Source organism: Arthrobacter subterraneus (genome assembly GCF_900099735.1).
Lineage (GTDB): Bacteria > Actinomycetota > Actinomycetes > Actinomycetales > Micrococcaceae > Arthrobacter_D > Arthrobacter_D subterraneus.
Genome location: NZ_FNDT01000001.1, coordinates 171481 through 228326, shown reverse-complemented (window position 1 = coordinate 228326; position 56846 = coordinate 171481). Strand labels below are relative to the sequence as shown.

Genomic DNA, 56846 nt, shown 5'->3' with positions numbered 1-56846 from the left:
CTTCTTCAGGCGGTCCGCATGCAGGGCAATGGAGACCTCTCGCAGATTGCCGCCATAGTGCTGGAGACCAACGGGAAACTCAGCATTATTCCGGCTGGCAAGTACGGCGACGGCTCCGCGCTTGGGGACGTGGTGGGGCCGGAGCATAATTGACGGGTGCCGATCCTGAACAAAGACATGGCCCTGTGCATCTCCCTCGCCGCAAGGCCCAGCAACCTGGGCACCCGCTTCCACAACTGGCTGTATGACGAGCTGGGCCTGAACTACGTCTACAAGGCCTTCACCACCACGGACCTCCCGGCCGCCATCGGCGGTGTGCGCGCCCTGGGGATCCGCGGATGCGCCATCTCCATGCCGTTCAAGGAGGATGTCATATCCCTGGTGGACCGGATGGATCCCTCTGCGCTCGCCATCGACTCGGTGAACACGATAGTGAACGACGACGGCGTCCTCACCGCCTACAACACCGACTACCTCGCCGTCGCGGAACTGATCAAAGAGCGTTCGGAGGTGGCGCCGTCGTCGTCGTCGGTTCTGTTGCGCGGATCCGGCGGGATGGCCAAGGCGGTTGCGGCGGCCGTACGGGACGCGGGCTTCAGCAACGTCACCATAGTCGCCCGGAACGAGGAGGCCGGACGGCATCTCGCGGGCCTGTACGGGTTCCGGTGGCAGGCGGAGCCGGGCACCTCGACCGCTGACCTGCTGATCAACGTGACCCCGCTGGGCATGGCCGGGCCGGACGAGGACGTGCAGTCCTTCAGCGACGAGGCGATCGCTGCGGCGTCGCTGGTGTTTGACGTCGTCGCGCTGCCGTCGGAGACGCCGCTCATCCGGGCTGCCCGCCGGGCGGGCCGGCCGGTCATCACCGGTGCCCAAGTTGCTGCGCTGCAGGCTGCCGAGCAGTTTGTGCTCTACACCGGGGTCCGGCCCACGGCTGAGCAGATCCGGGCGGCCGGAGAGTTCTCGCGGCAGCCGGCGTAGTTTCTTCTCAGGTTCCCCCGACGCCCCATGCCCGGCAACCCTGCCGGGCGGGCTTTCACCCCAGGACCGGATCGACGACGACGGCGACCCGCTCCTCGCCGATCCGCGTCAGTACCAGCGTGGCCTTGTTGGTGGCTTTCTTAGTGCCGGCCAGGAGCTGCTTGCGCAGTTCCTCCGGGGTCACCGAGGTTCCGCGTTTCTTGATGTCCAGGACGCCGATGCTGTTCGCCTTGACCCAGGCCTTCAGCGTTTTGACGTTGTAGGGCAGGACATCGAGGACGCGATAGGCCCGTGCGAACGGTGTGTCCACCAGATCCGGAGCGCAGATGTAGGCGATGTGCGGGTCGACCAGATGCCCGCCGATGGAGCGGGCGACGTCCGCCACCAGCCCCGCCCGGATCACAGCACCGTCCGGCTCGTAAAGGTACCCTTCCACCGGTCCGACAGCGGCGTCGTCGTCCTCGCCGAAGTCCGAATTGCTGGTGAGCTCCGTGGCACCGTCAGCGCCGATGAGCAGGGCGCTGCGGCGGACGTTGTCGCGGCGCAGCGCGTTGAACCAGAGGACCACTTCGGCGACGTCACCGTCCACCGACACCCACTGGGCTTCGCAGCTGGAGGGGACGGCGTCGTGGGGGATGCCCGGTCCGAGCTTCACGCCGACCGGCATGCCGGTGTCCGCGAGGCTCTCGACAAAGGAAAGGGGCGGCGAGAACGCTTCCGGATCGAACAGCCGCCTGGTGCCGGAGCTGGAGGTGGTCCGCCGTGCGGGATCCAGCCAGACGCCGTCGTAATCGGTCAGGTCAACGGCTGAGGCGTCAGCGTTGACCACCGTCGCGTTGGACCACGGCAGCAGGTTCATGGTGGCCGCGGCTGCGGTGGTCTCATCCAGTTCGACGGCGGTGACGTCGCGTTCGAGGGTGGCAAGGGCCATCGAATCGGCACCGACACCGCAGCCCAGGTCGGCGACCTTCCGCAGGCCGGCGGTCACGTAGCGCTGGGCGTGGCGCGCGGCGACGGTGAGCCGGGTTGCCTGTTCGAGACCGGCGGGGGTGAACAGCATCCGGGCGGCGAACGGACCGAACTTGGCCTGCGCCTTGGCACGCAGCCGTGACTGGGTCAGGGCGGCGTTGACCACCTCGGGGGAGTGGCCGGCGGCGCGCAGCTGCTCGTTGAGCCGGAGACTGTCCGATTCCGAGTAGGGTCCGAGCGAGTTGAGCAGCTCCCAGCCCTCGGGAGTCAGGACGGGCTCGAGGAGGTTCTGGGTCACGGTATCGCTTTCGGCGTTTCGGGAGGGGCTTTCGGCAAGGCGGGCTGGGCCGGGCACTTCAGTCTATTGGACCGTGGTTGGAGGTCCAGCGGGTGCGTGCTGAACCGTCGTTGACGCTCCCGGGGGCAGTCGCAGGGACGCTCGTAGCGAGCATGGCGCTTGCGCAGAGCAGCATTTCCCTCACCCTGGTCCGGACTGCTCGAGTCCGTGTCCGGGTTGCTCACGTAAGCCCGCCGGGGAATCATTCCGCCCGAACACCCGACCTGCGATTTCTCAAACTTCTCCGGGAGCCGATGTGCAGTAGTGGTCGGTGTTTCAGCGGATGGTGTAACCGCCGTCGATCGTGAGGGTGTGGCCGGTGACGAGTGCGGACGTTTCACCGAGGAGATAGAGGACCGCACCGACAACGTCCTCCGGCTGGCCGAAACGACCGACGGGAATGCGGCCCAGTAGTTCCGCCGCCCGCTGCGGGTCGTTCAGCGTGGACTCGGTGAGTTCCGTACGGATGAAGGTGGGGGCTACGGCATTGATCCGAATGCCCTTCGAGGCCCATTCCAGAGCAAGGACCTTGGTGAGGTGAATGAGAGCTGCTTTGCTTGCGCCGTAGGCAGCACGGTCTTCGATGGCGACGATCCCGGCCTGCGAGGCAACGTTGACCACCGAACCGGTGGTTCCCGCCTCGAGCCAGGCCTTCGCAAGAGCCGTCGTCATGAAGAACGGTCCGGTGAGGTTGGTGCCCAGCACGGCGTTCCAGTCCTGTTCCGTCACCTCGACTGCAGGCTTGGGAATGTTCAGCCCCGCGTTGTTGACGAGCAGGTCGATGCCGCCAGTGAGTTCGAGGAGATCTGCGACAAATGCACGGATGCTGTCTGCATCGGAAAGGTCCACCGAGAGCGGAGCTGTCCCGTAGCGCTCCGCTATCTCCCGGCTCGTGGCCTGGTCGCGGCTGGTTCCGTAGACCACTGCGCCTTGCTCGGCAAGGCCATCAGCGATGGCCCTGCCGAGACCGCGACCGGCGCCGACCACGAGTACTTTCTTACCGTCCAGTCGGAAGTTCACGGCGGCGCTCCGCTACTGTCCGAAGGTGTGGCCGGACCAGGAGAGCCCGGTACGCCGGTACTTCGCGGCCCGGACATCTCCGGAGCGTGCATGTCCTTCGAATCGTTCCACCCGCGCAGCCCTCCCACATAGTTCACCGAAGAATGCACTCGACTCCGTGTTGACCACTTCCTGGTAGGTAACCGTCCGGAGGTATTTGCCTACCCACAAGCCGCCGGTGTAACGGGCGGCACCGCGCGTGGGAAGAACGTGGTTCGTACCGATCACTTTGTCGCCATAGGACACGCAGGTTCCCTCCCCGAGGAATAGCGCCCCGTAGTTGTGCATCTTCTCCAATGCGGTGCGCGGTTCCTCTGTGAGGATCTGCACGTGTTCGTAGGCGTACTGGTCCGCGAGGGCGTAGGCATCGTCCAGGGACTGCACTACGTGCACGGCTCCCCAGTCGCGCCATGCGGGCTCGGCGAAATCCCGGGTAGGCATGTCGGGAAGGATGGCTTCGATATGGTCGATGACCTGCCGTCCAAGGTCCTCGCTTGTGGTGATCAGTACCGCCGGAGAATCCGGACCGTGCTCGGTCTGGGAAAGCAGGTCTACAGCAACAATGAACGGGTCCGCATGCTCGTCCGCGACAATCAGCACTTCCGTGGGACCGGCGAACAGATCGATACCGACTTCTCCAAAGAGCTGCCTCTTGGCTTCAGCGACAAAGGCGTTTCCGGGACCGGCAAGCATGTTGACCGGGCGAATCGTTTCGGTACCGATGGCCATGGCGGCCACGGCCTGGATTCCGCCGAGCAGGTAGATCTCGTCAGCGCCGGCCAGGTGCATAGCCGCGACGGTGGCGTCGGGAACCTCACCCTGGATCAGGGGAGTGCACGCAGCGACGCGTTCGACGCCGGCGACCTTGGCCGTGATGATGGTCATGTGTGCGCTTGCCAAGAGGGGGTACTTCCCGCCCGGAATGTAGGCGCCGGCCGCTTCAACCGGGACGTTCTTCTGACCAAGCAGCACCCCGGGCAGCGTTTCGATTTCAAAGTCGCTCAGGGACTCGAGCTGCTTCTGAGCCATGACCCGCACCTGCTCCTGCACAAAGGTGATGTCGTCGATGACCTGCTGCGGAACGCGCGCCATGATCTCCTGTAACTTTTCATCGCTGAGAAGGAACGTGTCAGGCGAGTACTTGTCGAAACGCTCGGAGTATTCACGCACGGCTTCATCACCACGCGTCCGGATGTCCGCGATCACTTCCTCAACGACCTTGCGAACCTCGGGTGAGCTTCCACGGCCTTCATCCGTGCGGGCGGGGCTTTTGAGCAGGCGGGAGGGCACAGCAGGAGCCGTTGTCCTGTCGGTGTCGATCGTCATGGTGAGAACCTTCCATCTTCGTTGATGGGCGTCACTAAAAAAGCGCCCGTAGCAGCCGTTGATGACCGCCGCCACCGAGTGTATACGTATACATGAAAAGACTCAAGCCCTTCTTTCGTCCTTTTGTATACGTATACTGCCTATGGATGCCGCGCCACGCTGCACGAAAAGAAAAGCGGGAAATGGGTCGTCCCGGCTCCAGCGGACCGGAGGAGAAGCAATGGTTACCAGTCGCGATGTTGCCCAGCTGGCCGGCGTCTCTCAGGCCACTGTCTCCCGGGCCCTCTCGTCCTCCTCCAAGCTCTCGCCCGAAACCGCCGCCAGGGTACGTGCGGCCATGGAGACGTTGGGATACGTTCCGCACGCCGGCGCCCAGGCCATGAAGACGCGGCGCACCCGCACCATTGGCGTCGTGGTGGATGACCTGACCAATCCGTTTTATCCCGAGATACTGGACGAGGTGACACGGGAGCTCGACGGGGCCGGATACCGGGTTGTGATCTGGAATGCCGGTGGCGACAGCCATAGTGACGCGCTGGCCGCAATCCGGGAGCGTGCGGTGGATGGTGTGGTCTTCACCACGGCTACTGAAGAATCCCCGGAGCTCCAGGTGGCAGTCGAGCAGGACAGCCCCATTGTGTTGATTAACCGCATTGTTGATGGGCTCGACTGCGACCAGGTCGCCAGCGAAAATTTTGCCGGAGGGGCCGCCGTGGCCGACTACCTGTCAGCACATGGACGTACAGGCGTGGCGCTCATAGGCGGCACCGAACGTGCCAGCACCTCCAGGGACCGCTGCACCGGGTTTTTGAACCGGATGGCCGAACACGGGCATCCGGTGCCTGCACATCTGCAGTTCGGCGGCGAGTTCTCCCATGACCGCGCAGTGCGGATTGTGGAGGAGTTCTTGCAGCGGGACCCTCGTCCTATGGCTGTTTTCTGTGTCAATGACTATATGGCTTTCGGCGCTCTGGATGCCCTGCGCAAAAACGGGCTGTCAGCGCCGGCTGACTGCTGGGTGATTGGTTACGACGACGTCGAAATGGCCTCATGGGAATCATTCGGCCTGACCACCGTGCGCCAGCCCAGCCGCGAGATGGCGCGGGTCGGCGCGAGGATGCTTCTCGACCGGCTGCAGAACCCCGATCTCCCAGCGCATCAGGTGCGGTTCCCGGGAACCCTGATTAAGCGCAGGAGCGCCTGACTGGAGGCCGCCGGGCGTCCATAAGTTGCCAGCCTCTGGCACTCGCCTTGACCGAGTGCTAACCGTTGCATAAAGTCAGACTTGGCACTCTCGCTATGAGGGTGCTAATCCTTCGAGGATGCGCCAACCGGCACCGCGACGACGGTCAGCGCCTGCTCGATACCCAGATTCATTCAAACCAAGTGAAGGAGAGGTCCGAGTGTCGGTCTCTATCAAGCCTCTTGAAGATCGTATTGTTGTTCGCCCGCTGGAAGGCGAGCAGACCACCGCATCCGGTCTGGTCATCCCGGACACCGCGAAGGAGAAGCCCCAGGAGGGCGAAGTTGTCGCAGTAGGCCCCGGCCGCGTTGACGACAACGGCAACCGCGTTCCGGTTGATGTGGCTGAAGGCGACGTCGTCATCTACTCCAAGTACGGTGGCACCGAAGTCAAGCACGGTGGCCAGGAGTACCTGGTTCTTTCCGCCCGCGACGTACTGGCGATCGTAGTCAAGTAGTTGTGCAGAAGAACCCCGGTCATCATCGGCCGGGGTTCTTTCCTGTAAGTACACATCCCTGCACAAGCCTGAAAGGAAAGAAGCAACATGGCAAAGCAGTTGGAGTTTAACGACGCCGCCCGCCGCAAGCTGGAAGCCGGCGTTGACAAGCTGGCCGACACCGTGAAGGTGACGCTCGGCCCGCGCGGACGCAACGTGGTCCTCGACAAGAAGTGGGGCGCCCCCACCATCACCAACGACGGCGTGACCATCGCCCGTGAGGTGGAGCTGGACGACCCGTATGAAAACCTGGGCGCGCAGCTGGCCAAGGAAGTTGCCACCAAGACCAACGACGTCGCCGGTGACGGCACGACGACGGCTACCGTCCTCGCGCAGGCACTGGTCAAGGAAGGCCTGCGCAACGTTGCGGCAGGTGCCGCTCCCGGCGCACTGAAGCACGGCATCGAGGTTTCCATCGAGGCTGTTGCCGCACGTCTGCTGGAGAACGCCCGCGAGGTTGTCGGCAAGCAGACCGCCAACGTTGCAGCCATCTCGGCGCAGAGCCAGGAAGTCGGCGACCTGCTGGCCGAGGCCTTCGAGAAGGTCGGCAAGGACGGCGTCATCACCATCGAGGAATCCTCGACCACGCAGACCGAACTGGTCCTCACCGAGGGCATGCAGTTCGACAAGGGCTTCCTCAGCCCGTACTTCGTGACCGATCCTGAGCGTCAGGAAGCCATCCTCGAGGATGCCCTGATCCTGATCAACTCCGGCAAGATCTCCTCTCTCCAGGAGTTCCTGCCGCTGCTCGAGAAGGCGCTCCAGGCCGGCAAGCCGCTGTTCATCATCGCCGAGGACATCGAGGGTGAAGCACTGTCCACCCTCGTGGTCAACAAGATCCGCGGCACCCTGAACGTCGTTGCCGTCAAGGCCCCGGGCTTTGGCGACCGCCGCAAGGCCATGCTCCAGGACATTGCCACCCTCACCGGTGCGCAGGTGGTTTCCCCGGATCTCGGCCTGAAGCTGGACCAGGTAGGCCTCGAGGTCATGGGTACCGCCCGCCGCATCACCGTCACCAAGGACAACACCACCATTGTTGACGGCGCAGGCAGCGAGCAGGATGTTGCCGACCGCGTTTCGCAGATCCGCGCCGAGGTTGAGCGCACCGATTCCGACTGGGACCGCGAAAAGCTCCAGGAGCGCCTGGCCAAGCTCGCCGGCGGTGTCGGCGTGATCAAGGTCGGCGCAGCCACAGAGGTTGAGCTGAAGGAAAAGAAGCACCGCATCGAGGACGCCGTGTCCTCGACCCGCGCGGCCCTCGAAGAGGGCATCGTGGCAGGCGGCGGTTCTGCCCTGATCCACGCCTCGAAGGTGCTGGACGAAGATCCCACCGTCCTCAAGCTCGAGGGCGACGCGGCCACCGCCGTCGGCCTGGTCCGCCGTGCTCTGATCCAGCCGCTCCGCTGGATCGCCGAGAACGCGGGCTTCGAAGGCTACGTCGTCGTCGACAAGGTCGGCCAGCTTGAGGTCGGACACGGCTTCAACGCCGTCACCGGTGACTACGAGAACCTCGTCGACGCCGGCATCATCGACCCGGTGAAGGTCACGCGCTCCGCGCTGCGCAACGCAGCGTCGATCGCCGCACTGGTTCTCACCACCGAAACCCTCGTGGTGGAGAAGCCGGTCGAAGAAGAAGAGCAGCACGGCCACAGCCACTAAAAAGGCACACAGCCGCTAGCGGTCATGACCGCTGGAGCAGCGCACAGGCAACGTTCCGGTCCTCCCAGGAGGGCCGGAACGTTGCCCTTTTCACACCCGGAAACCGGTCATCGGAATAGGGGCTGCACGGCATTCGTTCTACGATAGAAGCCGGAAAGCGCTGGTCCACCGCACCGGCGATCACTCCAAGCATCCCCCCGAAAGAGGCGCCGCGTTGAGCGAACTGTCGAACGTATCACCGTCCCACGATCCCTTCGGCTTTGTCGGGCTGACCTACGACGACGTCCTGCTCCTTCCCGGACACACCGACGTCATCCCCTCGGAGGCGGACACCAGCTCGCGGGTCTCGAAGCGGATCACCGTCCAGACCCCCCTGCTGTCTTCCGCCATGGACACCGTCACCGAAGCACGCATGGCCGTCGCCATGGCACGCCAGGGCGGCCTCGGCGTGATCCACCGCAACCTCTCCATCGCTGATCAGGCCGAGCAGGTGGACCGCGTCAAGCGCAGCGAGTCCGGCATGATCACCAACCCGGTCACCATCGGCCCCGACGCCACGCTCCGCGAACTCGATGACCTCTGCGGCCACTACCGCGTCTCGGGCCTTCCCGTGGTCGACGGCGAGGGCAGGCTCCTCGGCATCGTCACCAACCGCGACACCCGCTTCGTCTCGGAGTCCGAGTTCGGGCATCGGCTGGTCCGCGAAGTGATGACCCCCATGCCGCTGGTCACCGGCCACGTGGGTATCAGCGGAGAGGACGCCATCGGCCTCCTCGGCAAGAACAAGATCGAAAAGCTCCCCCTGGTTGATGAAAACGGCATCCTCCGCGGTCTCATCACGGTTAAGGACTTCACCAAGGCGGAACAGTATCCGCTGTCCACCAAGGATGACGAGGGCCGCCTCCGCGTCGGAGCTGCCATCGGTTTCTTCGGCGACGGCTGGGAGCGGGCCATGACACTGGTCGACGCCGGTGTGGACGCGCTTTTCGTCGACACCGCCAACGGGCACAGCGCCGGTGTCCTCGACATGATCGCCCGCCTCAAAGCAGAGAAGGCGGCCTCCCATGTGGATATCATCGGCGGCCAGGCCGCAACCCGCGAGGGCGCCCAGGCCCTGATCGACGCGGGCGCTGACGGCATCAAGGTGGGCGTGGGCCCCGGTTCCATCTGCACCACCCGCGTGGTGGCCGGCGTCGGCGTCCCGCAGGTGACCGCCATCTACGAATCCGCCAAGGCCGCCATCCCCGCCGGCGTCCCGCTGATCGCCGACGGTGGCCTGCAGTACTCCGGGGATATCGGCAAGGCCCTGGTGTCCGGCGCGGACACCGTCATGCTGGGTTCCCTGCTGGCGGGTTCGGCGGAAGCACCCGGCGAGCTCATCTTCGTCAACGGGAAGCAGTACAAGACCTACCGGGGCATGGGTTCGCTCGGCGCAATGCAGACCCGCGGCAAGAACACCTCCTACTCCAAGGACCGCTACTTCCAGGCCGACGTCACCGGTGATGACAAGCTCATCCCCGAAGGCGTCGAAGGCCGTGTGGCCTACCGCGGGCCGCTTTCCTCGGTGGCTTACCAGCTGGTCGGGGGCCTGCGCCAGACCATGTTCTACACCGGAGCCCGTTCCATCCCGGAACTCAAGGCGAAGGGCAAGTTTGTCCGGATCACCTCCGCAGGCCTCAAGGAATCCCACCCCCACGACATCCAGATGACCGTGGAGGCCCCGAACTATGGTTCAAAATAGGCTCTGTGTTCAGTGCTGATTAAGTGAACTCTCCATAGGTCAACGTTCACCCCGCCGTACGTCCGTTAAGTCCTCATAAAGGCTCGCGCCCAGCCACGCCCCTCCCGCCGGTTCGCCCTCTGGCGGGATTTCGACGTGTCCCGGTGAATAATTTGTGGACAGGACGCGCTTCGTTATGCATACGTAACCATATCCGGCGGAGTCCGCCGCGACTTAATGTTGCTTAACACATTGCGCACCTCATAGTGTTCCTGACTGTGCCGGCGATGTGACGCAGCTTACGTGTCAGGACCGCAGGCCCCGACGGACAATTCACCCAACGGAGGGCACAGGATCATGCAGAAGAAATTTGGAAAGAGGGCTCTCGCGGCGCTCGGTCTCGGACTGGGTGTGGCGCTAGCGGTCGCCGGATGCGGTGGGGCGGCCGGTAGTCAGAATGCCGAACCATACACCGGAACGCTCGACATGAGCCTGCCGCTCGGAGAGGGCTCTCACCAGCACGTTGGAGTGAAGGCCTTCGGCGACAAGCTCGAAGAACTCACCGACGGTCGGATCAAAGTCAAGTACCACTACAACAACGCACTGGGCGGCGAGCGCGAGGTGGTCGAGGGCATGTCCATCGACTCCATTGACATGGGCATAAGCTCTACTGGGCCTATCGGCGGATTCGCTCCTGAGTTCTTCCTTTTCGACCTGCCGTACCTGATAGACAGCCCCGAGCACGCGTACGCCGTGCTGGACAGCGAAATCGGGGAGGATCTGGCCAAGTCCCTAGAAGAAGCCGCCAACGTGAAGATTCTGGCGTGGATGGAAAATGGCTTTCGGCACGAGACCAACAGCGTTCGCCCGATCAACACACCGGAGGACCTGAACGGCATTAAGCATCGCACCCAGGAAAGCGAAGTCCAAGTGGATACCTGGACCGCGCTAGGGGCCAACGCCACTCCGATGGCATGGCCGGAGGTCTACACCGCGCTCCAGCAAGGCGTGATGGAAAGCCAGGAGAACCCATTGCCGACCATCTACGACGTGAAGTTCTACGAGGTGCAGGACTACCTCAACATGACCCAGCACGTCTACTCACCGGCGCCGATGATGATGAGCAAGAAGCTCTTCGACTCCTTCCCGCCGTAGCGACTTCTTCACGTTTGCTCCTTTATGCACTGCGACAGCGGCGGGGCCCCGATGGAGCTCCCGCCGCTGAGGTAGAGGTCTAGTACTGGAAGTTCTTGACCTTGTCGACGAGTTCCTGGCCGATCTCCGGGGCCCACTTCTCGTAGACGGGCTCGACGGCCTTGCGGAACGGTTCGAGGTCCGGCTCTGTCAGTTCCATGCCTTCCTCGACGAGCTTCTTCTTCATCTCTGCTTCTTGGTCCTGGCTCGCCTGCCGCTGGATCGGGAGCGCGTACTCTGCAGCTTCCAGGATGGCCTGCTGGTCTTCCTCGGATGTCCGCATTATGGATGCCATCAACCACACCGTGGGAGTAGTCCTCGCGCTCATGCTAGCCATCATGACCGTGCTCATCACCTGGCAGGTATTTGCCCGTTTCGTGGTGGGCGACTCGCTGACCTTCTCCGAAGAGGTCTCACGGTTCCTCATGATCTGGCTGACACTCCTTGGAGCGGCCTACGCCGTCCGGCGGGGGACTCTCCTGGCCGTCGAGATCTTACCGGATCTGCTGAAAGGCCTTGCCTGGAAAGTGGTCAAGATCGCCGCACACGCGTTGTCACTGGTCTTCTACATCATCCTCATCGTCTACGGATGGGAAATCGCCTCCACGGTGTCCTACCAGAGGGCACCGGCAACCGGTGTCTCCATGATGTGGCCCATGCTCGCGCTGTCTGTTGGCGGCCTATTGATGCTGCTGAACACGTTCGTCCTGATGATTGAGGAACTCGCCCCGGACATCCAGGGCACCGAACATGCGCCGAAGGGCCTTGAGGGCATCACGGAAGGGGAAATCTAAATGGGCGGCCTTCTCTTTGGCGCTGTCGTAGTCTGTTTCGCGTTGGGGGTCCCGATCGCTGTCGCGCTCGGCCTCGCCACAGCGCTGACCGCTGTGGTGGGCGACACCTTTGGTCTTGAAGTGGTTCCGCAGCAGATCTTCAATTCCATGAACTCCTTCCCCCTGATGGCTATCCCCTTCTTCATTCTCGCCGGCTATCTCATGCAGTCCGGCGGAATCTCGGAGAAGCTCATTCAGTTTGCCAGCGCCATCGTGGGTCACATCACCGGCGGACTTGCAATGGTGGTAGTGGTGACGTCGATGTTCTTCGCTGCGATCTCCGGCTCTGGCGCCGCAACAACGGCGGCCATCGGCTCTATCATGATTCCCGCCATGGTCGCACGGGGCTACAGCGACAGGTTCGCCAGCGCCAACCAGGCGGTTTCCGGAGCGCTCGGTATCATCATTCCGCCCAGCATCCCACTGATCCTGTACGCGATTGCAGCGAAGGTTTCCGTCGGGGACATGTTCATAGCGGGCATCCTGCCCGGGCTCTTTGTCACGGCATCGCTACTGATCGCCGCCTACGTTGTATCTAAGAAGCGCGGTTACAAGGGCGTGGAGCGTACTGACTTCAAGGGACTACTGCGTTCATTCCGCGGGGCGCTCCTCGCGCTGTTGATGCCCGTGATCGTTCTGGGCGGGATTTACGGAGGCGTCTTCACACCCACCGAGGCCGCCGTCGTGGCAGTTGCCTACTCGCTGGTCGTCGGCATGCTCGTGTACCGGAAGATCAAGCTCTGTGAACTTCTGGGCATCTTCAGCAAGTCGGCTGTTACTACGGCAATTGTCATGATCGTGATCGGCACCGCGGGGCTCTTCGGATTCCTGATCAACCGACTGGGGATCCCCACCCAAATCTCCAACATGTTCGCCGAGGCCAACATGAACGTTGCTGTCTTCATCATTGTGGTGAACGTTGTGCTCCTGCTCACCGGCATGTTCATCGAAGCAGCAGCGGCGATTCTGATCCTCGTCCCCATCCTGCTTCCGGTGGCAACCGGCCTGGGGATCGATCCGGTGCACTTCGGCATCATCATGGTTGTGAACCTGGCGATCGGGCTTATTACGCCTCCGGTTGGCATCAACCTCTTCGTGGCGTCGCAGATCTCAAACCTGAAAATTGCGGTGCTGTCGCGGGCGATCATTCCGTTCGTAGCCATCCTTTTCGTCGATGTGCTGATCCTGAGCTTCATCCCGGCCATCTCGACCTGGCTGCCCCAGGTCCTCAAATAGATCCATGTACCAGCGGCCCCGGTCGCATTACGGAAGGGCACGTCATGACGGTACAGATCAACAGCGCAGCCATTATCGGCGGGGGCTACATGGGCGGGGGTATGGCCCAGTCCCTGGCGCTTTCGGGGGTGTGCTGCAAGATCGCTGATATCGACGCCGAAGCGGCCCGTAAATCGGTGGACCGCCTGGTCGAGGAAGGCCGGCGGTACGAGGGGGAGGGGCTGTTCCCCTCCGGCGCCGGTGAGCTGCTGGAGAGCAACCTGCGCGCCGCGCACTCGCTCGCGGACGCGGTTGACGACGTCGATTACGTCGCCGAGGTTGTCCCGGAACGGCTGGAGCTGAAGCAATCAGTCATCGGGCAGATCAGTGCGGCGGCTAAGTCCGGCACGATCATCGGCAGCAATACCTCCGCAATTCCTATCTCTACCCTGGCTGAATCTTCCGCCGAACCGGAGAATTTCCTCGGTGTGCACTGGATGAACCCGTCCTACTTTGTACCCTCGGTGGAAATTATCCCCACGGTGAGTACCTCGGCTGGTGCGGTGGAAGCGGTGGAGAAGCTGCTCGGGCGGGCCGGCAAGGTAGCCACGCAAGTGAGCGATTCCGCCGGCTTCGTTGCCAACCGCCTGCAGTTCGCCCTGTATCAGGAGGCGGTGCGGATGGTTGAGGAGGGACTTGCCGACCCGGCCCAGATTGATGAAGTGGTGAGCAACTCCTTCGGATTCCGGCTGGCGGTGTTCGGGCCGTTTGCTATCGCAGATATTGCCGGACTCGATGTCTATGAGGGTGCATTCCGCAGCATGGAGGCCGCCTACGGTGAGCGTTTCGCGGCTCCGTCCCTGCTTCGGGAAAAGGTGGCTGCCGGGCAGCTGGGCATGAAGAGCGGCCAGGGTTTCCTCGCGATGGATCCGGCACAGGCCGGAGGGCTCGCGAAGTACCGCGACCGTGCCTATGCCGAGCTGGGGGCGCTGAAGCAGCGCCTGGGCAACCCACCGATCGACTAGGACGAGGCCATGAACTCTGCGAATGGGACGGCCCTGATCAACGTGCTTGCCACCGGACTTGCGAACCGTACGTTCCTGATTTCCGGAGGGTCGCGGGGTATTGGCGAGAATGTAGCCCTCGAACTCGCCAGGATCGGGGCCTCCGTGGCCATAGCCGGGCGGAACGGGCTCGCGGTCGAAGAAGCGGTGGGGCGTCTTCGTGCGCAGTCCCTGGCACCGGACCGGATTCTGGGAATCACCGCCGATGTGGCCTCCGCGGCGGACATCGAACGCATGGTGCACAGCGCGCACAGCCATTTCGGTGCACTCGACGTGCTGGTGAACTGCGCCGGGATCAACATCCGCACTCCGGCGCTTGAAGTGACCGAATCTGAATGGGATTCGGTAATGAACGTTAATCTCAGAGGGGCCTTCTTCACCTCCCAAGCTTTTGCGCGGGCGCTCGGCGCGAACGGCATGGGGAAGATCATCAACGTGTCGTCCCGGTACGGGCACGTCGGTTCGCCTACGCGCGTCGCCTACTGTTCCAGCAAGGGTGGGCTGGAACTGATGACAAAAACCCTTGCCGTTGAATGGGCTCCACGGATTCTCGTCAACAGCGTCTGCCCCACCTTCATTGAGACGGGATTGACCCAGTCCTTGCTGGCACAGCCAGAGACCAGGCGGAGTCTTCTCGACCGGATACCAATGCACCGCTTCGGAACCCTAGGCGACGTTACCGGTGCCATTCTCTACCTCGCCTCCGGTTGGTCCAACATGGTCACTGGTACGGCCATGATGGTCGACGGAGGATGGACTGCGTCCTAAGGAACCGGGATGGAGAAAACAAACGGCCAGCGACCTCTTCACCTTAAGTACAGATTAACGTTGCTTAACAAATAGACGCTGATATGTAATAAAATCCGCAACTTCACGAGGAGGAAAGGAGACCCGGATGAGTGCTGGACCAATCGCCGGGCGGCCTGTGCCCGTCTCGGCTGCAGCCGTCGCCCGTGCTGCCGGCGTATCCACGGCCACCGTCTCCTATGTCATGAACGGGAAGGGTGGTGTGTCGGTGGAAACCCGCCGGCACATTATCGGGATAGCCAACGAACTCGGATTCCGGCCGCGCGGCGCCAACGGTGTACCGGACGTCCAGCAAACCCGGGTAATCGGCCTGGTCCTGCCGAACATCATCAATCCAATGTTTCCACGCTGGGCGCAGGGCATCATCACAGCCGCCGCAGAGGCGGGCTATGAGGTTTTCGTGGCCACCACCCAGGACGATCCCGATGTGCTGAACCAGGTGGCCGTAACAATGGCCGCACGGAATGTGGACGGCGTCATTCTCGCCGCCGCGTTCAGCGAGGATGCCACGGCCATGCGTACCCTGCGGACCGCCCGCATTCCGTACGTCTATCTGTCCCGGCGGTCGCACTTCCTGGAGGGGGACTTCGTCGGCATCGATGACGACGCCGCCGGGATCCTGCTGATGGAGCACGTCCTCAGCCACGGCTACACGGAAATCGCAACGGTCATCGGTCCGCGGTTCTCCACGGCCTCCCTTGCCCGGGAACACGCCTTTGTCCGGACCGCCGCGAAAGCCGGCATCGCCATCGGCGGCGAACGTAAGATCAGCACGCGTCTCAACAATGAAGGCGGTCAGATCGCAGCCGAGCGGCTTTTCGCCGGCAAGCCTCCTCAGGCCGCGGTCTGCGGCAGTGACGAAATCGCCATCGGCATCATGCAGTATGCCCTGGCACATGGCATACGCGTCCCCGATGACCTGGCCGTCGTCGGATCGGACGGGCTGCCATTCAGCCGCTCGGAACTCATTAATCTCACCACCATCGTGCAACCGCAGCAGGAGATGGCCAATGAAGCATTCGCCATGCTGCTTGACCGTATTAACTCCTCCTCTGATACCTACACTTCCCGCATCTGCGCACACCGCCTGCATATCGGTCGGACCTGCGGATGCACCCCGTCCTGACGGGTTACTGACCATCGACACACATGCCGGAAGGACTTTTCATGGATTTCTCGGGTAGACGGGTCCTTGTGACCGCCGGGGCAAACGGTATCGGACAGGCCATCGCTACCGGCTTCCGCGAGCACGGCGCGCAGGTATTCGTTACGGATATCGACTCCCGCCAGGTCACGGCGGCCCAGGCGGCGGGCTTCAGTGCCAGCGTCTCGGACGCTTCGGACGAGGCACAGGTCAGCTCGCTGATGGACAGCGTGGAACAGGAGTTCGGTGGACTCGACGTCCTGGTGAACAACGCCGGCATCGCAGGCCCCACCGGCCCGGTGGAAACGCTGGACGCCGCGGATTGGACGCGCACATTCGATGTCAATATCCATGGCCAGTTCTACTGCGTCAAGCACGCGCTGCCGCTGCTACGCCGGGGCACGGAGCCGACCATCATTAATCTCTCCTCCGCTGCCGGACGGCTCGGGATGGCCGGACGTAGCGCCTACTCGGCCTCCAAATGGGCTGTAATCGGCTTCACCAAAACGCTGGCGATTGAACTGGGCCCGGAAGGCATCCGCACCAACGCGATCTGCCCCGGTGCCGTGAACGGTCCGCGCATTCAGGCCGTTATCGACGCGAAAGCCGCCATGCTGGGCGCTGATCCGGCGGAGGTTGAAGCCCTGTACAACAACCAGTCCTCGCTGGGCAGGCTCATCGAGGCGGAGGACGTCGCCAACATGGCGCTCTTCCTGGCCAGTGGGATGGCCGGCAACGTCAACGGCCAGGCGCTGGCCGTCGACGGCAACACCGAAAAACTCTACTAAACCCTCGAAGGATTCCCCATGGCTGCCATTCGCAAGGTCATCATCACCAGCGCCGTTACCGGCGCTATCCACACACCCTCCATGTCTCCACACCTGCCAGTCTCGGCGTCGGAAATAGCAGACGCCGCGATCGGTGCAGCGGAGGCCGGCGCCGCCATCGTGCACATGCACGCCCGGGACCCGAAGGACGGCCGTCCATCGCAGAACCCGGACCACTTTGCGCCGATCCTCGAGAAGTTGAAATCAAACACGAATGCGGTCATCAACATCACCACGGGCGGTTCGCCGCACATGACCGTGGAGGAGCGCATGCGCCCTGTAGCCGCATTCAAACCCGAACTGGCCTCGCTCAACATGGGTTCGATGAATTTTGGGCTCTACCCGATGCTGGACAGGTACCGGGATTTCCAGCATGAGTGGGAGCGGGAAGCCCTTGAAAAGAGCCGTGATCTGGTCTTCAAGAATACGTTCCAGGACATCCAGACCATCCTTGAAATCGGGAACGGAAACCGCACACGGTTCGAGTTCGAATGCTACGACATCTCGCATCTGAATAATCTGGCACACTTCCACGGTGGCGGCCTCGCGCAGGGACCCCTCTTCGTACAGTCAGTCTTCGGACTGCTGGGCGGAATCGGTGCGCACCCGGAGGATCTGATGCACATGCGCCGCACCGCGGACCGGTTGCTCGGCGACCAATACGAATGGTCCATCCTCGGCGCGGGGAAGAACCAGATCCCGCTCGCCACGATCGGCGCCGCCATGGGGTCGCACGTCCGGGTTGGGCTGGAGGACTCGCTGTGGATTGCGCCGGGCCAGCTGGCAAAGACCAACGCCGAACAGGTCACGCGTATCCGCACCATCCTCGAGGCGCTCAACTTCGAGATCGCCACCCCGGATGAGGCACGCGAAATGCTGCAGCTCAAGGGCCGCGACAATGTCGGGTTCTAGCCGGCATCCGCTCAACAGAGGACTCTGATTCCATGGACAAGACAGTCACCTCAGCGCGGGAAGCCGTAGCGGACATCCCGGCAGGAGCATCCCTGGCCGTAGGAGGCTTTGGTCTCTGCGGCATCCCCAGCGTGCTGATTCAGGCCCTCCGCGAGCAGGGCAGCGGCGACCTCGAAGTGATCTCCAACAATTGCGGCGTAGACGACTGGGGGCTCGGGCTCCTGCTGCAGGACGGCCGGTTCCGGCGCGTGGTCGCCTCCTACGTCGGGGAGAACAAGGAATTTGCCCGCCAGTATCTGGCCGGGGAACTCGAGGTTGAACTGACACCGCAGGGCACCCTCGCCGAGCGCCTGCGCGCTGGCGGCTCCGGGATTCCGGCGTTCTTCACGGCCACCGGGGTCGGCACCCAGATCGCCGAGGGCGGGCTGCCCTGGAAGTACGATTTCGAAGGAGGGGTTGCCGTCGCCTCGCCTCCCAAAAGAACGGAGGAATTCGAGCTGGGCCGTTCTGTCGGGACATTCGTTCTCGAGAAGGCGATCGTGGCCGATTTTGCTCTCGTCCGCGCAGCCAGGGGAGACCGGCATGGGAACCTCGTTTTCCACAGTGCCGCACGCAACTTCAATCCGCTGTGCGCCATGGCGGGGGTGGTCACTATTGCTGAAGTCGAGGAACTGGTGGAACCGGGTGACCTTGACCCCGACCAGATCCACCTGCCCGGTGTCTACGTGCATCGGGTTGTGCCGCTGACTCCTGCCGAAGCTGCGGAGAAGCGGATTGAGAAGCGCACCACCCGCACCGGAACGGAGCAGAACTAATGGTCGAGGCAACAAACCGGACGGGTTGGGACCGCGAGCAGATGGCAGCGCGGGCCGCACTGGAACTCAGCGACGGCAGCTACGTCAATCTCGGGATCGGGATGCCCACTCTGGTACCCAACCACGTGCCCGACGACGTCGAGATCGTCCTGCAGTCCGAAAATGGCCTGCTGGGCCTGGGCGCCTACCCGCTTGATGGTGAGGTGGACCCCGACCTTATCAATGCGGGGAAGGAGACCGTGACGTTGCGGCGCGGTGCCTCTGTTTTCGACTCCGCCACCAGCTTCGGCATGATCCGCGGCGGCAAGATCGACGCCGCTATCCTCGGCGCAATGCAGGTGTCCACACGTGGCGACCTTGCCAACTGGACCATTCCCGGAAAGATGATCAAGGGCATGGGCGGTGCGATGGATCTGGTTCACGGGGCGCGCCGGGTGATTGTGCTGATGGACCACACCGCCCGTGATGGGAGCCCCAAAATCGTATGCGAATGTTCCCTCCCGTACACGGGCCGGGAGGTGGTGGACCGCATCATCACCGATCTTGCCGTCATCGACATCGTTCCCGGCAAAGGGCTCATCCTGCGGGAGTTGGCGCCCGGCGTCACGGTGGAGGATGTAGCGGCGGCCACCGAGCCGGAACTGGCAGTCGACCCCCGGCTCGCTGTATCGAGCATCTGAAGACGCCGGTTTCACGGCCGCCAGCCATCCCCTGTGAAGAGCACGAATGACTGTGAAGAGGAAGTACCTGTGAAGAGCACCAGCGACATGGCATTGAACCGCCCGGTTCAACCGGAGGAGCGAACCGTGATCCTCGGCGGCGCACGCACCCCGTTCGGCAAGCTGCTTGGCTCGCTGTCGGGCTTTTCCGCTGCCGAGCTCGGCGGGATCGCCATCCGGGCAGCACTGGAAAACGCCGGCGTGGACGCCGCCGCCGTCGACCATGTGATCATGGGTCAGGTGCTTGCTGCCGGAGCGGGCCAGATCCCGGCACGCCAAGCGGCGGCAGCGGCGGGCATCGGGATGGACGTGCCGGCGACCAACGTGAATAAGGTGTGCCTGTCGGGCATCGCCGCCATCGCGGACGCGGACCGGATGATCCGCACGGGTGAGGCGGACGTCGTCGTCGCCGGCGGAATGGAATCGATGTCCCAGGCCCCGCATCTGATACCGGGGTCCCGTACCGGGAGCCGCTACGGAAACTTCACCGTGGTTGATTCGATGAACCATGACGGACTATGGGATGCCTTCACCGACCAGTCCATGGGTGCGCTGACCGATGCCGCCAACCGCGGTGGCGGCGGCTACACCCGCGAACAGCAGGACGCCTACGCGGTAATGAGCCACCAGCGCGCGTATGCCGCCCGCAAAAACGGTACGTTCGATGGCGAGATCGTCCCGGTGGAGGTTCCGCAGCGCCGCGGTGAGCCGCTGCGGGTGACCGAGGACGAAACCGTGCGCGAGGACATCAACCCGGAAACCCTCGCGAAGCTCAAGCCCGCGTTCGGCCCGGATGGCACAATCACCGCCGGCAGCGCTTCCCCGATCTCCGACGGGGCGGCCGCGCTGGTCCTGATGCGACGCAGCCGGGCGGAGGAGTTGGGGCTGGACTGGATTGCTGAAGTGGGCGCCTACGCTTCCGTGGCCGGACCGGACTCCACCCTTCAGCAGCAGCCTGCCCGGGCAATCGAACGCGCAGCCAGGAAGGAGGGGATGGCCCCGGCAGACTTCGATGTAATCGAGATCAATGAGGCCTTCTCAGCCGTCGCATTGGCGAGCACCGACGCACTCGGCGTCTCCGCAGCGAAGGTAAACGTCAACGGGGGTGCAATTGCCCTGGGCCACCCGATCGGTGCCTCGGGAGCACGTGTGGTGCTCCATACGGCACTGGAACTCTCGCGGCGCGGCGGGGGCGTCGGTGTTGCAGCTCTCTGTGGTGGCGGTGGACAAGGAGACGCCCTGGTGGTGCATGTAAGCAGCGCCCGTTAGACGCTGGGATAACCTAGACCAGTGACTTACGAGATTGAGATCGGACGAGGCAAACGCGGACGCAGGGCGTACTCCCTCGATGACATTGCGGTGGTCCCATCCCGCCGCACACGCGACCCGCGAGACGTCTCCGTCCAGTGGCAGATCGACGCCTACCAGTTCGAGATGCCGGTCATCGCCGCTCCGATGGATTCGGCCATGTCCCCGGCCACAGCGATCGCGATGGGCAAGCTCGGAGGCCTGGGCGTCCTCAACCTCGAAGGCCTCTGGACCCGTTATGAGGATCCGGCACCGATCCTCGAGGAGATCGCCGGGCTCTCCACGGAGAACTTCAGCCCCGCAGCAACCCGGCGCATGCAGGAGCTCTACGAAGCGCCCATCCAGGCTGAGCTGATCACCAGCCGCCTGGCCGAAATGCGCGACGCCGGTGTGACAGTTGCCGGGTCCCTGACCCCCCAGCGCACCCAGGAGTTCTACAAGACCGTCCTCGCCGCCGGCGTCGACATCTTCATCATCCGCGGCACCACGGTCTCCGCCGAGCACGTCTCCAGGAACGAGGAACCGCTCAACCTCAAGCAGTTCATCTATGAACTCGACGTCCCGGTCATTGTGGGCGGCGCAGCCGGCTACACACCAGCCCTGCACCTGATGCGCACCGGGGCGGCCGGCGTCCTGGTCGGCTTCGGCGGCGGAGCAACGACGACGACGCGGCGCGCTCTGGGCATCCACTCACCGATGGCGTCGGCCATCTCGGATGTGGCTGCTGCACGCCGCGACTACCTGGATGAGTCCGGCGGGCGCTACGTGCACGTCATTGCGGACGGCGGCATGGGAGCCAGCGGTGACATCGTCAAGGCCATCGCCGTCGGAGCCGACGCCGTCATGCTCGGGTCAGCGCTGGCCCGCGCCGAGGAAGCGCCCGGCAAGGGCTGGCACTGGGGACAGGAAGCCCACCACAGCGAGATTCCCCGCGGCGACCGCGTGAACGTCGGTACGGTGGGGCCGCTCGAGGAAGTCCTCTGGGGCCCCTCGCACCACACCGACGGCAGCTCGAACATGATCGGTGCGCTCCGCCGCGCCATGGCGACTACGGGCTACTCGGATCTGAAGGAATTCCAGCGCGTGGAGGTCGTGCTCTCGCCCTACCTTTCCAACGGCTGATTGCTTAAGGTGGAGTGACCAATCCGCAACAACGAAGGTGGATAACGGCCATGACTAAAGGCGCCCTCAGCCCTCAGCAGCGCGAAGAAGCACTTGCCGCACTGAAGTCCACCGGCCAACCCGGCAGGGAACTGGACATCCTGATTGTGGGTGGCGGCGTCGTCGGCGTCGGATCCGCGCTGGATGCGGTGACGCGGGGACTGGACGTCGGGATCGTCGAGGCGCGTGACTGGGCGGCCGGCACATCATCCCGGTCATCCAAACTCATCCACGGCGGCCTGCGGTACCTCGAGATGTTGGACTTCGCCCTCGTCCAGGAAGCGCTCAAGGAACGGGGCCTCCTGATCCAGCGGATTGCGCCGCACCTGGTCCGGCCGGTGCCGTTCCTGTACCCGCTCAGCAAGCGTTTCATCGAGCGTCCCTACGTCGGCGCGGGCATTCTGCTGTATGACACCATGGGCATGACCTCCGGCAACTCCCGCGGCGTCCCCATGCACAAGCACCTCACGCGCAGGGGAACGCTCCGTGCCGCCCCCAGCCTCAAGGAAGACGCCATGGTGGGGTCCATCCGCTACTACGATGCGCAGGTGGATGACGCCCGCTACGTGGTCAACATGATGCGCACCGCCGCCTCCTACGGTGCCAAGGCAGCAAACCGGGTCTCGGTGATCGACTTCCTCCGGGAAGGCGAGCGCGTCGTCGGGGCGCGGGTGAAGGACCAGGAAACGGGCGAGGAATTCAGCATCCGCGCCAAGCAGATCGTCAACGCCACCGGGGTCTGGACGGATGAAACCCAGGCCATGGTCACCGACCGCGGCCAGCTGAAGGTCCGCGCCTCCAAGGGCATCCACCTCGTGGTGCCGAGGGACCGGTTCCAGTCCACGGTGGGGCTCATCCTCCGCACCGAAAAGTCCGTACTGTTCGTCATCCCCTGGGGGCGGCACTGGATCATCGGCACCACTGACACCGACTGGGACCTGGACAAGGCGCATCCGGCGGCATCGTCGTCGGACATCGACTACATCCTCGAACACGTCAACAAGGTGGTGAAGCGGCCGCTGACCCGGGAGGACGTGGAGGGTGTCTACGCGGGACTGAGGCCGCTGCTGGCCGGGGAGAACGACTCCACGGCGAAGCTCTCACGCGAGCATGTGGTGGCCCACCCGGTTCCCGGCCTGGTGGTGGTGGCGGGCGGCAAATGGACCACCTACCGCGTCATGGCCAAGGACGCCGTGGACGAGGCCTCGCGCGCCCTCGACGAGCGGGTGCCGGAAAGCTGCACGGAAACGGTGCCGCTGCTCGGGGCCGAGGGGTACAAGGCCGCCTGGAACAAGCGCGCCCGCCTCGCCGAAGACGCCGGCGTCCACGTGGCCCGCGTCGAGCATCTGCTGCAGCGCTACGGAACCCAGGCCGAACTGGTGCTCGATCTCATCCGCGACAACCCGGAACTCGCGGAGCCGCTTCCCGGCGCCGATGATTACCTGCGCGCGGAGGTGGTCTTCGCGACCACGCACGAAGACGCGCGCCACGTCGATGATGTCCTGACCCGCCGCACCCGCATCTCGATCGAGTCCTGGGACCGCGGAGTGTCGGCGGCCCCTGTCGTGGCGGAACTCATGGCCCCCCACCTGGGCTGGAGCGAGGCACAGGTTGACCGTGAGGTTAAGCACTACCTCGCGAGGGTGGAGGCTGAAAGGCTCAGCCAGCAGCAGCCCGACGACGTTTCCGCCGACAGCGCACGCATGGGTGTGGAAGACATCGTGCCGCTAAGCTAGGACCCGGATCGGTGCGCCGGTCAAGGCTCTGGCGCCCGGCGCACAGTTCCCGACGCACCAGTTCCCGTATTTCCCCGTGAGAGGCCGGTTGTGACACCCCTCGACCTGCATGATGCCGAATTGACCACCCCGCACATGGTGATCCTCGATATGGTGGCGGAGGACAAGGCCGACGCCGCATCCCAGCTGGCCGCCCGCCTGCACGAGTGCGGGCGGATCACCGACCTCGACGCCTTCCTCGCCCAGGTCAACTCCCGCGAACACCAGATGGCTACCGGCCTGCCCGGCGGCGTGGGCGTCCCGCATGCCCGCAGCGAGTACGTGCAGCAGACGTCGATCGCCGTCGGCGTCACCCGGTACGGGCACAGCCTCGACTTCGGTGCGCTGGACGGCCCCGCCACCCTGGTGCTGCTGATCGCCACACCCGCAGCCTCCTACTCCGAGCACCTCGAGGTTCTCGCCACGCTGGCGCGTTCCCTCTTCAAGGAGAACTTCCGCGAGTCACTGCGCCGGGCACATGATGCCGAGGTGATCAGCGAGCTCATCAACTCATCGCTGGTGTTCTTCGACCACTAACCCCCGGAAGTTTTGCGCACCTCTGGCGGCCCCAACGCCGGCGAAGCCGCCGGAGGTGCCCGAAAGTTCCGGGTCCTACTCGGTCCGCCACGACCGCCACAGAGCCGCGTACGAGCCGCCGAGTGCGAGCAGCTCGTCATGGGAGCCCAGCTCCGTGATGTTGCCGTTCTCCACCACGGCCACCCGGTCGGCGTCGTGCGCGGTATGCAGCCGGTGCGCGATCGCCACCACGGTCCGGCCCTCAAGCACGGCGCTGAGCGACCGCTCCAGGTCCCGCGCTGCCTGCGGATCAATCAGTGACGTTGCTTCATCGAGGACCAGCGTGTGGGGGTCCGCCAGGACGAGGCGCGCCAGCGCCACCTCCTGCGCCTGCGCGGGAGTCAGCTCGTAGGCCCCGGAACCGACCTCCGTGTCCAAGCCGTCCGGCAACGCGCGCGCCCAGCCCAGCGCACCGACGTCGTCCAGTGCCTTTTCAATCTCGGGCTCCGTGGCATCGGACTTCCCAAGCCGGATGTTGTCGGCGAGCGACCCCACGAACACATGGTGTTCCTGGGTCACCAGAGCAACCTCCCGGCGCAATGCGTCCAGCGGACGGTGCACCAAGGGCACGCCGCCGACGGTCACCGAACCTGACGTGGGCGGGTGAATTCCCGCGATGAGCCGGCCAAGGGTCGACTTCCCGGCACCGGACGGCCCGACCATGGCCAGCCGTTCGCCGCGCCGCAGCTGCAGGTCCACCCCGTGCAGTACGTCGTGGCCCTCGCGGTAGGCGTAACGGGCGCCGGAGACAGTGATGTCCTCGGAATCGGGCTCCTCTGCCGTGGCGGTCCGGTCGGCAGGAACACTCTTGATGCCGATGATCCGGGCCAGCGAGGCCGCACCCACCTGGATTTCATCGGTCCACATGATCAGAAGATCCACGGGATCGATCAGGCGGACGGCAAACAGGGCGACTGTCGCAACGGCTCCGGGCGTGACGGCGCCGGTGGAAGCGAGCCATCCGCCCCACAGGAGTACACCGGCGACCGGCAGCCAGAAGGCCGTATCCGCAGCCGGGAAGAGCACCGAACGCAGCCAGAGCGTGTACCGCTCCGCGGCGAAACTGCCGCGAAGTGCCTCGTCGAGGCGGTCGCGGCGCAGCGCACCGAGCCCAAGCGCGTCAACGGTCCGGGCGCCCTCGATGGTCTCCGTGATGGCACCGTTCACCACCGCATAACTCTCCCGCTCCGCCTTGTAGCCCGCGGAGCTGCGTTTGAGGTACCAGCGCGTCGCCGGGTACAGCAGCGGGACGCCCACCAGCAGCGCGAGGGAGAGCAGGGGAGAGGCGAGCACCGCAGCAGCGAGCGTGATGACGATGGTCACCACGGACACCACCACCTGCGGAACACCGAACCGGACAGTGTGCGAGACCGAATCCACGTCGTTCGTGGTCCGGGAGACCAGATCTCCCGTACCTGCCTTCTCCACCGTGGACAGCGGCAACGAGGTCACCTGTGCCATGAAGTCCTCGCGCAGCTCTGCGAAAACCGTTTCACCGAACACCATGCCGGCCCGGACTGCGAACTTGCGCAGCAGCGCCTGGACCACGAGGAACGCCAGCATCAGCAGTGACATGGCAGCGATGAACCCACTGGTTGTCCCGGCAACCACAGCGTCGACCACCTCGCCGAGGATGAACGGGCCCACCAGCCCTGCCGCTGCCGAGCCGACGTAGAGCAGCACAACCCTGCTCAAGCCGCCCCGGTGGCTGATTGTGTCAAGTATTTTTGGCCCCAGAGGGGCGATTGAAAGTGGCCCCAGGTTCACGGGACGTTGTTGTGGCTCTCGGGCTCGCGGGACGGTTTTCGCACCGGTTGGCTAAGGGTTCCTGTATCGCCCGGGGGAACGGCAGATGCCGGTCGGGGGTATGGAGTCGGGGCGCCGTCGTTGCTAGCATGTCAGATCTCTTGAGTGGGAGAAATCCATTCTGGAATGGAAAAGGTCCGACCTGGCGTGCGCCGGGCCGGACCTTTTCAGTGAGACGCGCTAACAGTCCAGACCCACTACCCGACCTTGCCGGAGAGTGCGACCAGTACACCTGCCGTAGCGAAGTATTTATTGCTTCCCAGATCGCGGATGGTTTTGATTCCCATACCGGCAAGCAGTTCGTCGTGCTTTTCGGTCAGGCCGGCAAGAGTCGAGGGCGGGGCCGACAGGACCTCGTCCAGAGTCGAGTTCTCGTAGGCCTTGTCCAATGCCTTGCCCAATTCAATCGAAACAGCCACTTTTCATGTCCTTTCATCGATGACGGAAAACAAGCACAGCCAGCCTGCGGCTGCACGAACGCCGGGATTTATCCCTGCGCCGCTGGGAGACACGCTATCGGAGCATCGCTCTGCGGAACGTAAGCGTGCCGAAGCGATTGGGCGGCGGTTTAGCCCTGAAAGCGGATTTTGGTGGGTTTGGGTCCGCCGACTTGATTAGGCCCTGCGGTCTTGCCGTAGGGAATCCCGGATTTCCGTGAGCAGGGCAATCTGGGGGTCTTCGGCCGCTTCTTCCTTGACGTCCGGGTTGATGCCGAGGCGCCGGTTGCGGCGCTCGATCATGTGGTTCATGGGCACGACGATGACGAAGTAAATGGCTGCCGCCACGAGCACGAAGTTAACAATTGCTGTGAGCAGGACACCGAATTTAATGTCGTTTCCGTTGAGGGTCACGACGGCGAAGCTATCGAAGTTCGGAGATCCGACCAAGGCCGCGATGAACGGCATGAGAACGCTCTGGACTAGGGCCGTGACTACGGCACCAAAGGCGGCACCAATCACGACGGCGACGGCAAGGTCTACGACGTTGCCCTTCATGATGAAATTCTTGAATCCGGTCAACATAGGGATCAAACTACCCCACGCGGACGCCGTATCGGATACTCTTGGGGAAAGTTTCGTGGTGAGTTATCCAGTGCCTGCCGGCGCCCGTGGCATGAGGTCGGATTCACCTCTGCGGGGACCTCGGGTTCCTGCAGCGGGGTTGTTCGCCTGTTCCGAACTTTTACGCGCGATGCCATGGGCCAGGCGATAGGAGTCGGTGCCGGTTTCGATGATGGTGCCCTTGAAGGTGAGGCGGTCCACGATGGCTGCACAGAGGCGCGGGTCGGTGAAGGTTTTGGTCCAGCCGGAGAATGACTCGTTCGAGGCGATCGCGATGGAATTCATTTCCTCGCGTTCGGTGAGGACCTGGAACAGTAGTTCGGCGCCCCGCCGGTCCAGTTCCATGTAACCAAGCTCGTCGATGCAGAGCAGGTCCACCCGGCCGTACCGGGCGATGGTCTTGGCCAGGACCTTCTCGTCGGCGGCTTCGACAAGTTCGTTTACGAGCCGGGTGGCGAGGGTGTATTTGACTCGGTAGCCCTTCTCTGCGGCGGCGGTGCCGAGTCCGATGAGCAGGTGGGATTTGCCGGTCCCGGAGTCCCCAATCAGGCAGAGGGGTTGTCCTTTGCGGATCCATTCCCCGGTGGCCAGGGTGTGGATGGTGGCGGGGTTGATGTTCGGGTTCGCGTCGAAGTCAAAGTCCCCGAGCCACTTGTCCCGGGGAAAGTTCGCGGCTTTCACGCGCCGGATCGAGGAGCGCCGGTCCCTGTCGTCGCACTCGGCCAGCAGCAATTCGACCAGGAAGCCTTGGTAGGAGAGTTGTTCCTTCCCCGCGACGGCGAGGGCTTCATCGAGGACTGCCCGGATGGTGGGCAGGCGCAGCCGGCGGCAGGCCTGGTTCACGGCGGCAACCGCTGCCTGTTCGGTCAGGCCTCGCCGCCGGCGCAAGGCCGGGGTGATGGTGGTCGCCGGTGCGGTTGGGCTCATGAGATGTTCTCCTTTGACGCGGTTCCTGCGGGGTGTTCCGAACGTTTGGCCAGCAGCTCGTCATAGGCGCGGACCGACGGCAGGGGCCGGCTATCAGGTGGCAGCCCGGCGATGACGGCGACGGGGTCCATGAGGCGGCGCTGGGTGAGACTGACAACCCGTTGCACCTTCTCTTCAGCATGAACACCGGGATGACGGTCCGAACTGGCCCCACCCCGGCAGGATGTCGTGGCGTGTCTGCGGGCTTCGACCGCGACGACGTCGGCGCTGACCGCGCCCACTACGAGGGCCGCGGTGATGCCTGCGTGGATGTCGCAGGCGTCCATGGACCGGTGGAGGAGCAGGACGTCGATGAGTTCACGGGTCCCGTCGGCGTCGCCGTTGACCCGGCGGGAGGCGGCCCAGAATGCCTCGTGCGCGCTGCTGAACGTCCCGGACTCTCTCGCCCGGGCCAAAGCGGTGGAGCCTGGAAGGGCGCCGGGCTTGGTTTTGAGGACCTCGAGATAGTGGTCCAGCTGGACCGACTGTCCGGACCGGGCGGCGAGCCGCTGATGCCTGGCGACCACGGTGCGGCCATCGAACACCACGACCTCGGACGCCCGCAATGAGACCCGGACTCTCCGGCCGATGAACCGGGCCGGGACGGAATACTTCACCATCCGGACGGTGACCATCGAGGACCTGTCGACCCTCGGGTTCAGCGCCAGACCCGGATCAAATTCCTCTGCCGGCAACCTGGCCAGGAACGGCCGTTCGATCTCGAAGTCCTGGCCTATGGTGCGGATCCTGTCATTGATCCTCCTGTCCTCGTCCTGGGCTTCCCATTTGCGGATCCGGTCGTTGAGCTCGTCCAGGGAGTCAGCAACCGGCATCGGTGAAAGCCGGTTGCGGCGGAACCAGCCCACCTCACCTTCAACGCCGCCCTTTTCGTGGGCCCCGGCGATGCCGGGCTGGCAATAGAAGGGGTCGAAGCCGTAGTGGGAACGGAACAACACCCATCTGTCGTTCTCCCGGCGCTGCCGGCCCTGACCGAACACCACAGCGGTGACAGCACTGGTGAGGTTGTCATAGCGGATGTGTTTAGTCGGGATGCCGCCCAGAACCTTGAAGGCCTCGATGTGCCCTTCAAGGAAGGCCTCCTGGGCCTGGGTCGGGTAGATCCGATGGATGGCCCTGCCCGAATGCGATAACCGGAAAATGAACAGGTGACACTTCGTCTTCACCCCGTTCAGCACGACATAGACCTCGCCGAAGTCCACCTCAGCCTCAGCACCCGGAGCGTGTTCCTGAGGAACGAACACCTCAACCCGGCGGCCGGCCTCCACATCAATCTGGGCCCGACGGACCCTTACGTAATCACGGACCGTCGAATACGACAGCTCCTGCGCTCCGTGCTCTTCTATGAGCCGGGCCAAAATCCTGCGTGCAGTATGGCGCTGCTTCCGCGGCGCCGTCGTGTCCTCGATCAGCATCGCATCGATCGCGCCCTTAAAAGGCTCCAGCCTCCAGGACACGCCTTGCCTCTGTTTACGCTCCGGAGGGGCAGCCGAATCCAGTGCCTGCCTTACCGTTCGCCTGTGAACCCCGTACCGGACCGCCAACGCACGAACCGACAGGCCCTCAACCCGGGCGTCCCTTCGAATCCGCGCGAACAACTCCACTCTCGACTCCATCCAGACCAGCCTTCCGCCGCATCCATCCAGTGATGAATCCAACGTTGAAGGTGGGGCCACAATAACCGCCACAGGTGCCCGGCGAGTCATGAAGGGGGGCCAGAAATAACCGTCCTGCCGGGGCCATATAAACCTGTCACAGCCAGGTGGCGTCGGATCAGGCGCAGCGATTCGGCTTTGACCGCCGGCGCGTCAGCGACCGGAAGCTTTCCCCGCATCGCCGCATCCGGGTCGGCTGCCGGAACAATCACCTGGGTATCACTCACTGCGGATCACCACATTCCGGTAGGCAGGGACGGTGGACATCAGTTCCTGGTGCGTTCCTTCAGCACTCAGCCGACCGTCCTCAAGGAAGATGACATGGTCCATTGCGCCGAGCATCAGCGGGCTCGCGGTCACGACGACGGTGCTGCCGCCCTCCGCCCGGCGGGCGCCGGCGAGCCGCCCCGCGATCCGGGCTTCAGTATGCGCGTCGACGGCACTCGTCGGTTCAATGAGAACCAGGGTTTCCGCCTGCGTCAGCAGCGCGCGGGCCAGTACCAGCCGCTGCCGTTGCCCGCCGGAGAAACCCCGCCCCCGCTCGGTCACCTCGGAATCGAGGCCCGCCTCGAGCCCGTCGAGGATATCCAGTGCGCTGGCAGCCTCGAGTGCCTCGAGGATTCGCCCGTCACTGGAGCGGCCATGAGGATCCAGCGAGTTCCGCAGGCAACCGGTGAACATCTGGGGATTCGCCTCACTCACGACAATCCGGCGCCGGACCTCATTGAGCGGAACCTCGTGCAGGGCGGCAGCACCCCACCGAACGACGGCGTCCCGCAGCACCGCGTCATCGAAGCGGCCCAGCCGGGTCGCGAGATCGGCGGAGACCGACGGATCGGCGGAGACCAGCGCGGTCAGCCCGCCCGGCTTCAGGCAGACACCGGTCAACGTATCCACAAGCGGCGCGGGGCGCGGCGGAGCGGAGGCAGTGGCGACATCGGAAACGCTTGCCTCCACGGACAGCACGTTGATGATCTTCCGTGCTCCGACCAGCGCCCTGATCGAGTGCGAAACGCCGTCGGCAGCGCTCCGGATGGGGGTCATCAGGAAAATGGAATAGCCGAACAGGGCGACCAGCTGGCCGGGCTCGATGTCACCGTTCAGCACCAGCGTTGCGCCTACCCAGGTGAACACCACGCTGAACGCACCCGCGATGAAGACCTGCGACGCCTCCAGTGTTGCCAGCGAGCGGGCAACCCTGATGCCGGCGTCGCGTGTTTCAGCGGACCGTTCACGGTAGCGGTTGACGAAGATGTGCTCCCCGCCGATGCCGCGCAGAACGCGCAGCCCCGCGACCGTATCGGCACCCACTGCGGTCATTTTGCCGGATGCATCGCGCTGGTCGCGCTGCCGGGCCTGCAGCGGCCGGACCACGAACAGGAGCAGTGCACAGCACGCAGGAACACCTGCCAGCACGACGGCGGCGAGCGGAACCGAGCTCAGGGCGATGAGCCCGCACACAACCAGCCAGGACACCAGCGCACCGGCGAGGCGGGGGCCGATGTAGAAAATCTCGCCGAGCCGCGTTGCATCGGACGCGGCCGTGGACACCACCTCGCCGGTGGAGAGCTTCTGCGGCAGCGCGTCTCCCGTGCGGGTGATGTGGTACCCCACCAGCCGGATCGACTTGAACGCTGCCTGCATCCAGTTGCTGATGGCCGCACGGTGCGCCAGCATTCCGGCGAACGCCTGCCCCACGGTCAGCGCAACCAGGATCCCGACCCACCAGAGCAGCGCCTCCTGGCTGCGGCCGATGATCCCCTCGTCAACGGCGCGCCCCAGCGCAAAAGGAACCACAGCCTGCGCCACCATGAGGAGCGTTTCAAGCACGATGGCGGCAGCCAGCGTGCCCTTCTGGCTGGAGGCCAGCCAGAGCAGGTAGCGGGAAGGCGACCGGAGGTCCGGAGGACCCGGGTCCGGGTAGGGGTACGAGCGCACGAAGACCAATCGTAGTCCTAAGTCCTCCGAAGTGATAGATGTTTCCCAATCAGTTATCCGGCCGTGATTTCCATCTCCTCCCCGTGGCCCTGATTCGTTCGCTTCACCCGGCACCAAGTACCGTTAAGACGTGTTGAAAACCGCGCTCAAGCCGCGATGGATCCTCTCACTGATCCTCGCCATGGCCATCGCCGCGCTTTTCGTTCTCCTGAGCCAGTGGCAGTTTTCCCGTTCGCAGGATTCAGCTCCGCCGCCTCCGAGCGCTACTGAGCAGGTCCGGCCCCTCACCGAAGTGTTTACACCGGGCGTGCCGATGACAGCAGGCATCGCGGACCAGATGGTCCGCATGGAAGGCCGTTTCCTGCCCGACACGACATTCCTCGTACAGACCCGGCTGCAGGGAGACAGGGAAGGCCTGTGGGTGGTATCGGCCTTTGAGGTCAACGGCGATCAGCCCGCCGTCCTGCCGGTGGTCCATGGGTGGGTACCGGACGTTCAAGCGGGGTCAGCGGTGCCGGCGCCGGCCGGCGCGGCCACGGTCGAAGGCAGGCTGCTCCCTACCGAAGCGCCCGTGGTCCGGCAGCCGGTTGAGGGGCAGATTCCCACGCTGTCGGTGGCGCACCTCATGAACCTGTGGGGCGTGCCGTCCGCCTACTCCGGCTTTGTTGTGTCCGCCGAAACGGTCCTGGACGGCGCCATCGTTGAACCTGAGCCGCCCCTTGAACCGGTACGGGTGGGCCCCCAGCCGCAGGAAACCCCCCTGAACTGGCTCAACATCTTCTATGCCGTGGAGTGGTTTGTCTTTGCCGGCTTCGCTTTCTTCCTCTGGTGGCGACTTGTGGCGGATGATCACCGCCGCACCCTGGAGGAGGAACAGGACCGTCAGGACAGTCTCCTGAATGAACCGACAACCGACGAGGTAAGAACGTGACCGAACCAGCCCCCGCCAAGAGCCCGGCCGGAAAGCGCCGCTACGGCGGAACACATGCCCAGATCCGTTCGGCGCTCAGCTTCTACAAGGTGCTCGCCTACGCAACCGGCGTGATGCTGCTGCTCGTCGTCGTCGAAATGGTGGCGAAGTACGGGTTCGGTGCGGAGATCATCGCGGGAGGGTCTGCGGGTGCGCTGGGACTCGTCCAGGAAGCCCAGGCGGACGCCGCCGGGGGATTCAACCTGTCCACAGCGGTTCTGATCGTCCACGGTTGGCTCTATGTGGTGTACCTGATCGCGGACTTCCGGCTCTGGCAGTTCATGCGCTGGCCGTTCTCCAAATTCGTGGTCATCGCGCTGGGCGGCGTTGTCCCGCTCCTCTCCTTCACCGTGGAGAAGCGCATCCACCGGCAGGTTGAAGAGGAACTGGCTGCCCACCCCGACGCAAAGACAAGGTACTGACTCCACAAATGTGCAGCCCCTGCCGCCCTGCCACTATTGTTGACGCGTGACTACCGCCGCTTCCGCCACTGAACACCCGCCGGTACTTGTCGTCGATTACGGCGCCCAGTATGCCCAGCTCATTGCTCGCCGGGTGAGGGAAGCGGACGTCTACTCCGAGATTGTCCCCCATACGCTCAGCACCCAGGAGCTGCTCGCGCGCAAGCCGGCGGCAATCATCCTCTCCGGCGGACCGTCCAGCGTTTACGCAGAGGGCGCTCCCCGCATCGATCCGGAGCTGTTCGATGCCGGTGTGCCCGTCCTTGGCATCTGCTACGGATTCCAGGCCATGGCGGACGCGCTCGGCGGCACGGTGGCAAAGACCGGCCTGCGGGAGTACGGCTCCACCGACGTCACCGTGTCCAACGGTGCACGGTCCATTCTCGAGGGAACTCCGGACCACCAGAATGCCTGGATGAGCCACGGCGACTCCGTGCAGGCAGCACCCGACGGATTCGAGGTCCTGGCGAGCACCGCGGGCGCACCGGTTGCTGCGTTCGCCCATGAGGGCAGGCAGCTATACGGTGTCCAGTGGCACCCCGAGGTCAAGCACTCGGCGCATGGCCAGCAGGTCCTGGAAAACTTCCTGTTCAAGGGTGCGCGGCTGCACCCAAACTGGACCACCGGCAACATCGTCGAGGAGCAGGTCGAGCGCATCCGGGAGCAGGTAGGGGACTCCCGGGTGATCTGCGGGCTGTCCGGCGGTGTGGACTCCGCCGTCGCCGCCGCTCTCGTCCAGCGTGCGGTCGGTGACCAGCTCACCTGCGTTTTTGTGGACCACGGGCTGCTCCGTGAAGGCGAGGCGGAACAGGTGGAGCGTGACTTCGTTGCCGCCACCGGCGTCAACCTGTACGTCGCCAATGAGCAGAAGCGGTTCCTCGAGGCTCTCGAGGGTGTCGAGGATCCCGAAACCAAGCGCAAGATCATCGGACGCGAGTTCATCCGCGCGTTCGAGGAAGCCGAGCGCGCCATCATCGCGGACGCCGAAGCGCACGGCGAGAAAATCCGCTTCCTCGTGCAGGGCACGCTGTACCCGGACGTGGTGGAATCCGGTGGCGGTGAGGGTGCGGCCAACATCAAGAGCCACCACAACGTCGGCGGCCTCCCCGAAGACCTGCAGTTTGAGCTCGTGGAACCGCTGCGGACGCTGTTCAAGGACGAGGTCCGGGCAGTCGGCGCCCAGCTCGGGCTGCCCGCGGAAATCGTCGGACGCCAGCCGTTCCCCGGCCCCGGCCTCGGAATCCGGATCGTCGGCTCCGTCAACGCCGAACGGCTGGAACTGCTCCGCAAGGCGGATGCCATCGCGCGTGCGGAACTCACCGCAGCCGGCCTCGACAACGAGGTCTGGCAGATGCCGGTGGTCCTGCTGGCCGATGTGCGCAGCGTCGGCGTCCAGGGCGACGGCCGTACCTACGGGCACCCCATCGTGCTCCGGCCGGTCTCCAGCGAGGACGCCATGACCGCCGACTGGTCGCGGCTGCCTTATGAGCTACTCGCCCGGATCTCCAACCGGATCACCAACGAGATCGACGGCGTCAACCGCGTGGTACTCGACGTCACCAGCAAGCCGCCGGGCACCATCGAGTGGGAGTAGTACCGCTCCCGGGGTGAGTACCGGCAAAAGGAAGCCGGGTCAGCCGCCGCGAAATTCGGCACCGGCCCGCGTTGCTTGCAGCCGGTGGCGGGCAGCGTCGGCTAGCTTGTAAGACATGCCTATCTGGTCAAGATCAGGCCGCGAGGCCGTAGGGAAGAGGACAACCGTGCCAGTGCCGGACGCCGGGGACTCCGCTGAGGATTTCCTGATCCCGTGGCTGCGCAGGCTTGGCCCGCATGCGGGAACCGATACGCTCCTGCACTTCACGCCGTCGCGCTCCAACAGCATCGACCTTACGCACGCCCATCCGTCCGGTCTGGCGCAGCTTCTGGCAGGCCGGCGAACGCGCCTGTCCACCCTGCTGCGCGACCCTGACCAGTACTCGGCTGCCATGAAGGCCGCGCGGCTGCTCCGTGCAAAGGTCTATGAACTCGCCACAGAACGCGGGATCGACGTCGGCTATCTCGCTGCCGGCACCGCGTCCTGGCGCACCATGGACGACGCCGGCCGGACGGACTCGCTGACCGCGCCGGTACTGCTCACTTCCGTTGCCCTGACGGTGCACGGGTCGCAGGACGACTACGAACTCCAGCTCACAGACAAGGCACGGCTCAACCCTGCGCTGGTCCGCACCCTGCACAAGGACCACGGCATTGATTTCGATCCCGAGGCCGTTGCCCGCCTCGCCTACAGCACCGCCCGCTTCGATCCACACCCGGTGCTGGACCGCCTCCGCGCCCTGACCGACAACGTCCGCGGCATGACGGTTGAACACCACATCCTCGTGTCCACCTTCGCGGACCTCGCCGACGTCGGCGCGGACTCGGCGGTCCGGCCGGAACACCCACTGCTCGCTGCCCTGATGGACGCCGCCCGTGAAGGTATCGACTCTCCGTCGGGCGCAGAAGCGCCGTCGCGGGACACCCCGCTCGATGACCGGGACCCCTCCACGGAATTCCTCATTCTCGACGCTGATCCCCGGCAGCAGAAGGTGCTCGACGCCGTGGCTGCCGGCGGTTCCGTGGTGGTGTCCGCCCCTCCCGGGACCGGCCAGACCCAGACAGCCCTGAACGCCGCGGCAGCGCTCGCCGAGCAGGGCAAGAGCGTCCTGGTGGTTGCCGAGCGCCGGGGAACCCTGAACCAGTTCGTGCAGGAACTGGACGCGCTCAATCTCGGCTCACTGGTACTGCAGCTCAATGCGAACAGCAACCCGGCCCAGCTGAAGGACCAGCTGGTTCGTGCAATCGTCCGCAACGAGAAGGCTGTGCAGCCCAAGCTGACCTCGCTTCATGAGACGCTCGTTTCCCACCGGCACAAGCTGCTGGACCACGTGCGGTCGCTGCACAACGTGCGCTCACGCTGGGGGTGCTCGCCCTACCAGGCCATGCAGTCCCTTGCCGAGCTGACCTCGCTCAATCCGGCCCCCGCTACAACCGTCCGGCTCAAGCGCAGCGTCATGGACAGCATTCCGAACCGGACGGAGCTTACCGCGAGGCTCCGGCGCGCCGCCGAGCTGGGCGGGTTCAGCAGGGAAGCGACCCAGAGCCCCTGGTTCGGTGCGAAGCTCCGCAACCGCAAGGAAACCGAACAGGCGCACACTCTGGCAGTGGACCTCGCGCGGGACATCCCGCTGCTGCAGGAAAAGGTCCGTGCGGTTGCGGACCACTCGCACATCGAGCTTGGAACCACGTTCGAGGAGTGGGGCGGCCAGCTCGATCTGCTGGTCGCTGTGCGGGCCAGCCTCGACAAGTTCACCCCGGATATCTTCGACCGGCCTGTGACCGACCTGATCTCGGCGACGGCCTCTTCCTCCTGGCGCAGGGAGCGGACCATCGAAATGAGCTCGATGACCCGGTCGCGGCTGCGCAGGGTTGCCAAGGAGTATGTGCGGCCCGGCGTCCATATCTCGGACCTGCACCAGTCCCTCGTCGAGGTACAGGAACAGCGCGCCCTCTGGACGAAGTACGCCACCACCGAGCGGCACCCCTCGGTGCCGACGGGCCTGGCGGAGATCAACAGTTTCTATCGGACAATCGACTCCCGCCTGGCCGAGCTCACCTCCATCCTGGCCGGAACGCCGGAGAAGCCGAAGCTTGCCGCGATGCCGCTGGATGAGCTTGCCGACCGGCTCGCTGAACTCGCCCGCGACAAGCAAAGCCTTGCAACCCTCCCGGAACGCACCCTGCTGCTCGACGAGATGCGCGAGAACGGTCTGGGCGAACTGCTCGATGATCTCGCGGAGCGCGAAGTGGGCGCCCGCCAGGTCGGAGGAGAGCTCGAACTGGCCTGGTGGCAGTCCGCGCTGGAGGCCATGATCAGCGGGGACGATTACCTTGCCATGTCCGACGGCGCGAGCCTGCGCACGCTGGAGGCGGAGTACCGGCTGGCTGACAACGCACATGTGGCCTCGGGCGCCGGCCGCATCCGCTGGGCGTTGGCCGAGCGGTGGCGGGCTGCGCTCGAGACGATGCCGGCCGAAGCGGAACAGCTGCGCGGCCTGCTGAAGGAAGGCGAACCGGGCCTTGAAGCGCTGAGCGCACAGGCCGATGAACTGGTGACCGCGCTCATGCCGGTCTGGGCTGCAAGCCCACTCGTCCTTCCGCTGGTCCTGCCGCAGGACAAGACGTTCGACGCCGTGATTGTGCTGGATGCAGAATCGATTTCCCTGCAGTCGGTGGTGCCGGCGCTGGCACGTTCACGGCAGGTCATCGCGTTCGGCGATGACCGGCTCGGCGGCCCGCGCAGCTTCACCGTGTCGGTGGGGGACGAGCGCCGCAATGCGCCCGAGCACCTTCCGAGCGCCTACCGGGCGCTCGCCGCGGTACTGCCTTCACTGGCCCTGCGGGATGTCTACCGCGGGGTGGACAAGGATCTGTCGGACTTCCTCAGCGAACGTTTCTATGACGGCGAGCTGACACGGTTGCCTTCCGGTTCTGAGATCACCGGGCTGGAGCGCCCCTTCAGGGTTGAGTACCTGCCGGACGGAACCGGCATGCCGAGCTCGGATCACGACGGCGTCGAGAGCGTGGCCGCGGAGGTAACCCGCGTTGTGGACCTCGTCTTCGAACACATCCGGCACCGGCCGAGTTACTCGCTGGCCGTTGTCACCGCGAGCGCCCGCCATGCCCAGCGCGTGGGTGAAGCTGTACGGCTCTTCATGGCCGACGCTCCGTGGGCGGCGGATTTCTTCAAACCCGGCAACGAGTCCTTCCGGGTGGTCCCGGTGGACCGCGCTGCAGGGCTTACCCGCGACGCCGTGATTTTCTCGCTGGGATTCGGACGGACGCCGCACGGACGTGCGCTGCACAACTTCGGGCCGCTCTCGGCTCCGGACGGCCGCGGGAAGTTTGTCACGGCCATGACCCGCGCCCGGTACCGCCTTCACGTACTGACCTGTTTCCAGCCCGGTGATCTGGATCCGGAACGGCTGGGACACGGCGCACTGGACTTCTACGAACTCCTGCGCATGGAACTTTCCGGGGACGCAGCGCAGGCCTCGTCCGCCGATGGTGATGCCGCCAACCAGGATCCGCTGGTCGCGGATCTGGTGGAGCGGCTGCGCTACCGGGGAGCGGCTGTCCGCAGCAACTACGACGGCGTACTGGACATCGTGGCGGGGGCCGGGACAGGCGTGCCTGCCACCGACGACGAACCTGAGCTGTTCATTCCTCCCGTAGCCATCGAGTCCGACGGTTCCGACCGCTACCGGAGCATGAGCGTGCGCGAGCGCAGCAGGCTGCGCCCCCAACTGCTCGAACGCATGGGCTGGCGTTATATGCCGCTGTGGACCATCGAGGTGTTTACCGATCCGGAGGGCTGCGCCGAACTGATTTCGGGGTATCTTGGCCTGGAGCACAACGGCCGGGAGACTGCGCGCAGCGGCGCGCAGGGGCCACGGGAAGGAAGCGGGGCAACCATGGAACCCGGAACCGGGAACAGCGGAGAATCCGAAGGAAGACCCACGGGAGACAGCGCGGCGGAGGACACGCCGGCCGAGCCTGCGGCGGCGCAGCCAAGTTCCGCCGAAACCACCAGTACCGCACCCCATGGTGACGTGATTCCGCAGCGCGCCGCCGAGGATGACCCGCGCTCCTGGAATGAAGAAGACGGCAACCACGATGAGTGGCTGAAGGAGCAGAAGCCGCCGCACTGGAGCTAGCACGCGAGGTGCGTTCTATGACCAAGGGGCGCCAGCGCCACCGAACGCTAGTCCGCGGATGCGGCAGTCAGAACGAGGTGGACCTGACCGCTGCTTGAGGCTCCCGCCAGAGCAGCGGCTTCATCCGGAGCGGCCGCAACCACTACCAGGCCGTCTTCGGCACCCTGCGGCGCGCTGAACGGTCCCGTGCCCGATTCCTCTGACGTCCACAGCACCGGCAGCCCTCGGGCGAGAACCGTGTTCTTCGCCGATACTTCAAACCCGTTACCCGTGCTGAGCACCACATCGATACGCTGCCCTGCGGAGAGAAGCTGCACGGTGGAGGCGTCAGCAGGACGCAGCGGCACAGCGACAGTGCCCTCCGGACTGCCGGCAAGGAGTCCGGCCCCCACCAGGAAGTTCTCGGCGAGCACATCACCGGCGTAGACGGGGGTGGCGAGCTGCTGCCCTGCCACCAGTTCGAACGAGCCAAAGGAGTGTTCCGGTACGGCAGCACCGGGCAACTCCACCATGGCGAGTTGCTCCGGTGCCAGCACCGTGCCGACCGGAAGGTCCGATGACGCGGCGACCACCTGCACGGTCTCGGGTTCAGGGGGCAGCAGCGCTTCGACGGCGAATCCGGCGGCTGCGCACAGGAAGGCGGCCGCCAGAAGACGGCGTTTGCGGAATAGAAAGGCGTGGAGGCGACTCTGCAAACGGGCGCGGGTGTTTGCTGGTTCAGGCATGCCTCAACGCTAGGATCACTGCGATCTCAGCGGCGTGGGAATCCGCCGTATGTGGACAACCCGCCCCGAGTCAGGCAGGCCTGGCGGCGTCAGACAGACGTGGCGGCCGCGGCCTTCCCGGATGCTCCGGAGGAGGACGTCGAGGAGGTCGCTGCATTGCTCTCTGAGCCCGTGGCTGCCGGGGCCGACTTGGAAGCAGTGCCGGGTTCAACTGACGAGGACGAGGAGCGTGAGTCTGTCCGGTAGAAGCCGGAACCCTTGAAGACCACGCCTACGCTATTGAACTTCTTGCGCAGCAGGCCCTCGCACTCGGGGCAGACCGTCAGGGAGTCATCTGAAAATGATTGCTGGACATCGAAGGCGTGGCCGCAGTCCCTGCAAGCGTAAGCATATGTAGGCATCGACAATCCTCCTGGAGAAGCGCTGTTCGTGGACGGGTCCGTTGCCGAGTGTCTGCAGAACCTTGGCACTCCACCCTTCCGAGTGCCAATTCTACACTGCTTCCTTCGCTGGTGCGGAGCTGGCGCGGAAACGACCCTCATCCCACGCTGTGAAGGCCGGACGGGGTGAAGACGCCGTTCAGTGGCATGTCGAGCGGTGTGGTTTCGATGATGCCGGGAGCGAGTAGTTCCTCGTCGTACACGTAGCCCAGCCTGTCGGCGTCGGGCTGCTCAAGGCGCAGCTGCGCGAGGAAGCGGTCGTAGTAGCCGCCGCCCTGGCCGATCCTGTTTCCCCGTACATCCATGCCGAGCCCCGGCACCAGCACCAGCCGGAACGGCATCACGGCGGTGAAATGCCGACGTTCCCCAACCGGCTCCCACAGGGGTGCCCGCGGGCTTTTGGCGAGCTCAACGCCCGGCTTCCAGCTCACCCAGCTCATTTGGTACTGCGCTTCACACACCGGTACCACGACGTCGTAGCCCGCCGCGGTCAGGGCAGGCAGCAGTTCACCGGTGCCGGGCTCAGGCGGCACCGAAAGGTAGGCGGCGATACAGCCCGTGTCCGGAGCGGCCTGCAACCATCGGAGCACCTGGTTCGCGAGGGCGGCTGCGGCGGTATGCTGCTCCTGCCCCGAAAGCCGGCGACGCCGCTCCCGGAGCGTCTGCCGCAGTTCCTCCTTGCGGGACGTGGGGGTGGATACGGGGCTCGGCAGGGGTGCGGGGGAGTCCATGGTGGCACTGTACCGCTAGTGCCCGGCGTAGCACGTGCGCCGGATTGGCGGCCAATTCTGTACTGTGGTGGCATGACTGAGCGACCAAGAGTGAACAAGGCCGTCATTCCCGCTGCGGGCCTGGGTACAAGGTTCCTGCCGGCCACCAAGGCAATGCCCAAGGAAATGCTGCCGGTCGTGGACCGGCCTGCCATCCAGTACGTGGTCGAGGAAGCTGTGGGTGCAGGCATCGACAACATCCTCATGATCACCGGGCGCAACAAGAGGTCGCTTGAGGATCACTTCGACCGGGTGCCGTTCATCGAGCAGACCCTGGAAGCGAAGGGCGATCTCGAGAAGCTGGCCTCCGTCCGCCGCGCCTCGGAGCTCGGCGACATCCACTACCTGCGCCAGGGTGATCCCAAGGGCCTCGGGCACGCAGTGCTGCGTGCGCGCCTCCACGTCGGAGCAGAGCCCTTTGCCGTCCTGCTCGGTGATGACCTGATCGATGAGCGCGATGTGCTGCTCGAAACCATGATCGACGTCCAGGCGAAGACCGGCGGGTCCGTGATCGCCCTGATCGAGGTGGACCCGGACCAGATCAGCTCCTACGGCTGTGCAGACATCTCCCCGATCGACGGCGAGGACTATGTGCGCGTCAACGAGCTGGTGGAGAAGCCTGCCGCAGACGAGGCGCCCTCCAACCTGGCGCTCATCGGCCGTTACGTACTTCACCCGCGGGTCTTCGACGTCCTGGAGGAAACAGGTCCGGGACGCGGCGGCGAGATCCAGCTGACCGATGCCCTGCAGACCCTTGCCGCTGCAGAGGGCGAGGGCTCCGGCGTGTACGGTGTGGTCTTCCGCGGCCGTCGCTATGACACCGGGGACAAGCTGAGCTACCTGAAGGCTGTGGTCACGCTGTCTTCGGAGCGTGACGACCTCGGACCCGACCTGCGCAAGTGGCTGCAGGAGTTCACCGCCTCCCTCGACGGCTAAACACCGACATGTGGGGCCGGTTCGCCTGGCCGGTCACCCTTGAGGCCGGCAACATCCTCCTTCGTCCGCTCCGTCACCGCGACAAGCGGGAATGGATGGAACTGCGCCAGCGCAACGCCGAGTGGCTGGCACCGTGGGAAGCGTCGAATCCGGCGCCGGGGGGCTATCTGCCGTCGTACAACGAGATGGTCCGTGCGCTGAACGCGCAGGTCCGCTCCAGCAGTGCGCTGCCGTTCGTGATCGCCGAGCGCCGGGAGAGGACCAGGCGGCCGGTCATGGTCGGCCAGCTCACCGTCTCGGGCATCATCTGGGGCTCAGCGCTGACAGCGACGCTGGGGTACTGGGTGGACAGGGAGCGCGCGGGCAGGGGAATCGCCCCCACGGCGGTCGCCCTCGCCACGGACTACTGCTTCCGGGAGCTCGGCCTGCACCGGATGGAGATCAATATCCGGCCGGAGAATGAAGCGAGCCTCCAGGTGGTGCGCAAACTCGGTTTCCGGGACGAGGGAATCCGCAGGGCCTACCTTCATATCGCGGGTTCGTGGGCTGACCACCGGTCCTTCGCGCTCACCGCCGAGGAGATCCCGGGAGGGCTCCTGCGCCGCTGGCGGGAGTCAGCTCCGCGGGCCTAGCCAGGAAGTTCCCGATTCGGAAGCGGACACACCGCGGTGAATGAGGGCCCGAGCCCCCATCTGCTCATAACGTTTTGTACGTGGACTTCTCTCTGAACAGCTCAGTTGTACTGGCGGCCATCGTCGGGCTCTGGCTCATTTGGGTCGCTCCCTACCTTCTGCGGAACCGCCAACCCCTCACGGTGCACGGATCCGCCTCCATCCCACGTCCAGGCATCACATCCGGTGACGCCGGGTTCCAAAGGAGCGTCATGACCATGTCCGCCGCCGACGAACTTCAGCCCTCATCCGCACCAGCGACTGCAGGGCATGCGGGCACCGGTTCCCCACGCAAGGCAGACCAGGCTCCGAAGCTGAAGATCCGGTGGGGGCGGCTCACGCTTGCCGCAGTCGGAGCGTCCTCCCTGGCAGCTGCGCTGGTCACCTCGGTGCTCGCCGTCACCGGGCTGGTACCCTCCATCGTTCCCGTTGCGGCGCTGCTCCTCGCCGTCGCAAGCGTTGCGGTGCTGCGTACGCTCGCTGTTCGCGGCCGCCGTCGTCGGGTGGAACGCCAGGCTCCCGCAGCCGCTCAGGCATCAGCCTCTCCGGCGGTGGCGCCGGCTCCGGCCGTGCAGCGGCCCACGAGGCTCTTCAACGCGGAAGAGGCCGGAGGCTCCGGGGCGAAGGAAGAGAACGCAAACAACGACGCCGGCACCCCCGAGGCTGCCCCCGTCCAGTTCACTGCCGCTGAACTGCGGGCGGCGGCGCTCGCCGTCGCTGCCGAATCCGGAGAGAAGCCGGCCGGCACCGGTGCACCCTGGCAGCCCGTGGATGTACCCAAACCCACCTACGTTGAAGCGCCGAAGGCAGACCGGGAAGACCCGGCTCCGCTGGACCTCCCCGAAGCACCCAAGCCGCAGGTCAAGACGCCGATCAAGAATGGTGCCGCTGCTCCGGCAGTGGAGACCCCTTCCACGCCCCGGATGAACCTGGACGACATCCTTCAGCGCCGCCGGGCGTAGTCCGTCTGCCGCCCGCACGGTGTCGGAAGCGGACGAGCTTGCGCTGCTGGAAGGCTCCGGCATGGGATCGGTTCTGGAAGAAGCTGCCACGGCGTTGGCCGGTCCGCTGGAGCATTGGGAACTGCGCGGTCTTCACCACCGCCCGGGCGCCGGCGTTACCGGGATCTATGCGCTCCGGTATGGGATGCCGGGAGGTTCCGTCGAAGGGTTCCTGTGCGTAACCACCAGAAGGGTGGCCGGGGACTTTCCACGCTCAGTACGCCTCGCCGGACCCGGCGGAACAGCGCTCCTGGTGTGGAGCCACCCCCACGACCCGCTCCTTCCCGGGCTCGGCTGGGCATGTGACCCGCGATCTGTCGGCCCTGCGCTCTTCGGCGTCGGCGCCGCCGGCCTGACGACCCTGGGCTACCGTCCCATGAGGCGGGCCGTGCTGCGGGCGGAGGGCGCAGCGGAAACGCGCTACCTGAAGGTGCTGCCGGCGGGCGGCGCCGCCGCACTCCGCCGGCGTCACGACCAACTGATCAGGGCAGGACTGCCGGCGCCCCAGCCCGTCGCCTCGCCCGGCGCCGAGGTGCTCGTGACCATGCCCGCTGCCGGAACCCCCCTGGCGCACCGGTTCATGGTGAACGGTGCAGCCGAAATCCACCCCCAGGTCCTGATCGACCTTCTGGACCGTTTTCCGCGGACGGTCCTTGAATTCCCGGAAAAGCAGCCCTGGTCGGCACGAGTCCGGGACTACGCCCGCGCAGCGGTGGCCGCCCTGCCGGAGGAATCAGCGCGCATCACGCGGCTGGCCCTGCGGGTCGAGGAGCTGGTCCGGTCTGCGCCTGCCGGCCCCATAGTCGCCACCCACGGTGATTTCCATGAGGGGAACCTCCTGGTGGCCGACGGCGGCATCACCGGAGTTCTTGACCTGGACGCCGTGGGACCGGGCCATCTGGTGGATGACCTGGGATGTTTCCTCGCGCACCTTGCGGTCCTGCCGAGTGTTGACGAACGCTATCGCCACGTTCCGGACGCTGTAAGGCGTTTTCAGGAGGCCTTCGAGGAACACGTGGATCCTGCAGCGCTCCGGGCGCGTGCAGCGGGCGTAGCCCTGACCCTGATTGCGGGAGCGGGGAACACCCGTGGGCAGCAGGCCGGCGGCCGGCGCGCCGGGGCACGCGGACGGTTACGGGCGGCCGAGGCTTTCCTGGACGTGCACAGTGGCATGGAGCCCGAAGTTTCATGAGAGTTTTCTCATCCCCGTTTCCTGTATCTCTCACATTGCGGCGTCATGCTTGAGCTACCGGACCCGTGGTTGCGCAGGGCACTTCTGCCCGACCGGCCACCTCCGAAGGACCCGGGTGCGTTTCCCCCAACCGCATCCGGGTCCGCCCTTTTTCTGCCCGGTCTCCGGTAAGGGAACCGGAGGCGTGCGCCTCAGGAATCGTCGGCGACCAGCCGGTAGCCCATGCCGCGAACTGTTGCGAAACGCTCGGCACCCAGCTTGTTCCGCAGGTACCGCACGTACACGTCCACCACGTTGGAACCGGGGTCAAAGTCATAGCCCCACACACGGGAGAGCAGCTGTTCCCGGCTCAGCACCTGCCCGGGGTTGCGCAGAAATGCCTCCGCCAGCGCGAATTCCCGCGCTGAAAGATCCACCTCCCTGCCGTTCACGAGGGCCCTGCGGGATCTGAGGTCCAGCTGCAGATCGCTGTGCGAAAGGACCGTGTTGTCCGCAGATGGAGCTTCCTGCCGCAGCCGCAGCCGTACCCTCGCAAGCAGCTCCTCGAACCGGAACGGCTTGGACATGTAGTCGTCCGCCCCTCCTTCAAGACCGGCCACCGTGTCGTCGACCGAGCTGCGCGCCGAAAGGATGATCACCGGCGTCGTATTCCTGGACTCTCGGAGCCGCCGCAGGACGGTGAATCCGTCCTGGTCAGGCAGCCCGAGATCCAGCACAATCAGTTCGAAGTCACCGGTCTGGGCCAGGTTGTAGCCGTCCCGTCCGTTGCCCGCGACGGTGGGGACGTAGCCGGCGGCGCGCAGGCCCTTCGCAACGAATGAGCTGATGCGGTCTTCATCCTCGACGATCAGGATCTTGCTCATGACTGTGTCTCCGGTTCCGTGGGTCCTGACGGCTTCCTGGCGGGCGCTGCGGGCCGCGCGGAAGCGGACGGCGCAGGCAGCGGGGGAATCACCATTGTGAACGTCGCACCCCGCCCCGGCGCCGACTGAAGTTCAACCTCGCCGCCGTGCGCCTCGGTGATTGCGCTGACGATCGTGAGCCCCAGGCCGGCACCCTCGGTGCGTTTGCTGCTAGCGCCGCGCTCGAAACGCTCGAAGATGCGCAACTGGTCCTCGCGGGCGATCCCGACGCCCTCATCCCGCACCCAGAGGTGCACGCCGTCGTCGTCCTTGCGGGAACCGATTGCGATGGTGGTTCCTTCCTCCGTGAACTTCACCGAGTTGGCGGCCAGCTGCAGCCAGGCCTGCGTGATGCGGCGGGCGTCCAGCACGGCGATTGCTTCGGCCCGTCCGTCGATGATCCAGCGGCGCGCGCCCAGGGTGCGCACCTTGTCCATCACGTCGTCGGTGAGCCTGCCGAGGTTCACCGGTTCCGGGCGCACGAAGTCAGGTCCGGCGATGCCGGCGAGGGTGACCAGGTCATCGACCAGCAGCCGCATACGGTCCAGCTCGTCCAGGGCGATATCACGCACCGCCTGCACATCCTGGGGGTCGCCGGAATCCTGGAGCTCCAGATGGCCCTGGATGATGGTGATCGGCGTCCGCAGTTCATGCCCGACGTCGTCGAGCAGCCTGCGCTGGGAGACGAAGGAGCCTTCCAGCCGGTCGAGCATGGCATTGACGGTGCGGGTGAGGTCGGAAAGATCGTCGTTACCGGTGACCTCGATCCGCTGGGAGAGGTCGGTCTCGGTGATGCGCTGCGCGGTTGTCCGCACCCTGCGGATCGGATCGAGCAGTTTTCCCACCAGCAGGAAGCCGACGACGCCGATCAGCAGCAGCGTGGCCATATTGATCAGTGCATACGTCCCGAACGTGCGGTTGACCTGCTGGTGCTCGGCGTCGGCATCGAATCCGAGCACAAAGTAGGTCGGTTGGGCGTCGCTGGCCAGGATCACCGGCGCCACCATCACGCGGTAGTTCGTGAAGGCCGTGTCGACCGACTGGATGGTCACCTGATCCGGGGGAGCAACGTCCGTCACATAGCGGACCAGCTCCGGATCATCCTCGAGACGGACTTCCACCTCCTGGTTCGCGTAGTAGATGACCCGGCCGTCGCGCACCGCCATCATGCCCTCATTGGGCTGCGTCAGCGTCCGCTGCATCACCAGGTAAACCAGCTGGTCGGCCTCCACGAAGGGCTCCAGCGTAGTGGGATCGATGCCGGTTGCGAGCAGGGTTTCAAACTCCTGGAAGCTGCGCGTCAGCGAGTCATCCATGTCATTGTTGAGGTCGTTGCGCTGCAGAGCATATGCGGTGGCTCCGGCAAGCAGCAGCCCGAGGGCGCTGAGCACCAGCATTGCCGTCAGCACCCGGGTGCGCACCGAGGAGTAGCCGCGGAGGACTCTCCGCAGGCGTGTCCGGATTCCCGCCGGAGGCTCCCCGGCGCTGTCCTCCTCCGGCACCTCGTCCTCCGCCTGCCGCGAGACCCTGATCAGTGTGGTGGGTTCCGGGGACGGCGGCAGGCCTGTCCTGATGGGCTCGGTTTGCGGCGGATCCCCGGCAGGCGAAGCGGCGCCTTCACCGGGGCGAACGGAAGGGCCGACGTCGTACCTAGTCATCGGCGCGACCTAGTCATCGTCGATCCCACCGTCGTCGCTGTCACCGTCTCCATCGCCGCCCCGGCCGCGTCCGCGGTTGTCATCGTCGTCGTCCTCCGGGGTGACCGGGGCAGGTGCCGGAACAACCGCGGGCGGCGGTGCAGGCTCTTCGGTCGGATCTTCCGTCACCTCATCGGAGGGCTCCGGCTGAGGGGCCGGCGGCGGAGGAACCGCAGAGGGCGGGACGGAGGGGGAGGGTGGCGGTGAGGGCACCGCCGACGGTGAAGGCGACGAGGTTCCGGGGGGCGCCGGCGGGAGCGTATCGGTCACGCCCACAGCCGGACCCAGGTTTTCCGGTGCGGGGCTGCGCAATGATCCGGCCATCGCAACACCGACCGCCACGACGGCACCAGCGGTGGCCGCCGTGATGAGCCAGGTGTGGACCCGCGACCGTTTCATGGTTCAAGTATCCCCACACATCATGAGATTCAGATGAGAACCGGGGCACCTTTCCGCAGACCGTTCAGTTCCCGGACGAAGGCCTTCCCTGCGCCTTCTCGACCAGTAGGCGGTCAAGCAGGGGTTCGACGCGATAGGGGATGTGCTCGTGCAGGGCAAGCACAGTTTCCGTTCGGATCACACCCTTGATGCGCAGGATCGACCGGAGCGCCGACTGAAGGTGATGCGTGTCCGTCGCGGCAACCCGGCACCACACATCACCCCTGCCGGAAATCTCATGCACCTCGAGGACCTGGTCGAGGACGCGCAGCGCCGAGATCACACCGTCCAGCTCGCGGTGGGTCACTTCGATGGTGACAAAAGCGACGACGTCGTACTCCAGGCGTGCGAGGTCGAGTTCCCTTCCGCTCCGGCGCAGGATGCCGGAGCGGAACAGCCGCTGCATCCGGGCCTGTGCAGTGTTGCGTGCCATGCCGAGCGACTCACTGAGCTGGCTGACCTGGGAGCGCGGGTCGCGCACCAGCTCACGCAGAAGGCGGATATCGGTATGGTCCAGCATGAGCGGCTCCTCGTTCAGCCCATCTGAGAGGCGGATCCCCCACAAGTTCTGAGCACAATGATCAGAGTAGGCCCGATTGAACTTCCACGCTAACCGCGAGAGCTCACCATAAAGAGAAGGAATGGTAGGAATCGACGGAAGGTGAGCATGAGCGTCATCAGCGAATTGCGTATGCGTCCTGCAGCTCTGCAGTCTCCCCGGTGGGACGCGTCGGTGCGCACCCGGCTGGCGCTCGCCGTCGTCGTCATGTCCACCCTGCTGGTGGGAGCCAACCTCGCAACCCCGCTCTACCCGCTGATCCGTGCCGAGCTCGGTCTGAGCGCCTTCCACACAACGGCTGCCTTCGCCGCCTACGTTTTCACCCTGGTGGCCGGGCTCCTTCTGGTGGGCCACTGGTCGGATCACATCGGGCGCCGGGCTGCGCTGGTCCTCGCAGTGCTGACGGGTGTCCTCGGAGCGGTAGTGTTCGGCGGCGCAACCTCCCTCCCGATGCTCATCCTGGGCCGCTGCCTCCAGGGCGCCGCGGTGGCGTGCGCTACCGGAGCCAGTTCCGCAGCGCTGCGGGACCTGTTGCCGCACCGTCCGGAATGGGCATCGCGCTTCACACTGGTGGCCTCGGCAGGGGGAGTGGCTGCGGGGCCGGCACTAGGGGGGCTGCTGTCACTGCTGCCGGATCCCACGCGGCTTCCGTTCGCGCTCTATGCTGCATTCCTGGGACTGCTCCTGATTCCGCTGGTCCTGCTCGATGCCCGCCCGGCCATCAGGCCGGCCGCGCCGGCACGGCCGCTATCCGCGCTGAAGCCCCGCCGCCCGGCAGTGTCCCGGACGGCGCGCCGCGCATTCTGGGCCGCAGCCGCCGTCGGCTTCCTGAGCTTTGCGGTGTTCGGTTTCTCACTGAGCCTTGCGCCCACGTACTTCGCAGGCATTACCGGATACGACAGCCGGCCGTTGGCCGGCCTGCTCGCCGGACTGGTGCTCGCGGCCTCCGCGGCCAGCCAGCTCTTTCCCCAGCGCGGCGGCCATGGGTCCGGAGCGGCCGTACCTGGCCTGCTCGTCATGGCGGGCGGGGTGGCACTCATCCCGGTCGCCGGCGTGACCGGGAACGTCGTGCTCCTGCTCGCCGCCCTGGTGCTTGCCGGGTCAGGGCAGGGCGTTGCTTTCCGCCGTGTCTTCAACACCGTGGCGCAGCAGGTGGAAGGGTCCCAGCATGCGCAGATCATCAGCACCGTGTACGTGATCACCTACCTCGGAAGCGCTGTGCCGGTGCTTGGACTCGGGCTGGCGGCGGATGCGATGGGCCTGGCAGCTGCCGTTGCCGTGTTCGCCGGGCTGGTCTCCGCCGGATGTGTTGGGATGGCTGTCCTCCTGGGAAAATTCCCGGTCACCGCATCCCTCTAGCCCAAAGATTTGTTTGCAAAGAAACCATTGCAAATGTTTCTTTGCACTTGTAGAATTCCTGCATGGAGTCAGCGCAGCAACCAAATGACCGCACGGTCGATATCAACGCCCTGAAGGCCCTCACACACCCGTTGCGCATCCAGCTGCTCAATGCGCTCTCGCAGTTCGGACCACAGACCGCCAGCGCGCTCGCGGCCCGGCTCGGGGAATCGAGCGGGTCCACCAGCTACCACCTGCGGCAGCTGGCAAGGCACCGGCTGGTGCGGGAAGTGGAGGGGCGCGGTTCAGCCCGTGAGCGGTGGTGGGAGCGTCCGCCCGGCGCCCTCAACCTGTACTCCAGTGACATGGCGCATGATCCCGGCACCAGGGACGTTGCCGCCATCGTCAACCGGGAATTCAGCCACAACCGCGCCGCACTGCTGGAGGACTACATGGAGCGTGGACCACTGGTCCTTCCCGAGGAATGGCTCGATGCCTCGGTCATCTCAACCATCAACGCACGCCTCACGTCAGCACAGCTCGCTGAGCTGTCCGCGGAGCTGATGCGCCATGCGCGCGAGCTCTTTGAGAAGTACCGCCCGGACGGCAACGCCGCACCGGATGCCAAAGCGGTACAGATCCACCTCAACACCTTCCCGATTATCCAGGGCCAGTTCCCCGCACCCGATTCGCGAAAAGAAGATCTGCCATGACAACTCTCACCGGGCTTTGCCCACCCGCAGCACACGCCCGGGGATTCGATGCCCTGTTGATCGCCGTCGGCCAACGGCTGGTCCGGACGGGCGAGCGGCTCGCCTCCCGGCAGCACCCGGCACGGGACCACCGTGAACACGAGGACCGGCTCCGCGACGGAGCGGCCCTCCGGCACTCGGGGATCTGGATCTAGCCGGACCCGGGAAGCAGCCCCGCGTTGCCTTCCATCCGGTTGAAAACCAGCGTGGTCTCGGTGTGTCCCACCACCGGGTCGGTGGTGAGGTAGTCCAGTACCCAGTCCCTGAGCGCCTCGGTATCCGCAACTGCCAGATGGATGAGATAGTCCACCGATCCGGAGACATGATAGGTGGCGACCACCTCGGGCAGCGCCGGAACCCGTGAGGTGAACCGGTCAATTTCCTCGCGGTTGTGTCCTTTGAGCTGCACGGAAACCAGGGCCTGGACGGCACGGCCGATCGCAGCAAGGTTCACTTCGGCGTGGTAACCGGTGATGACGCCGCGTTCGGCGAGCTGCCGGGTCCGCAGCAGCGCAGTGGAGGGGGCCACGCCCACCTTGTCGGCGAGCTGCGCGTTGGTGATCCGGGCATCTGCCAGCAGCTCCTGCACGATCCGCCGGTCCACCGGGTCCAGTCCGGCCGGTTTGCCACTGTTCGCCATAGATGCTCCTGCTTTGCCTGCGGTCGTGCCTGCCGGGATCCCCCAAGCCTACCGGCGGGTGCGTAACCTTGTGCCCATGCCAAACATCGCTCCGGAAGGCCCTGATGGCCTCCAGGCCCCGGCCCCTGTATCTGCCGACGGCGCGCCGGATCCTGTGGCGCCCGACGTCATCGGTCTCGATATCGGCGGAACCAAGACCCACGGGGTGCGCTGGAACGCCGGCGTTGCCGTGGCGGAGGCGAAGAGCGGCAGCGCCAACGTCCAGAACGTTCCACCGGAGGAAGCAGCGCGGAACCTCGCCGAGCTGTTCGCTGCGCTGGGCGGCCACGCGGACCGGGTGGTGGCCGGATCCGGCGGCGTGGACACCGACTCCGACGCAGAGGCTCTCCGGGTTTTGATCGCCCAGCAGGTTCCTGGCGCCCGCATAGACGTGGTGCATGACACGCGGCTCATCCTCGCTGCGGGCGCCGCCTCCACGGGCATAGCGGTCATCGCCGGCACCGGCTCCGTGGCGTGGGGGATGGATGCCCAGGGCAGGCAGGCACGTTCGGGCGGGTGGGGATACCTGCTCGGCGACGAGGGCAGCGGCTACTGGATGGCACGGGAAGCGGTTCGGGCAACCCTCCATCGGTTCAACCGGGCAGAACCCGTCGGCGTTCTCGGCGAATCCGTCCTTCGGGCCAACGGAGTGCAGGCACCGGATGAGCTGATTGCCCTGTTCCACGGACCGTACGGCCGGCGCTACTGGGCGGGCCAGGCCCATCTGGTCTTCGATGCCGCACGTGCCGGGGACAGCGTGGCGGAGGACATTGTCAACGAGGCAGCCCGGCATCTCCGCGGGCTGGTCGGCGACGTTGCAACGGTGCTCGGCCTTCGAAGCCCGGTCATCATCGGAGGCGGCCTGGCTGTGCACCAGCCGAGGCTGCAGGAACTCCTGGCGCGCGGGCTTCAGGAGGACGGGTTCAGCGAGGTGCGCTTCCTTGCTGTGGATCCCGTCCACGGTGTGGATTACCTGCTGCGGTCCGGGAGTCTCTGACCCCTCAGGTGCCGGCCCCGGCCGGGGGCGGCCGCCGCCGTCGTGGTGTCAGCCTGACGCCGGGGAGGGCGGGCGCAGGGATGCGCTCCGCCCCGTGTCCCTGAACGGTCCCGAACCGCGGGTGGCCGTCCTCCCAGTCCTGGCGGGCACGGGCAATTTCCTCGTGGCTGCGGCCCACGAAGTTCCACCACATCAGCAGTTCCTCGGCAAAGGGTTCGCCGCCTAGCAGCAGCCACCGCGCTCCCGGCGACGCGACGGCGCGCAGTTCCGTCCGCCCCGTGCCCACGTACGCCAGCGGACCCGCCTCGACCGTCACGCCGTCAAGGGTGAGGGTGCCTTCGAGCACCAGCAGGCCATGTTCAAACGATTCCCCCAGTTCGAGCCCCACCATTCCGCCGCCGCGGGACACCAGCTCCGCCCCGACGAGGGGCGTATGCACCAGGGCTGGGCTGGTCGCCCCGGCGAGGGTGCCCACCAGGACGGTGCCGCTGTAATTCGGTCCGGTGATCACCGGCAGGTCCGTGTGCCGCTCGAACGACGGCGGCGCTGACGCGACGGACGCCGGGAGCGCCACCCACAGCTGCAGCCCGGCAAGCACACCGCCTTCCGGGCTGAACTCGGAGTGCGAGATCCCGGAGCCGGCGGTCATGATGTTCAGCTCGCCCGGCCGAACCAGGACATCCGACCCGAGCGAGTCGCGGTGGCGAACCTCGCCGGTGAGCGGCCAGGTCACCGTCTGGAGGCCGATGTGGGGGTGCGGCAGGACGCGCATTGCGGTCCGGTCGGGGCCAAAGGAGTCGAGGAAGCACCACGCCCCGATGGTGGGCAGCGTCCGCTGGGGGAGGGTGCGCCTGACGTTCATGGCACGCACGCCGCCCAGCGGGACCTCACGGTCGGGAAAGAGCTCCACTGCGGAATTTTCCCGCGCCGCACTCCCGCAGAGCGTCGGCGAGGGATGGACATCGAGGTTACTCATTGCGCTGCCGCCCCTTCATCGATGGGTTCAGGATACGCTCGCTGCCGCGCCATCTTGACGCGTCTAGACTTCCTCCATGGCGCAGGAATGGGACACCCGGGTGGGTGCGTATGCCGTCGTCGTGCGGGATGGGATGATCCTGCTGGCGCACTGGAACGAGCACGGCAGGTCCGGGTGGACCCTGCCGGGCGGCGGTCTCGAACTGGGTGAGGACGCGCCCACCGCGGCAGTCCGGGAGGCGCTGGAGGAGACCGGTTACGTCGTCGAACTCGATGAGCTTCTCGGCGTGGACAGCCTGCACATTGATCCGGAAGACCGCCTGAGCGGGTCCCTGCGTCCGCTGCATGCGCTGCGGATCGTCTACCGTGCGCATCCGGTATCGGGGGAGCTCGTCCACGAACTGGACGGATCCACTGACGAGGCGGCGTGGATTCCGCTCGCCGATATTCCCAACCTGCGCCGGGTGGACCTGGTGGACAAGGCGATCCGGCTCTCTTACCAAAGTCCCGGCCGGGCGCTACTATAAAGCTCTTCCGCGTACGCCCTGGAGCACCAGGGCGCGGTTCCCAGGAGCAGGAGGTGACGTGATGATTCCGGATTCCGCTGTTGCACACACACCGGTTATTTCCGACATCCCCGCCTTCCGCCCGCGGCCGCACTGATTCCATCTCCTGCAACGGGCGGGGCCCTTTCAGAGGACCTCCATCTGTGGACACTCTCACCCAGTACGGCTTCACTGACCGCATCCGTGATCTCTTCATCTCCGCCTTTCCTCCCTCCACCACACCGTCACACCCCGAACCGGCCCGTGCTGTACGCACGGACCGCGGCAGGGTCCTGCTCGCCACCGCGAACGGACACCTCCAGGTCGACGGCGAAGGCACAGTCGTCACCGGCGACTGGGTGGCAGTGGCACCCAAGGACGACGACGGCGCCGCGCCGCCTGCCGTCGTCGGCGTCCTTCCGCGCTACTCCACCCTGCAGCGCAAGCGTGCCCACGATCCGCTGTCCGAGGCGCAGATCCTCGGCGCCAACATCGACCTCGTGGGCGTGGTGGTTCCGATGGACAGGCCGCTCTCGGCCAACAGGCTTGAGCGGACCCTCGTGGCGGCGTGGGACTCCGGCGCGGTCCCTGTCGTCATCCTGACCAAAGCCGATCTCAGCAGCAGGTTCGATGACGTTGTGGCCCAGACGGTCGAGCGTTCCCGGGGCGTGGAGGTCTTCACCACGTCCGCGGAGGCAGGCGACGGGCTCGACGCTTTGCACTCGCGAATCGGGGCCGGCACCACACTGGCGCTCATCGGTCCTTCCGGAGCCGGGAAATCGACCCTGACCAACGCGCTCGTGGGTTCCCCGGTGCAGGACACGGGGCGGGTCCGGGCCGGCGACGGGAAAGGACGGCACACGACGACGGCGCGCGAACTCATTCCACTGGGCTCCGGCTCGGTGATCATGGACACGCCGGGCCTGCGGGGATTTGCACTGTGGGATGCCGAGGGCGGACTCGAGGCAGTGTTCGGCGACATCGAGGAACTTTTTCTGAGCTGCCGGTTCAACGACTGCGCCCATGACGCCGAGCCGGGGTGCGCCGTCCGGGATGCCCTCGACCACGGGTTCCTGGAGGAACGACGCTGGCTCAGCTACCGCAAGATGCAGCGCGAGCTGGCCGGCCTGCACCGCCGGCAGAGCGCTGCTGAACAGCACCGTCACGCCCGGAGCTTCCACCGCCTTGCCCGGGACGCGGCCATGTCCAAGGACTACCGCAACCGTTTCCGAGAGGGCTGAGCAGGGGAGGGAACCGGTTCCGTGTTAACGATTCGCGACAAAGTTTCTGATCAGCCCATACAACCGCTTGTATGCAACGAACGCCTAGCTAGACTCAACAAGACCACGCTCCCGCCGTCGATATTTCCGCCGCGGGTGCATGGAATCGCTAGGGAGCGGCCGTAAGCCGGGCCTCCTGTCGACGAAAGGCATGGTTTCATGACTGGCGAAGCGTCAGCCCTCCGCGCGGCGGGCGGCACCGGCTCGGAAGCGATGATTTCCTTCCGGAACGTCTCCAAGCATTACGGCGGCGGCACGGCAGCTGTTGAAAACCTCAGCATGGACATCGACCGCGGAGCCATCACCGTTCTCGTCGGCCCCTCGGGATGCGGCAAGACCACTTCCCTGCGGATGATCAACCGGATGGTCGAACCCACGTCCGGATCCATCCTTGTCGACGGTCAGGACATCGCCGCCCAGCGCGCCTCGGAGCTGCGACGGTCCATGGGGTACGTGATGCAGTCCTCCGGTCTGCTGCCGCACCGCACCGTGCTTGACAACATCACCACCGTGCCGAGGCTCAACGGCGTCTCCAAGCCGGAAGCGCGGAAGCGTGCCGCGGAGCTGCTCGACGTCGTCGGACTCGCCTCTGCTCTCGGGAAGAGATATCCGGGCCAGCTGTCGGGAGGCCAGCAGCAGCGCGTGGGCGTTGCCCGGGCGCTCGCTGCGGATCCCCCGATCCTGCTGATGGATGAGCCCTTCAGCGCGGTTGACCCGGTGGTGCGCCACGAGCTCCAGGAGGAGCTGCTGCGTCTCCAGCGGGACCTCGCCAAGACCATCGTTTTCGTCACGCACGACATCGACGAGGCCACCGTGCTCGGTGACAGGGTCGCGGTGTTCGCCACCGGCGGGCGCCTCGCGCAGTACGCGGCGCCGGAAGAAATTCTGCGCGCCCCCGTGGACGATTTCGTGGCGGGTTTCGTAGGCAGGGACCGCGGCTTCCGCCGTCTTTCCTTCCAGGCCGGCGACGGCGTGCCCATCCATCCGGTTGAGACCATCCGGGTGCACCTGCTTGCAGATCCGGACACTCCGGTCGGCTCGTCCTGGACGCTGGCGGTGGACGACGACGGCCGTCCCCAGGGTTGGGTGCCGCAGGCCAAGCGGGAGGAGATCCGGTCAGGCACCGATCTGGTGCCCGGCGGATCGCTCTACCGGCGGGGGGATTCACTGCGTCGCGCGCTCGACGCGGCGCTCTCCGCACCGTCCGGACTGGGCGTCGCCGTCGATGATGACGGCCGCGTGATCGGTGTTGTCCAGGCGGCGGAGGTGCTGGAACTCATCGAGGAAGCGCGGCTGGACCGCGGCCGCGCTGACCACAACACGGCGGTCTGACGTGCAGTGGTTCATCGACAACTTCTCCTACATCGCCGAGCTGACGGGCTACCACCTGGTGCAGGCGGTTCTTCCGCTCGTATTCGGTGTGGCGATCGCTGTGCCGGTGGCTCAGGCCGCCCGGCTGAGCAAACCGCTTGGGGGAGTGATCCTCACCATTTCCGCCCTGCTCTACACGGTCCCGTCCCTGGCAATGTTCGTTCTGCTTCCGCTGATCCTCGGCACCAGGGTCCTGGACATGGCGAACGTCATTGTTGCCCTGACCATCTACGCGGTGGCGCTGCTGGTTCGCTCCACGCTCGACGCCCTCAACTCGATTGACGACGGCGTGCGGCAAGCCGCTGTGGCGATGGGCTTCACTCCCTTGCGCCGGTTCCTGACCGTTGACCTTCCGTTGTCCGTCCCCGTCCTGTTCGCCGGCCTGCGCGTCATCTCCGTCACCAATATCTCGCTGGTCAGCGTCGGCGCGCTGATCGGCATTCCCAGCCTCGGGACACTGTTCACCGACGGGCTGTTCCGGTCTTTCCCAACCGTGATCGTCATCGGGATCGTCGTGACGCTGATCCTGGCCCTCGTGATGGACCTGGTGCTGGTGCTGCTCGAACGACTGATTACGCCGTGGATGCGGGCCGGATCTGTTGTGCCGGGCGTTGTCCCGCTGACGGTTGAGGACACCGGCAGTCCTGCCGCCCAGACAGGAGGGTCCTGAGCATGGATTACTCCAGCAGCAACCTCCTGGTGCAGATGTTCGAGTGGCTGACTTTCGGTCCCAACTGGAGCGGACCGGAAGGAATCCCGGTACGTGTGGTCGAGCACCTCGGCTACACCGCGCTCACCATCCTGATCGCC

Annotated in this window: 55 protein-coding genes and 1 pseudogene (2 of these 56 only partly in view); 37 read left to right on the top strand and 19 right to left on the bottom strand. The window is 65.3% G+C overall.

Annotation, left to right across the window (positions count from 1 at the left end; all coding sequences use genetic code 11):
• Both BLS52_RS01030 and BLS52_RS01025 read left to right on the top strand, forming a co-directional pair.
• Nucleotides 1-153 carry the end of a DUF421 domain-containing protein gene (locus tag BLS52_RS01030; protein ID WP_245702642.1) on the top strand. It extends 393 nt beyond the left edge of the window, so the window shows 153 of its 546 coding nt (coding positions 394-546); its start codon lies beyond the left edge, outside the window; the stop codon is at nt 151-153.
• Between the two features lie 3 nt (nt 154-156).
• On the top strand, nt 157-981 hold the full coding sequence (locus BLS52_RS01025) for a shikimate 5-dehydrogenase (RefSeq protein ID WP_281241666.1): 825 nt from the start codon (nt 157-159) through the stop codon (nt 979-981).
• A gap of 55 nt (nt 982-1036) precedes the next feature.
• On the opposite strand, the gene BLS52_RS01020 is transcribed toward BLS52_RS01025, so the two are convergent.
• The 3 genes from BLS52_RS01020 to hisD all read right to left on the bottom strand — a co-directional run bounded on the left by BLS52_RS01020 (nt 1037) and on the right by hisD (nt 4672).
• Nucleotides 1037-2248 carry a class I SAM-dependent methyltransferase gene (locus BLS52_RS01020; RefSeq protein ID WP_090584483.1) on the bottom strand — a complete coding sequence of 404 codons (1212 nt, stop codon included), beginning with the start codon at nt 2246-2248 and terminating at the stop codon, nt 1037-1039.
• Between the two features lie 315 nt (nt 2249-2563).
• On the bottom strand, nt 2564-3307 hold the full coding sequence (locus BLS52_RS01015; protein ID WP_090584190.1) for an SDR family NAD(P)-dependent oxidoreductase: 744 nt from the start codon (nt 3305-3307) through the stop codon (nt 2564-2566).
• A 12-nt stretch (nt 3308-3319) separates the two neighbouring features.
• Nucleotides 3320-4672 (bottom strand): histidinol dehydrogenase, encoded by a 1353-nt coding sequence (gene hisD, locus BLS52_RS01010; protein ID WP_090584189.1) that lies wholly within the window; start codon nt 4670-4672, stop codon nt 3320-3322.
• A 220-nt stretch (nt 4673-4892) separates the two neighbouring features.
• On the opposite strand from hisD, the gene BLS52_RS01005 reads away from it, so the two are divergent.
• From BLS52_RS01005 to BLS52_RS00985, 5 genes are all read left to right on the top strand, one after another.
• A complete protein-coding gene (locus tag BLS52_RS01005) occupies nt 4893-5876 on the top strand; it encodes a LacI family DNA-binding transcriptional regulator (protein ID WP_175460052.1) in 984 nt (327 codons plus the stop codon).
• 199 nt (nt 5877-6075) lie between these two features.
• The gene (gene groES / locus BLS52_RS01000) at nt 6076-6372 is read left to right on the top strand and encodes a co-chaperone GroES (RefSeq protein WP_026545960.1); all 297 of its coding nucleotides are present in this window, start codon (nt 6076-6078) and stop codon (nt 6370-6372) included.
• 87 nt (nt 6373-6459) lie between these two features.
• Nucleotides 6460-8070, top strand: coding sequence for a chaperonin GroEL (gene groL / locus BLS52_RS00995; protein WP_090584187.1), 1611 nt, complete (start codon nt 6460-6462; stop codon nt 8068-8070).
• A gap of 223 nt (nt 8071-8293) precedes the next feature.
• The gene (gene guaB, locus BLS52_RS00990) at nt 8294-9811 is read left to right on the top strand and encodes an IMP dehydrogenase (protein ID WP_090584482.1); all 1518 of its coding nucleotides are present in this window, start codon (nt 8294-8296) and stop codon (nt 9809-9811) included.
• 336 nt (nt 9812-10147) lie between these two features.
• Nucleotides 10148-10945, top strand: coding sequence for a DctP family TRAP transporter solute-binding subunit (locus BLS52_RS00985; protein WP_090584186.1), 798 nt, complete (start codon nt 10148-10150; stop codon nt 10943-10945).
• Nucleotides 10946-11024: 79 nt separating this feature from the next.
• Here BLS52_RS00985 and BLS52_RS00980 read toward each other — a convergent pair whose 3' ends face one another.
• A complete protein-coding gene (locus BLS52_RS00980; protein ID WP_217636712.1) occupies nt 11025-11279 on the bottom strand; it encodes a type 2 periplasmic-binding domain-containing protein in 255 nt (84 codons plus the stop codon).
• On the opposite strand from BLS52_RS00980, the gene BLS52_RS00975 reads away from it, so the two are divergent.
• From BLS52_RS00975 to BLS52_RS00915, 13 genes are all read left to right on the top strand, one after another.
• Nucleotides 11269-11778 carry a TRAP transporter small permease gene (locus BLS52_RS00975; RefSeq protein WP_217636711.1) on the top strand — a complete coding sequence of 170 codons (510 nt, stop codon included), beginning with the start codon at nt 11269-11271 and terminating at the stop codon, nt 11776-11778. The two genes, BLS52_RS00980 and BLS52_RS00975, sit on opposite strands and share 11 nt — an antisense overlap.
• Entirely contained in the window at nt 11779-13053 is a 1275-nt protein-coding gene (locus tag BLS52_RS00970) for a TRAP transporter large permease (protein ID WP_090584183.1), read from the top strand.
• A gap of 44 nt (nt 13054-13097) precedes the next feature.
• Nucleotides 13098-14057 carry a 3-hydroxyacyl-CoA dehydrogenase family protein gene (locus tag BLS52_RS00965; protein WP_090584182.1) on the top strand — a complete coding sequence of 320 codons (960 nt, stop codon included), beginning with the start codon at nt 13098-13100 and terminating at the stop codon, nt 14055-14057.
• Between the two features lie 9 nt (nt 14058-14066).
• Nucleotides 14067-14864: an SDR family NAD(P)-dependent oxidoreductase gene (locus BLS52_RS00960; protein WP_090584181.1), complete on the top strand. Its 798-nt coding sequence runs from the start codon at nt 14067-14069 to the stop codon at nt 14862-14864.
• 127 nt (nt 14865-14991) lie between these two features.
• Nucleotides 14992-16029, top strand: a complete 1038-nt coding sequence (locus BLS52_RS00955; RefSeq protein ID WP_090584180.1) for a LacI family DNA-binding transcriptional regulator — start codon at nt 14992-14994, stop codon at nt 16027-16029.
• A gap of 41 nt (nt 16030-16070) precedes the next feature.
• The gene (locus BLS52_RS00950) at nt 16071-16835 is read left to right on the top strand and encodes an SDR family oxidoreductase (RefSeq protein WP_090584179.1); all 765 of its coding nucleotides are present in this window, start codon (nt 16071-16073) and stop codon (nt 16833-16835) included.
• Between the two features lie 18 nt (nt 16836-16853).
• Nucleotides 16854-17786 carry a 3,5-dioxohexanoate:acetyl-CoA acetone transferase gene (gene kce, locus BLS52_RS00945; protein WP_090584178.1) on the top strand — a complete coding sequence of 311 codons (933 nt, stop codon included), beginning with the start codon at nt 16854-16856 and terminating at the stop codon, nt 17784-17786.
• 32 nt (nt 17787-17818) lie between these two features.
• On the top strand, nt 17819-18601 hold the full coding sequence (locus tag BLS52_RS00940) for a CoA transferase subunit A (RefSeq protein WP_090584177.1): 783 nt from the start codon (nt 17819-17821) through the stop codon (nt 18599-18601).
• Entirely contained in the window at nt 18601-19281 is a 681-nt protein-coding gene (locus tag BLS52_RS00935; protein ID WP_090584176.1) for a CoA transferase subunit B, read from the top strand. Before BLS52_RS00940 ends, BLS52_RS00935 begins: the two co-directional genes overlap by 1 nt.
• An 87-nt stretch (nt 19282-19368) precedes the next feature.
• Nucleotides 19369-20589 carry an acetyl-CoA C-acetyltransferase gene (locus BLS52_RS00930; protein WP_090584481.1) on the top strand — a complete coding sequence of 407 codons (1221 nt, stop codon included), beginning with the start codon at nt 19369-19371 and terminating at the stop codon, nt 20587-20589.
• Nucleotides 20590-20610: 21 nt separating this feature from the next.
• Nucleotides 20611-21750, top strand: a complete 1140-nt coding sequence (locus BLS52_RS00925; protein ID WP_026545964.1) for a GuaB3 family IMP dehydrogenase-related protein — start codon at nt 20611-20613, stop codon at nt 21748-21750.
• Between the two features lie 50 nt (nt 21751-21800).
• A complete protein-coding gene (locus BLS52_RS00920; protein ID WP_090584175.1) occupies nt 21801-23525 on the top strand; it encodes a glycerol-3-phosphate dehydrogenase/oxidase in 1725 nt (574 codons plus the stop codon).
• A gap of 90 nt (nt 23526-23615) precedes the next feature.
• The gene (locus BLS52_RS00915) at nt 23616-24101 is read left to right on the top strand and encodes a PTS sugar transporter subunit IIA (RefSeq protein ID WP_026545966.1); all 486 of its coding nucleotides are present in this window, start codon (nt 23616-23618) and stop codon (nt 24099-24101) included.
• 75 nt (nt 24102-24176) lie between these two features.
• On the opposite strand, the gene BLS52_RS00910 is transcribed toward BLS52_RS00915, so the two are convergent.
• The 6 genes and pseudogenes from BLS52_RS00910 to BLS52_RS00885 form a co-directional block, all read right to left on the bottom strand.
• Nucleotides 24177-25835 carry an ABC transporter ATP-binding protein gene (locus BLS52_RS00910; RefSeq protein WP_245702641.1) on the bottom strand — a complete coding sequence of 553 codons (1659 nt, stop codon included), beginning with the start codon at nt 25833-25835 and terminating at the stop codon, nt 24177-24179.
• Nucleotides 25836-26143: 308 nt separating this feature from the next.
• Entirely contained in the window at nt 26144-26365 is a 222-nt protein-coding gene (locus tag BLS52_RS00905) for a hypothetical protein (protein WP_043480981.1), read from the bottom strand.
• A gap of 195 nt (nt 26366-26560) precedes the next feature.
• A complete protein-coding gene (gene mscL / locus BLS52_RS00900) occupies nt 26561-26968 on the bottom strand; it encodes a large conductance mechanosensitive channel protein MscL (protein WP_090584173.1) in 408 nt (135 codons plus the stop codon).
• Nucleotides 26969-27142: 174 nt separating this feature from the next.
• Nucleotides 27143-27934, bottom strand: a pseudogene (gene istB / locus BLS52_RS00895) (IS21-like element helper ATPase IstB); the annotation flags it as partial.
• Nucleotides 27931-29607, bottom strand: a complete 1677-nt coding sequence (gene istA / locus BLS52_RS00890; RefSeq protein WP_090584172.1) for an IS21 family transposase — start codon at nt 29605-29607, stop codon at nt 27931-27933. The gene istA and the pseudogene istB, both read right to left, overlap by 4 nt.
• 258 nt (nt 29608-29865) lie before the next feature.
• On the bottom strand, nt 29866-31584 hold the full coding sequence (locus BLS52_RS00885; RefSeq protein WP_090584480.1) for an ABC transporter ATP-binding protein: 1719 nt from the start codon (nt 31582-31584) through the stop codon (nt 29866-29868).
• A 130-nt stretch (nt 31585-31714) separates the two neighbouring features.
• On the opposite strand from BLS52_RS00885, the gene BLS52_RS00880 reads away from it, so the two are divergent.
• The 4 genes from BLS52_RS00880 to BLS52_RS00865 all read left to right on the top strand — a co-directional run bounded on the left by BLS52_RS00880 (nt 31715) and on the right by BLS52_RS00865 (nt 38768).
• Nucleotides 31715-32515, top strand: coding sequence for an SURF1 family protein (locus BLS52_RS00880; RefSeq protein ID WP_090584171.1), 801 nt, complete (start codon nt 31715-31717; stop codon nt 32513-32515).
• Complete coding sequence (locus tag BLS52_RS00875) at nt 32512-32976, top strand: DUF3817 domain-containing protein (protein ID WP_245702640.1); 465 nt, start codon at nt 32512-32514, stop codon at nt 32974-32976. The genes BLS52_RS00880 and BLS52_RS00875 overlap by 4 nt, the downstream gene beginning before the upstream one ends.
• 46 nt (nt 32977-33022) lie before the next feature.
• A complete protein-coding gene (gene guaA, locus BLS52_RS00870) occupies nt 33023-34609 on the top strand; it encodes a glutamine-hydrolyzing GMP synthase (protein ID WP_090584170.1) in 1587 nt (528 codons plus the stop codon).
• Between the two features lie 115 nt (nt 34610-34724).
• Nucleotides 34725-38768 carry a DUF4011 domain-containing protein gene (locus BLS52_RS00865; RefSeq protein ID WP_090584169.1) on the top strand — a complete coding sequence of 1348 codons (4044 nt, stop codon included), beginning with the start codon at nt 34725-34727 and terminating at the stop codon, nt 38766-38768.
• A 47-nt stretch (nt 38769-38815) separates the two neighbouring features.
• On the opposite strand, the gene cpaB is transcribed toward BLS52_RS00865, so the two are convergent.
• From cpaB to BLS52_RS00850, 3 genes are all read right to left on the bottom strand, one after another.
• The gene (gene cpaB / locus BLS52_RS00860; RefSeq protein ID WP_090584168.1) at nt 38816-39493 is read right to left on the bottom strand and encodes a Flp pilus assembly protein CpaB; all 678 of its coding nucleotides are present in this window, start codon (nt 39491-39493) and stop codon (nt 38816-38818) included.
• Between the two features lie 89 nt (nt 39494-39582).
• Nucleotides 39583-39894: an FmdB family zinc ribbon protein gene (locus BLS52_RS00855; protein WP_090584167.1), complete on the bottom strand. Its 312-nt coding sequence runs from the start codon at nt 39892-39894 to the stop codon at nt 39583-39585.
• A gap of 137 nt (nt 39895-40031) precedes the next feature.
• Nucleotides 40032-40664: a 5-formyltetrahydrofolate cyclo-ligase gene (locus BLS52_RS00850; protein ID WP_090584166.1), complete on the bottom strand. Its 633-nt coding sequence runs from the start codon at nt 40662-40664 to the stop codon at nt 40032-40034.
• A 72-nt stretch (nt 40665-40736) separates the two neighbouring features.
• On the opposite strand from BLS52_RS00850, the gene galU reads away from it, so the two are divergent.
• The 4 genes from galU to BLS52_RS00830 all read left to right on the top strand — a co-directional run bounded on the left by galU (nt 40737) and on the right by BLS52_RS00830 (nt 44503).
• Entirely contained in the window at nt 40737-41639 is a 903-nt protein-coding gene (galU, locus tag BLS52_RS00845; protein WP_026545974.1) for a UTP--glucose-1-phosphate uridylyltransferase GalU, read from the top strand.
• Nucleotides 41640-41647: 8 nt separating this feature from the next.
• Nucleotides 41648-42271: a GNAT family N-acetyltransferase gene (locus BLS52_RS00840; protein WP_090584165.1), complete on the top strand. Its 624-nt coding sequence runs from the start codon at nt 41648-41650 to the stop codon at nt 42269-42271.
• An 80-nt stretch (nt 42272-42351) separates the two neighbouring features.
• On the top strand, nt 42352-43272 hold the full coding sequence (locus BLS52_RS00835; RefSeq protein WP_139186210.1) for a hypothetical protein: 921 nt from the start codon (nt 42352-42354) through the stop codon (nt 43270-43272).
• Between the two features lie 61 nt (nt 43273-43333).
• The gene (locus tag BLS52_RS00830) at nt 43334-44503 is read left to right on the top strand and encodes a phosphotransferase (RefSeq protein ID WP_139186209.1); all 1170 of its coding nucleotides are present in this window, start codon (nt 43334-43336) and stop codon (nt 44501-44503) included.
• 191 nt (nt 44504-44694) lie between these two features.
• Here the strand turns inward: BLS52_RS00830 and BLS52_RS00825 are convergent, their stop codons facing one another.
• From BLS52_RS00825 to BLS52_RS00810, 4 genes are all read right to left on the bottom strand, one after another.
• Complete coding sequence (locus tag BLS52_RS00825) at nt 44695-45366, bottom strand: response regulator transcription factor (protein ID WP_090584162.1); 672 nt, start codon at nt 45364-45366, stop codon at nt 44695-44697.
• Entirely contained in the window at nt 45363-47063 is a 1701-nt protein-coding gene (locus BLS52_RS00820; protein WP_245702639.1) for a sensor histidine kinase, read from the bottom strand. Before BLS52_RS00820 ends, BLS52_RS00825 begins: the two co-directional genes overlap by 4 nt.
• A gap of 9 nt (nt 47064-47072) precedes the next feature.
• The gene (locus BLS52_RS00815; protein WP_026545979.1) at nt 47073-47501 is read right to left on the bottom strand and encodes a hypothetical protein; all 429 of its coding nucleotides are present in this window, start codon (nt 47499-47501) and stop codon (nt 47073-47075) included.
• Between the two features lie 64 nt (nt 47502-47565).
• On the bottom strand, nt 47566-48060 hold the full coding sequence (locus BLS52_RS00810; RefSeq protein WP_090584161.1) for an Lrp/AsnC family transcriptional regulator: 495 nt from the start codon (nt 48058-48060) through the stop codon (nt 47566-47568).
• Nucleotides 48061-48207: 147 nt separating this feature from the next.
• On the opposite strand from BLS52_RS00810, the gene BLS52_RS00805 reads away from it, so the two are divergent.
• The 3 genes from BLS52_RS00805 to BLS52_RS00795 all read left to right on the top strand — a co-directional run bounded on the left by BLS52_RS00805 (nt 48208) and on the right by BLS52_RS00795 (nt 50344).
• Nucleotides 48208-49458, top strand: coding sequence for an MFS transporter (locus BLS52_RS00805; protein WP_090584160.1), 1251 nt, complete (start codon nt 48208-48210; stop codon nt 49456-49458).
• Nucleotides 49459-49520: 62 nt separating this feature from the next.
• Nucleotides 49521-50150 (top strand): winged helix-turn-helix domain-containing protein, encoded by a 630-nt coding sequence (locus tag BLS52_RS00800; RefSeq protein WP_090584159.1) that lies wholly within the window; start codon nt 49521-49523, stop codon nt 50148-50150.
• Nucleotides 50147-50344 carry a hypothetical protein gene (locus BLS52_RS00795; protein ID WP_090584158.1) on the top strand — a complete coding sequence of 66 codons (198 nt, stop codon included), beginning with the start codon at nt 50147-50149 and terminating at the stop codon, nt 50342-50344. The genes BLS52_RS00800 and BLS52_RS00795 overlap by 4 nt, the downstream gene beginning before the upstream one ends.
• On the opposite strand, the gene BLS52_RS00790 is transcribed toward BLS52_RS00795, so the two are convergent.
• Nucleotides 50341-50829, bottom strand: coding sequence for an Lrp/AsnC family transcriptional regulator (locus tag BLS52_RS00790; RefSeq protein ID WP_026545983.1), 489 nt, complete (start codon nt 50827-50829; stop codon nt 50341-50343). The genes BLS52_RS00795 and BLS52_RS00790 overlap by 4 nt on opposite strands.
• Before the next feature lie 76 nt (nt 50830-50905).
• Between BLS52_RS00790 and BLS52_RS00785 the strand changes: the two genes are divergently transcribed.
• A complete protein-coding gene (locus tag BLS52_RS00785; RefSeq protein WP_090584157.1) occupies nt 50906-51865 on the top strand; it encodes an N-acetylglucosamine kinase in 960 nt (319 codons plus the stop codon).
• A 4-nt stretch (nt 51866-51869) separates the two neighbouring features.
• Here BLS52_RS00785 and BLS52_RS00780 read toward each other — a convergent pair whose 3' ends face one another.
• Nucleotides 51870-52841: a pirin family protein gene (locus BLS52_RS00780; RefSeq protein ID WP_090584156.1), complete on the bottom strand. Its 972-nt coding sequence runs from the start codon at nt 52839-52841 to the stop codon at nt 51870-51872.
• Nucleotides 52842-52917: 76 nt separating this feature from the next.
• Between BLS52_RS00780 and BLS52_RS00775 the strand changes: the two genes are divergently transcribed.
• From BLS52_RS00775 to BLS52_RS00755, 5 genes are all read left to right on the top strand, one after another.
• On the top strand, nt 52918-53367 hold the full coding sequence (locus tag BLS52_RS00775; RefSeq protein ID WP_090584155.1) for an NUDIX hydrolase: 450 nt from the start codon (nt 52918-52920) through the stop codon (nt 53365-53367).
• A gap of 182 nt (nt 53368-53549) precedes the next feature.
• Nucleotides 53550-54626 carry a ribosome small subunit-dependent GTPase A gene (gene rsgA / locus BLS52_RS00770; protein WP_175460050.1) on the top strand — a complete coding sequence of 359 codons (1077 nt, stop codon included), beginning with the start codon at nt 53550-53552 and terminating at the stop codon, nt 54624-54626.
• 252 nt (nt 54627-54878) lie between these two features.
• Nucleotides 54879-55997: an ABC transporter ATP-binding protein gene (locus BLS52_RS00765; protein WP_035779561.1), complete on the top strand. Its 1119-nt coding sequence runs from the start codon at nt 54879-54881 to the stop codon at nt 55995-55997.
• 1 nt (nt 55998) lies between these two features.
• Nucleotides 55999-56706 carry an ABC transporter permease gene (locus BLS52_RS00760; RefSeq protein ID WP_090584154.1) on the top strand — a complete coding sequence of 236 codons (708 nt, stop codon included), beginning with the start codon at nt 55999-56001 and terminating at the stop codon, nt 56704-56706.
• Nucleotides 56707-56708: 2 nt separating this feature from the next.
• Nucleotides 56709-56846, top strand: the beginning of a protein-coding gene (locus tag BLS52_RS00755) for an ABC transporter permease (protein WP_245702638.1). 612 nt of this gene lie beyond the right edge of the window; only the first 138 of its 750 coding nucleotides appear in the window; its start codon is at nt 56709-56711; its stop codon lies off the right edge, out of view.

Excerpts from the sequence above, each read along its gene's own strand:
- hisD (WP_090584189.1), bottom strand. The coding sequence starts at position 4,672 with ATGACGATCGACACCGACAGGACAACGGCTCCTGCTGTGCCCTCCCGC.
- BLS52_RS01005 (WP_175460052.1), top strand. The coding sequence starts at position 4,893 with ATGGTTACCAGTCGCGATGTTGCCCAGCTGGCCGGCGTCTCTCAGGCC.
- groL (WP_090584187.1), top strand. The coding sequence starts at position 6,460 with ATGGCAAAGCAGTTGGAGTTTAACGACGCCGCCCGCCGCAAGCTGGAA.
- BLS52_RS00985 (WP_090584186.1), top strand. The coding sequence starts at position 10,148 with ATGCAGAAGAAATTTGGAAAGAGGGCTCTCGCGGCGCTCGGTCTCGGA.
- BLS52_RS00975 (WP_217636711.1), top strand. The coding sequence starts at position 11,269 with ATGGATGCCATCAACCACACCGTGGGAGTAGTCCTCGCGCTCATGCTA.
- BLS52_RS00980 (WP_217636712.1), bottom strand. The coding sequence starts at position 11,279 with ATGGCATCCATAATGCGGACATCCGAGGAAGACCAGCAGGCCATCCTG.
- BLS52_RS00970 (WP_090584183.1), top strand. The coding sequence starts at position 11,779 with ATGGGCGGCCTTCTCTTTGGCGCTGTCGTAGTCTGTTTCGCGTTGGGG.
- BLS52_RS00965 (WP_090584182.1), top strand. The coding sequence starts at position 13,098 with ATGACGGTACAGATCAACAGCGCAGCCATTATCGGCGGGGGCTACATG.
- BLS52_RS00960 (WP_090584181.1), top strand. The coding sequence starts at position 14,067 with ATGAACTCTGCGAATGGGACGGCCCTGATCAACGTGCTTGCCACCGGA.
- BLS52_RS00955 (WP_090584180.1), top strand. The coding sequence starts at position 14,992 with ATGAGTGCTGGACCAATCGCCGGGCGGCCTGTGCCCGTCTCGGCTGCA.
- BLS52_RS00950 (WP_090584179.1), top strand. The coding sequence starts at position 16,071 with ATGGATTTCTCGGGTAGACGGGTCCTTGTGACCGCCGGGGCAAACGGT.
- kce (WP_090584178.1), top strand. The coding sequence starts at position 16,854 with ATGGCTGCCATTCGCAAGGTCATCATCACCAGCGCCGTTACCGGCGCT.
- BLS52_RS00940 (WP_090584177.1), top strand. The coding sequence starts at position 17,819 with ATGGACAAGACAGTCACCTCAGCGCGGGAAGCCGTAGCGGACATCCCG.
- BLS52_RS00935 (WP_090584176.1), top strand. The coding sequence starts at position 18,601 with ATGGTCGAGGCAACAAACCGGACGGGTTGGGACCGCGAGCAGATGGCA.
- BLS52_RS00930 (WP_090584481.1), top strand. The coding sequence starts at position 19,369 with ATGGCATTGAACCGCCCGGTTCAACCGGAGGAGCGAACCGTGATCCTC.
- BLS52_RS00920 (WP_090584175.1), top strand. The coding sequence starts at position 21,801 with ATGACTAAAGGCGCCCTCAGCCCTCAGCAGCGCGAAGAAGCACTTGCC.
- mscL (WP_090584173.1), bottom strand. The coding sequence starts at position 26,968 with ATGTTGACCGGATTCAAGAATTTCATCATGAAGGGCAACGTCGTAGAC.
- istA (WP_090584172.1), bottom strand. The coding sequence starts at position 29,607 with ATGGAGTCGAGAGTGGAGTTGTTCGCGCGGATTCGAAGGGACGCCCGG.
- BLS52_RS00865 (WP_090584169.1), top strand. The coding sequence starts at position 34,725 with ATGCCTATCTGGTCAAGATCAGGCCGCGAGGCCGTAGGGAAGAGGACA.
- cpaB (WP_090584168.1), bottom strand. The coding sequence starts at position 39,493 with ATGCCTGAACCAGCAAACACCCGCGCCCGTTTGCAGAGTCGCCTCCAC.
- BLS52_RS00855 (WP_090584167.1), bottom strand. The coding sequence starts at position 39,894 with ATGCCTACATATGCTTACGCTTGCAGGGACTGCGGCCACGCCTTCGAT.
- BLS52_RS00850 (WP_090584166.1), bottom strand. The coding sequence starts at position 40,664 with ATGGACTCCCCCGCACCCCTGCCGAGCCCCGTATCCACCCCCACGTCC.
- galU (WP_026545974.1), top strand. The coding sequence starts at position 40,737 with ATGACTGAGCGACCAAGAGTGAACAAGGCCGTCATTCCCGCTGCGGGC.
- BLS52_RS00840 (WP_090584165.1), top strand. The coding sequence starts at position 41,648 with ATGTGGGGCCGGTTCGCCTGGCCGGTCACCCTTGAGGCCGGCAACATC.
- BLS52_RS00830 (WP_139186209.1), top strand. The coding sequence starts at position 43,334 with ATGGGATCGGTTCTGGAAGAAGCTGCCACGGCGTTGGCCGGTCCGCTG.
- BLS52_RS00825 (WP_090584162.1), bottom strand. The coding sequence starts at position 45,366 with ATGAGCAAGATCCTGATCGTCGAGGATGAAGACCGCATCAGCTCATTC.
- BLS52_RS00820 (WP_245702639.1), bottom strand. The coding sequence starts at position 47,063 with ATGACTAGGTACGACGTCGGCCCTTCCGTTCGCCCCGGTGAAGGCGCC.
- BLS52_RS00815 (WP_026545979.1), bottom strand. The coding sequence starts at position 47,501 with ATGAAACGGTCGCGGGTCCACACCTGGCTCATCACGGCGGCCACCGCT.
- BLS52_RS00810 (WP_090584161.1), bottom strand. The coding sequence starts at position 48,060 with ATGCTGGACCATACCGATATCCGCCTTCTGCGTGAGCTGGTGCGCGAC.
- BLS52_RS00805 (WP_090584160.1), top strand. The coding sequence starts at position 48,208 with ATGAGCGTCATCAGCGAATTGCGTATGCGTCCTGCAGCTCTGCAGTCT.
- BLS52_RS00800 (WP_090584159.1), top strand. The coding sequence starts at position 49,521 with ATGGAGTCAGCGCAGCAACCAAATGACCGCACGGTCGATATCAACGCC.
- BLS52_RS00795 (WP_090584158.1), top strand. The coding sequence starts at position 50,147 with ATGACAACTCTCACCGGGCTTTGCCCACCCGCAGCACACGCCCGGGGA.
- BLS52_RS00790 (WP_026545983.1), bottom strand. The coding sequence starts at position 50,829 with ATGGCGAACAGTGGCAAACCGGCCGGACTGGACCCGGTGGACCGGCGG.
- BLS52_RS00785 (WP_090584157.1), top strand. The coding sequence starts at position 50,906 with ATGCCAAACATCGCTCCGGAAGGCCCTGATGGCCTCCAGGCCCCGGCC.
- BLS52_RS00780 (WP_090584156.1), bottom strand. The coding sequence starts at position 52,841 with ATGAGTAACCTCGATGTCCATCCCTCGCCGACGCTCTGCGGGAGTGCG.
- BLS52_RS00775 (WP_090584155.1), top strand. The coding sequence starts at position 52,918 with ATGGCGCAGGAATGGGACACCCGGGTGGGTGCGTATGCCGTCGTCGTG.
- BLS52_RS00765 (WP_035779561.1), top strand. The coding sequence starts at position 54,879 with ATGATTTCCTTCCGGAACGTCTCCAAGCATTACGGCGGCGGCACGGCA.